Here is a 57,671-nt window from a genome sequence, read left to right on the forward strand (position 1 = left end):
CGGTCTGCAACGGAGCCATGAGATCGGCCGGGCTTCACATTTGGCAAACAGGTTTAGGCGGCGAGTTCCATCTTGATGATCTTGGTCGGGTCGGTCACACGGCCGCTCTGGCCCTGGCCCTTTTTGATCTGGTCGACGAATTCCATGCCTTCCGTCACCTGACCGAACAGGGTGTATTTGTCATCGAGGAAGGTGGCCGGCGCGAAGCAGATGAAGAATTGGCTGTTGCCGCTGTTGGGGTCGTTAGTGCGGGCCATCCCAAGCGCGCCGGTGAGGAAACTGGCTTTCGTAGTGAATTCAGCGGGCACGTTGGGCAGCGGACTGCCGCCGGTGCCGGTGTTCGACGGGTCGCCGGTCTGGGCCATGAAGCCGGCGATGACGCGAAAGAACTCGCAGCCGTTATAGAACCCCTGCCCTGTCAGAGTCTTGATCTGGGCGCAGGTTTTTGGCGCCAGATCGGGGCGGAGGACGATGGTGACGCGGCCGGACGGCAGCGTCAGATAGATCGTATTGGCCAGATCGGCGGCAGCAGCAGTCTCGGACATAAGAACTCCAGCAAAGGGTGAGACCGCCGCGGCGGCCATTGTGGTGCGTGTCAGGGTGCGTCGTGTGATCATGTGGTTCTACCAACCCGGCGAAGGGTTCTCTCCAAGGTCAATTTCGGTACGAAGCTAGATATGTCGCCGCCCAGTTGGGCGATTTCCTTGACAAAGCGCGACGAGATGAACTGTTGGCGTTCGCTCGCCATCAGGAAGATCGTCTCGATATTCTGGTCAAGACGCGCATTCATACCGGCCATTTGGAACTCGTAGTCGAAATCGGAGACCGCGCGCAACCCGCGGACGATCACATGCGCGCCAAGCTCGTTTGCGAAGGCAATCAGCAGCGAATCGAACGCGCGTACCTCGATGATGGTGCCGGTGCGCGCGGCGATCGGCTCGCTTTCGGCGCGGACCAGTTCGACCCGTTCGTCGCTTGGAAACAGCGGCCCTTTGCCGGCATTGCGCGCGACGCCGATCACCAGACGCGCGCAGAGCGAGGCGGCACGGGTGATGATGTCGATATGGCCGTTGGTGATCGGGTCGAACGTCCCGGGGTATAGGCCGGTCAGCCCGGTGTGCTGGGAGCGGGCGCGATCAGACATGTTCGACCTCGCCCGCCTCGGGATCCACGCCGTCGTCGATCACCGGGAATACGCTGGTGACCTGTTCGTCCTTGTCGACGCGCACCAGGGTGACGCCCATCGCCTGCCGGCCGGTGATGCGGACCTGATCGACCGGGGCGCGGATCAGCTTGCCATGGTCGGTGACCAGCATGATGTCATCGCCGGCGCGGACCGGGAAGGTTGCGGCCACGGCGCGACCATTGCGGGGTGCCAGGGTGATGTTGGTAATCCCCTGCCCGCCCCGGCCGGTCACGCGATATTCATAAGCCGACGAGCGCTTGCCGAAACCGCCTGTCGTGACGGTAAGCAGCATATCTTCCTGCTCGGCCAGTTGGGCGGCGCGTTCGGCGGCCAACGTAATTTCGGCGGCGACTTCGTCCTGATCGGCGGGTTCCGGTTCGGCTTCCTCGCCATTGCGGCGCTGGGCGGCGGCGAGTTTTAGATAGGCGGCGCGTTCTTCGACCGTGGCATCGACATGGCGGAGTACGGAGAGCGAAATGACTTCATCGCCTGCCGCCAACCGGATGCCGCGCACGCCGTTGGAGTCGCGCCCGGCGAAGACTCGCAGCGTGTCGTCGGTGATCTGAAACCGGATGCAACGGGCCAGGCGGGTCGCGAGGAACACGTCGTCGCCCTCGCGGCAGGTGGCGACGCCAACCAGATGATCGCCCTCGTCCAGCTTCATGGCGATCAGGCCTGAAGAGCGCACGTTGCGGAAATCGGCCAGGCGGTTGCGCCGGACATTGCCCGAAGCGGTCGCGAATACCAGGTGCAGATCGTTCCACAGAGTTTCATCCTGCGGCAGCGGCAGCACGGTGGTGACCGCATCGCCGTTGAGTTCGGGCAGGATGTTCACGATCGCGCGGCCCTTGGCGGCCGGGGCCGACTCCGGCAGGCGCCATACTTTTTCGCGGAACACCTTGCCGCCCTTGCTGAAGAACAGCACGAATTGATGGGTATGGGCGTTGAAGCTGCGGGTAATCACATCGTCACCGCGCATCGAGGCGGCCGCCCTGCCCCGCCCGCCGCGGTTCTGGGCGCGGAACATATCGAGCGGCGTGCGCTTGATGAACCCATCGCGCGTCATGGTGACGACCATCTGACCCGGCTCGATCAGGCTTTCATCGTCCTGGTCGGCGACGCTGTCTTCGATGCTGGTCATCCGCGGCGAGCCGATCCGGGCGCGTACGGCATGGAGTTCTTCGCGCATCACTTCGAGCCGGCGGGGACGCGAGCCGATGATTTCGAGCAATTCGCCGATTTTTTCGCCGACTTCGCGCAGTTCGGCCTGGATCTTGTCGCGTTCGAGGCCGGTGAGGCGTTGCAGGCGCAATTCCAGAATGCCGCGTGCCTGCGCTTCGGTGAGGCGGACCGTGCCGGCGGCGGTGACCTGATTGCCGTGATCGTCGATCAAGGCGAGCAGCGGCAAGACATCGCCGGCCGGCCAGTCGCGCGCCATCAGCCCGGCGCGGGCGGCGGCGGCATCGGGGGCGGCGCGGATCAGGGCGATGACATCGTCGATATTGGCGACCGCGATGCCGAGACCAACCAATATATGCGCGCGGTCGCGGGCCTTGTTCAGGTCGAACCTGGCGCGGCGCAGAATGACGTCTTCGCGGAAGGTGATGAAACAATCCAGCGCATCACGCAGGCCGAGCTGGCGTGGCCGGCCGCCATCGAGCGCGAGCATGTTGATGGCAAAGCCGGTTTGCAGCTGGGTGAAGCGGTAAAGCTGGTTGAGCACCACTTCGGGCGTGGCATCGCGTTTGAGTTCGACCACCATGCGCATACCGTCACGATCGCTTTCGTCGCGCAGGTCGGAAATACCTTCGATTTCCTTGTTGCGGACCAGTTCGGCGATTCGTTCGAGCAGATTGGCCTTGTTGACCTGATAGGGCAGTTCGCTGACCACGATGGCGAGGCGGTCCTTTCTGATCTCCTCGATCGCGGCACGGGCGCGGATGACGATGCTGCCGCGGCCGGTTTCGAAGGCGTTGCGTATGCCCGATCGGCCGAGAATCATGGCGCCGGTCGGGAAATCGGGGCCAGGGACGATTTTCATCAGATCGTCGAGCGTCGCTTCGGGATGTTCGAGCAGATGCAGCGTGGCGTCGATGATTTCGGTGGGATTATGCGGCGGGATATTGGTCGCCATGCCGACCGCGATGCCGTTGCCGCCGTTGACCAACAGGTTGGGGTAGGAGGCCGGCAGCACGCGGGGTTCGGAGTCGGATTCGTCATAGGTCGGTTGGAAATCAACGGTATCGCGGTCGATATCGGTCAGCAGCGCCATTGCGGCATCGGCCAGGCGGGCTTCGGTATAGCGCATCGCGGCCGGCGGGTCGCCGTCGACCGAGCCGAAATTGCCCTGACCGTCGATCAGGCGGACGCGCATGGAAAAGCTCTGGGCCATGCGGACGGCAGCATCGTAAATCGCGGAATCGCCATGCGGGTGATATTTGCCCATCACCTCGCCGACCATGCGGGCCGATTTGCGATAGGGTTTGTCCGGCGTGTTGCCGGATTCGGCCATGGCGTACAGGATGCGGCGATGCACCGGCTTCAGCCCGTCGCGCGCATCCGGCAGCGCGCGCGAGACGATCACGGACATGGCGTAATCGAGGTAGGAACGGCGCATTTCCTGCTCGATGGTCACGGGCGAGAGGCCGCGCGGGCCTTCAGTGGTGTCGGATTGGTCGGTCATGTCTGTGTCATATCATTTTCGGGGTGTGGGGGCGAGTGCGCCGCCGTTTATCCCAAGGCCCGGATGAATGCGCCTGACAAGACGGCGAGACGGTCGCCGATGCCGCGGGCGTCTGACGGTCTACCACGGGACAGTCGGGAAAGATCCCGCCGGGCGAGGATTGCCAGGGTGGCGATCGGCATCGCCGCGCGCGGCAGGCGGGGCGAGACCAGCACGGTTGCGGTGCGGGCCAGCGCGGTCGGATCAGTGCCATCCTGCGGCAAAAGATCGCGACCGTACTGGCTCAGGGATTTTGCTGTGGCGAGGATGCGCGCGATCGCATAGCCGGTGCCGATGGATTCGAACGTCGTCGGTTCGATATCGTCGATGACACCCAGTACGCCGCCGGCCAGGACGGCGAGGCCGCCGGACGTGCCACGCACATAAGCCATGAAGGCCGGCAGATCGGCGATCGGCTCGGCTTCGGCCTCCCTGGCATTGATCAGTGCGATCAGGTCGGCTGGCGCGAACGCATTACGGTCCAGGGCATCGCGTAGAAGCCGGGCGATCGGATGCTCGCGCATGGCGCCTTCGACCACTTCGCGCCACCAGTGCAGCCGGATGAGGGTGAGCGGGGCGGTGCTGGCAACCTCGCGGGCGCGGGCCAGTTCGTGGTTGAATGCGTACAGAATAAGCAGATCGCGCCGTTGCGGCGCCGGCGCGAACATCGCACCGAGAAAACGGTCGGGGTCGGCACGGCGGACCAGGGCGGCCAGTTCGTCGTCGGTCATTGCCGAACGCGATCGAAGCTTGACGCGGCACGGCCTGAACCATAGCTACCGTGCACGCAACCGGTGCGGTTCGCGCGCCGGCACGGACACAGAATCCCAACCAGGATCGGAGGTGCCATCATGGCATTCGAACTTCCCGCACTACCTTATTCCCACGCGGCACTCGTCGCTCATGGCATGTGCCAGGAGACGCTGGAACTGCATCACGACAAGCACCATCAGGCCTATGTGACGGCGCTGAACGGCTTTGTTGAGAAGAACGCCGAATTGCAGGGCAAGACGCTCGAAGAGATCATTCATCACACGCATGGCAAGGCCGATATGGCGCCGGTGTTCAACAATGCCGGCCAGCATTGGAACCATAATCTGTTCTGGCCGGCGATGTCGCCGACCGATGGCGGCAAGATCCCTGCCAAGCTCGAGGCGAAATTGACCGAGGATTTCGGCTCGGTCGACAAGTTCAAGGACGCGTTCAAGACCGCGGCGACCACGCAGTTCGGCTCGGGCTGGGCCTGGCTGATCCTGACACCGGCCGGCAAGCTCGCGGTGACGAAAACGCCGAACGGCTCCAACCCGCTCGCCACCAAGGAGGGCACCGCACTCCTCGGCATCGATGTGTGGGAACATTCCTATTATCTGGATTTCCGGAACCGCCGGCCGGATTATGTGACCAACTGGCTCGATAAGATCGCCCATTATGCCTACGCCGAGCATCTGATGGGTTAATAAATCGGGGGCAGCGCTTCTTTTTTATGGAAAAAGAAGCGCTGCCTTACTTTGCCGGCTTTTTGACCTCGGCGATTTTTGCGTCCGGCTTGGTTTCGGTCAGCACCGTGCTGATCGTGCTGCGCAGCACCGTAACCCGCACGTTCGGCGCGATATCAACCTCGATTTCCTCCGCACCATCAACCGCCTTGGCGACCTGGCCGATGAAGCCTCCGCCGGTGACCACCTTGTCGCCGCGCCGGATGCCCGCCAGGCGTCCCTTCAGGGCCTTGGCCTGCTGCTGCTGCGGCCGGATCAGGATGAAGTAGAAGACGATGACGATGAGAACCAGCGGTGCGAAGCTGAAAATGGCGGACATGCCGCCAGCGGCAGGGGCGGCATCGGCGGCGTAGGCGGTAGCAATGAACATGCGTGGTATCCTGATGTGAAATCGGTGGTTGTCCTGCGTCGCGCGGGACCATAGTTTGCCGACCCGCCGCGTCAAGTCAGGAACCCAAATGAACCAAACGACGATCGATCTGCTTACCCGCATCACCGCAGCGCTGGAGCGTCTGGCGCCCGAGCCCCCTGCCCCGGCCTCGTTATACGGGCATGACGCATTCGTCTGGCATCCGGCGCGGCGTACGCTGGAGCCGGTGGCGCGGGTTTCACGCGTCGATATCGGGTTGTTGCGCGGGGTCGACCGGCAGAAGCATATCCTGCTGGAAAACACCATGCGGTTCGCGCGTGGGTTTTCGGCCAACAACGCCATGCTGTGGGGCGCGCGTGGCATGGGCAAATCATCGCTCGTGAAGGCGGCGCACGCGGCGGCGAACGCCGAATTACCCGAAAGTCTGGCACTGATCGAAATCCATCGCGAGGATATCGCGACCTTACCCGATCTACTGGACATCATCCGGCCGCAATCACGCAGAACCTTGGTTTTGTGCGATGATCTTTCATTCGAACGTGAGGATGCCGACTATAAGGCGTTGAAATCGGTGCTGGACGGCGGGATCAAGGGGCGGCCGGAAAACGTGCTGTTCTACGCAACTTCCAACCGGCGGCATCTGATGCCGCGCGACATGATCGAGAACGAGCGCAGTACCGCGATCAGCCCTTCGGAGGCGACCGAGGAAAAAGTGTCGCTGTCGGACCGGTTCGGCATCTGGATCGGATTTCACAACTGCGACCAGGCGACTTTTTTTTCGATGATCGAGGGGTATGCCGCGCGGTTCGCGCTGCCGATTGATGCGGCGACGCTGCAGGCCGAGGCGGTGGAATGGTCGGTCACGCGGGGCGCGCGGTCCGGGCGGGTCGCCTGGCAGTTCATTCAGGATCTGGCGGGGCGGTTGGGTCACCCGATCGCGCTCGATGAACGGGATTCTTGAAAAAATTTATTATTTGCGAATGTTGCGATATGGCGCATTCACACGCAAGTCTTGGTAATCTAACGGGTGGGGTCGCGTAATCCGCCCGCTGCAAGCACGTCTTTATTGCGCGCAGCGCTGGCCGCGCGGGAAATTCCGGCACGCGCATTGCTTGACATCGCGTATGGCAAACGGATTACAGACGCTGAATTATGATGAAGCATCACGCCTGATGCGGCATATTTGCAACCGACGACTTGGCTGGAGAGCCTGCTGATGCTGGATAGTGCAACAATGAACGGCGCGCTGCCGCCGTGGGAACCCGATGAACTTGGTCTGACACGGGCCACGATCGTCAGTATCACCGTGATGGCGGTGGTGCTTGGCGGTATTTTCTATGCGGGAACGCATTTGCCGCACGTAAAGAAGCCGGTGGTACCGACCACCTATGTTCATATGGTCACCCTGCCGCGGCCGAAGCCGCCACCGCCATTGCCAATTCCGCCGCCGCCGGTGCCCGTGCCGGTGCCCAAGCCGATCATTCACCCGGTTATCCAGCATGTTTCACCGCGGCCGACCAAGATTCCGGTGCCGGTCAAGCATGTGATCATTCATCACAAGCCACCGCCGCCGCTGAAAAAACCACCGCCGCCGCCAGCCCCACCGCCGGCGCCGAAGCAGCCGCCGTTCAACTTCAACGCCTATGCGGCCGGCCTGCGTGCGCCGCTGCAACAGGAAGTGCCAATCAGCCGGGCGATGAAAATGCTCAATCTCCACGGCACAGCCTATATCGAGTTTACGCTCACGCCGAGCGGGCATCTGGTCTCGGCATCGATCTATAAGAGCAGCGGTAATCCGTTGATCGACAAATCAGCGCTGGAGACGGTTCTGCACCACCATTTTCCGGGGTTTCCGGGAACGCAGAACAAAGTGTTTGCGCTACCGATTGAGATTGAGGCTGAGCAGTAGTCGGGCTCTCGACGGAACGGTGCCGTGCAGGCAAACCCCACCAACGGTGGGGTTTTTTTATGCATAGTGCCTGACTTCAAAACAGGCGCAGCCTGATATTTAGGCGCTCATCCAGAGCTTATCGTACATCAATCAGAATCACATCATTGTGATTAAATCGTCGTTACTCTATATATGACAAAATAGATCGCTTTTCGACAATAATATGTCAAATCATTGTGCAATTAGGACTTAAACTTGCAACTTTTAACGAAATCACCAAAATTATCGTCGCGGAATATGACATAAACTGTAACGTTCGTTGGAATGTGGCCAAAAAGTCATATGCAAAATGGCCCAAGCCAGAAATGATACGCGTGTCTGCCATGCTTAAGTCTAGTGGCTGGGCGCCTGTCCTCTGACCAAACTGGGAGCTTTGAATGACAATATCGAGATCGGGCCGTAGCCGATTATTTATTCTCACCGCGTGTTCAGTTGCGAGCGGCGTGGTATTTTCGGCACGGGTATGGGCGCAGAGCGCGCCTGCGCCAGTGATTGTGCCGGCGACCGGGGCTGCGCCGATCCTTCCGACCGGCGCTGCGACGCCGGATGCGCAAGCGATCCATATCGCGAAGATCAAAAAACTTTATCGTGAGCTTCTTCTGAAAGAGAAGAATATCTCCGCGGCGGTTTCGCATATCAGCCGCAAGCAGATCGAGGCGACAGGGACGGAACAGGGATCGATCCAGTCGCTGTTGAAGCAGACGCCTTCAGTGAACGAATACCAGCAGAACCTTGGCCAGGGCGTGCCGGTTCTGACCGTGCGCGGCGTGCGTAATTCGCAGTTGGCGCAAACGCTGAACGGCACGATTCCGCTGCAGGATCTGGCCAACGGCGGTAGCGGCGCGTTCCTGTCGAACAATCTTGGCTCGCCCATCACGCTCGGGCAGCTCGACAATACGACGATCTATCCTGGCGTGGCGCCGCCGGACAAGCAGGGTTTTGCAACGATCGGCGGCACGATCGCCTATGTTTCGAAGAAACCGACATCCAAACCCTACGCCAAACTGTTCGGCGGATTCGGTTCGTTCGACAGCAGCAATGCCGGGTTTGAGATCAACACCGGCAACATCGGCACGGCGATCGACGCGCCGAAGGCGCTGCTGCGATATAATCAGAGCTATACGGCCGGCTACCCGGACGGCAATTCGATCCGCTCTGGCGATATGCTGTTCGACGTGGTCAAGCCGTATGATGAGGGCTTGTCACATGTGTCGGCCACCGTCATCTTCAATCGGGCGGACGGCTACATCGCGACATCACCGGTGCCGGTGCCGCTGATCAATTCGAACAGCTACAGTTTCAACTTTCCGCATTCCCTGACATTCACGCGCCAGAACAACAAGTACCTGACCGCGATTATCAGCGACCAGACATTCATCAATCCACACTTGATCATCAGTGGTAAGTTGTTTTACTTGCGCCAGCCAAGCGAATTCACTAGTTACGTCAATCAGAAGGCTATCTATAACCCAGCCAACCCCGGCGTATATCCGAGCACTTATCCCTACGGTGGCTCGTTCCCATACCAAATCAATTTCCAGGTTCCGTTCTTTCCGAACGGTCCGTTTTTTGGTCCACAAATTCCGATTGTTCAGCAAAACAGTGGCGCCGCCTTGGGAGCTGGCGGTCCGTTCCCGTATCCGACTGGGTATTTCCCGCCCTACAACACCTATAATCCGCAGACTCAGGGTGTCACGCTGGTACCCAATCAGGTCGGTGGAACGGGTGTGATCGAGCAGGGTTTGAACGCCGAACAATCCACGGGCGGGTCACAAACTGTCGGTTTTACACCGCGTGTGAATATCTTCCTGCCGGACAATGACATCACGATCGGGGGTATTCTGTCGAAGGAAACCGGGATCGGCGGCAATCTTTACTACGGAAGCACCACGCCGATACCGCAAATTGCGGCAAACCAGGTGGGGACGCCAGCTGGCGGTGCCCAGCGCACGATTTATCAGGTTTATGCGCAGGACCGGATCAACATTCTTGATAACAAGCTTCACATCGAACCTGGTTTTGAGCTGACCGGCGTTTATAGCAGTTCAATCGCCGGCTATTCCGCCGGCCAATCTACCCTTACCCCGTTCAATCAGGCCGTTGGTGGCGGCATTAGCGCAACCGGCAACTATAAACTCCAGAACTACAGTTCTCAGATCGATCCGTACCTCGGCGTGTCTTATGACTTACCATATCACATGGTTGCATATGCTGCATATGGTAAAGGGGCTCGGTTCGCGCCAGTATCCGATTATGGTCTGGGTGCGGTCGGTGTCGGTAATTCAATCGCGAGCACGACAAAGGCGCCGAAGCCAGAGGTCGTTCATGCTTATGATGTGGGGCTCCGGTACGATACGCCGCGGCTCTACCTGAACGCTGACTTTTTCTATCAGAAGGTCACGAGCCAGTTCTCGTTCTTCACAAATTATGCGACTGGCGTGTCGAATTACGCCAATACAGGCGCGTCTCAATATCGTGGTTATGAATTCTCCGGAAAGTATCGGATAACGCACGATATTGAAGTGTTCGGTAACGCTTCGTACAATCAGGCCAATTATCTGAATGAGTTTTTCGCTAGCGACACGCCGTTCCAAGGGCAATTCGGTTATGTGTTTAAAGGAGAGCCGCTAGCCGATACCCCGAATTATCTTGGTAACTTCGGTGTCGAGTATGATCACGGTCCCTATACGGCTCGTTTGTCTGGTCAATACACAGGGCAGCAATACATCACATTCGATCTAGCGCCGACGCTCCCCAACCAGCCGCAGATCGCGCCGCCGGCGCCAAATTCGGCGCTCGGGTTGGCGACCACGCCGTTCTACCCAACCCCGCAAGGCAATCTTGCTCAAAAAATCGCGGGGTTAGGGCCAATCCCGCACTTCAAGCTCCCTGCGTATTTGTTGATGAACGTGTATCTGAGCTACACGATGCATCTGCATGGCTATGATCATCTGAAATCGCTGAAGTTCTCGCTGAACGTTCAGAACCTGCTTGGACTGCACTATTATCAACATTACTTCCTGGCACCGTCGGAATCGGTTTCGATCACCTCGCCGTTCAACGGGTTTATCAGCAATCCGACCTACGCATCGGCCTTCACCGGTCCGCCGCGGTCGATCTACCTCAATGTGACCGCAACGTTCTAAGACTCGAAACAGTTTGGATCGACTAGGCCGGCCCTTCGGGGCCGGTCTTTTTTTGATTAATCGACATGCGATCCGAGAATTTGCCGAACGCGATTGCATGCGCGGAAACTATCCTAGGTCTGTGATTTTTTCGCAACATGGTGCATGTCCGGCAATAAATTGTCGTATGGCGTTTTTATGACAGACCTATATCGTCGTGTCCTGACAGATTTCTGAAATAATTCAAATTCCAGGACCGTCATACAATCGTTATTCGTAATGATACGATTACGAAAATATTTGGCAAATATGAATTTCGCTCTTGGCAGTTGAAATCCTCCCATGCGAGGTACGCAGCTCTGGGGCGCGTGCATCACGCCACGTCCTTCGCGACGGGAATTGGGTTCATTGGTCCTTCGGGGCCCTGGGAGTTGTCTATGCAAGTGGGAACATCGCGCAAGCGAATTTTGCTGATCACCGCCTGCTCGGTTGCGAGCGGGATGGTGTTTTCGGCGAGGGTCTGGGCGCAGAGCGCGCCAGCCCCGATCATTGTACCGAGCACACCTGACACCGGCGCCGCGCCGATTCTGCCGACCGGTACCGGTACGCCGAGCGCACAGGCTGTTCATATTGCGAAGATTCGCAAGATTTATCACCGGCTTCTGCTCAAGGAAAAGAATATCGCCGCCGCGGTGTCCTTCATTGACAAGCATCAGATCGAGGCTGAGGGCACGACCGGCTCCATTCAGAGTCTTTTGAAGCAAACGCCTTCGGTGAACGAATATCAGCAGGGCTTAGGCCAGGCGGTTCCGGTTCTGACGATTCGTGGCGTTCGTAACAGTCAGCTGGCTCAGACACTCGACGGCATTCCGTTGCAGGATCTGCTTTCCGGCGCCCAGGGGTCCTTCCTGAACAACAACGTCGGCTCCCCGGTCACTTTGGGACAACTTTCGGGCACTGCCGTGTATCCGGGTGTTGCGCCGCCGAACCGGCAGGGTTTTGCGACCATTGGCGGTACGATTGCCTATACGCTGAAAAAGCCGAGCTCGACGCCGAGCGCTGAGATTTTTGGCGGGTATGGTTCGTTTGATACCAGCCATTTGGGCTTTGAGCTGAACACTGGCGCTTACAAGAACCAGATCGACGGCATTCGGGCGCTGTTTCGCTATAGCCAATCCTATACTGCGGGCTATATCGATAATACCAACGCGCGCTATGGCGATTTGTTGTTGGCGCTCGATAAGCCTTACAACGACGGGCTGTCACATCTTACCGCGGACGTTATCTACAATCGCGGCCAGGGATATGTGCTGACCTCACCGTTGCCGGTGCCGGAATTGCAGCAGAACGGCGCCAGCTTCAACTTTCCGAAGTCGGATACGTACAACCGTCAGAATGATAAATACCTGACCGTTATTCTGGGTGATCAGACGTATATCAATCAGAACGTCATCGCCAGCGCGAAAGTATTCTACATTCACAACGAGAGCGACCAGACCAATTATCTGTCGCCCGCGTTCAACCCGAGCGTTTACAACCCGGCCCAGCCTTACGGCATTGATGGTCAGGCTCTGTCGCAGTTCTACACTGCCAGCAACTTCGGACCCGGCAACACGTTCTACAAGCCGGGTTTGTTTACCTACAATCCCTCCGCCGTGTTCGGCCAAGCCTATGCGGGCATCAATGCGACGCAGACCGACAGCCATACGACGACGATCGGATTCACGCCGCGAGTCCACATTTTTGCGGGCGTTAACAACATCACGGTCGGTGGTTTGTTCGCCAAGGAAACGTCGGCTAATTCGCAATACATTTATGGCACCGACCCGATGCCGCAGATTGCCGGGTATAACTCCTTTGCATTGGGAGGCGGTGCACAGCGTACAATTTACACGGTTTTCGCTTCCGACAAGATCGAGTTGTTGAACAACAAGCTGCAGATTGAACCGGGGATCAGCCTGACCGGGGTCTACAGCTCGAACAAGGTGCCCTTGAGCTATTTCCATTCGCAGGGCTACAAGCTTGCGAATTACGGCAAAACGGCCGAGCCGTATTTGGGCGTGAGTTATCAGTTGCCTTATAATATGGTTGCATTCGCGAGTTACGGCAAAGGAGCACGCTTTGCACCGACCACGGATTACTCGCTGGGTTCAGCGGGGAGCTCGACGTCTGCACCGAAACCTGAAATTGTTCATGCCTATCAAGCGGGTCTGCGCTATGATACGCCGAACCTCTATTTGAAGGCAGACTATTTCTACCAGAAAATCACCAGCGCTTTCTCATTCTTTACGAACTACAACACGGGCTTATCGTCGTATATTAATGTGGGTGCGCAGCAGTTTAGTGGTGTCGAGGCCTCTGGCAAGTATCGCTTGACGCCGAGCGTTGTCTTGTTCGGGAACGCATCGTATAATCGGGCGCGTTATCTGAACAGCTATTCAGCCAGCGTGACGCCGTTCCAGGGTCAGTTCGGTTATGCTTTCAAGGGCGACCCGGTCACTTCGGCGCCGACATGGCTTGGCAATTTCGGCGTGACCTACAACCACGGTCCGTATTCCGCGCGGATTGCCGGCCAGTATACGGGCCAGCAGTATACCACGTTCGACTACAACCCGACCGATGCCGCCTATATTCCGGGAACCGCACAGCCTGCGTCGGGCTTTCCGGGCATTCAATACGGCCTGCAAACAGCTCCGAACAAGGCGTTTCTGTTGCCGGGCTTCCTGACGCTGAACGTGCTTTTGAAGTACAACGTGCCGGTTCACTTCCAATCGATCAAGGTCCTGACGCTTTCACTGAACGTCAAGAATCTGCTCGGTCTGAATTACTATAACCATTTCTATAACGTGTATCAGCAGATCTCGGGTAACAGCCCGACCGGGTTTCTTGGTACATCGCCCTACGCAGCGGCCTTCTATGGTCCGCCGCGCACCATCTTCGCCAGCGTTTCGGCGAAGTTCTGATCGTCTGTTTATCTTGTCGCAGGGGGCCGCGCGATGCGCGGCCCCGTTGTGTGATTCAGAATGAATTTTCAGCGAAAATGCATTGAATATTTCAATTCTAAGTACACATCCGACACAGTTTTTTTAGCAGCATTTTATTTGCGTTTTTGCTTTCCAATCGCGTGGAAACCTGCTTGACGAGCGTTCCATGGATCAGCGGGATCGAGGGGTGATCATGACGGCAGCACATGTACAGACAGGTTTGAACAACCGGTTCACCCGCCTGCGTCGGTGCCTACTTGCTGCCCTGCTCGCCCTGCCCTTCCCCGCCATTGCCGCAGCGCCGCAGACGTGCGGCACCGTGATTGTGCCGCCAGGTGTTGGGCTTGGCACGCCGCCGGCTTCGGTGACCTCGCTCAATCCGCTGCTGATCGGCTCGACCTATGATGGCGAAGCGGTGTCCCTGCTGTACGAGGGGCTGCTATTCGTCAATTCGAAGCATGAGATCGATTATTCTCGTAGTATCGCCTCCGGTATCGATGTTTCGGCCGATGACACCATTTTCACCGTGACGATGAAGCCGTGGGCATGGTCCGACGGCAAGCCGGTCACGGCGTCCGACGTGAAATACACGTATGACCTGATCAAGAAACTGGGACCAACCTATCCCGATTATGGCGCCGGCGGCATTCCGGGTACCGTGAAATCCTTCACTCTGCTGAGCCCGAACCAGTTTCAGATCGTCACCACCCATCCGGTCAACCCGATCTGGTTTGAGTTGGTCGGTCTTGCGCAGCTCACGCCCTACCCGCAGCATGTCTGGGGCAAATACTCGATCAATCAGATGTGGCGGCGCCAATCCGACCCGGCGTTTTTCAAGGTGGTGGACGGCCCGTTCCGGCTGGTCAGTTTCGAGCTTGGGCGCCATATCATTTTCGGGCCGAACCCGACCTACCAGGGGCATCAGCCACGGATCCGTCGCTTCATCATGACCTTTCTGCACAGCGCCGGCTCGGAGATCGAGGGGATGCGGACCGGCTCGATCGACATGAGCAATCTGCCGTTTTCACTCTGGAAGGCCGGGCATGAGCTCAAGAATGTCCGGATCGTGCGCACTGCGCCGAATTTCGGCTTTGACTACATGCAGTTGAACTACAAAAATCCGAAGGTATCATTTTTCAGGGATGTGAAGGTCCGCCAGGCGATCGCGGATTCGATCGATGAAAAGGCTAAGATCAAGCTCCTTTTTCACAACACCACCAGAGTTCAGCATGGTCCGGTGCCGGTCGACCCACCGACATTTCTGTCGCCCACCGCAAAGGCCGGGCAGTATCCGGTTGGTTTCGATCCGGCGAAGGCGCGTAAACTGCTCGATCAAGCCGGCTGGAAAATGGGGCCGGACGGGATTCGGGAAAAAGATGGTCGCAGGCTGAGTTTTACCTATCTGGCCTCATCGGGCGGGACCACGTCGCTGCTTCGAAGCGAAATGACGCAGCAGACGTTGCGCGCCATCGGCATCGAGATGAAAATCCGGCAGGTAACGTTCAACCAGTTGCTCGCGCTTTCGAATCGGCCGCTCGCCTGGGAGGCCATGGGGTTCGGCTGGAGCCTTGGTTCGTATCCGTCCGATGGCGCGCAGTTGCGCACTGGCGGCAGTTATAATCAGGCTGGCTACAGCGACAAGAAAATGGATCGCTTGCTCGATGCCGTGACGACCACGCCGGGCATGGGCGCTCTGTATAAATATCAGGATTATGCCGCTGAGCAGCAGCCGGAAATTTTCGAGGAAGAGCCCGGCGTTGTCGTGCTGGCGAACCCGCATCTGCGCGGTGTCCGGAAATTCCTGAGCGGGGGCGCATGGGCCGCGAATTATCTGTATTTCGATAAGCAATCGTGCACCGCGCAACTTGCAGACGCCACAACGCCTTGATGCCACGCACCATTAGGACGGGAGATCGCCCATGCTGCGCATGATCGCCAATCGCCTTGCCACCGCCATTCTCTCACTGGCGATTCTGATCACCATCGTTTTCTTCATGACGCACGCGACACCGGGTGGTCCGGCGTTTTCAATCCTGGGGCAGAAAGCGACGCCGCAGGCGGTGCAGCAGTTGAACGCCCGCCTGGGCCTCGCGGCCCCGCTGTGGCAGCAATATCTGCTCTGGTGGTGGCATCTGCTGCAAGGGCGGCTCGGCTATTCCTACCTGCTCAACCGGCCGGTGACGCAACTGGTCGGTGATTACATGATGAATACGCTGGCGCTCTATGTCGGTGCGATTCTGCTCTCACTGGTGCTGTCGATCGGCATCGGGCTGGTGCAGGGCGTCACGTATGGGCGGTGGCCGGCGCGACTGATCGGGGCGTTGCAACTCTCGCTCTATGCGCTGCCGACGTTTTTTGTCGGCACCATGTTCATTCTGTATTTCGGCGTGAAATGGGGCGTGCTGCCCACCGGCGGCATCACCAATCTGCGGCTCGAACAGCCGGGTTTGCTCGACTACGGGCGGCACCTCGCGCTGCCGGTGCTGACGATTGGGCTGCTCGGCGTATCTGGCCTGTCGCGCTACTTTGGCACCTCGGTGCATGAGGAACTCGGCAAGGATTATGTGCGCACCGCGCTCGCCAAGGGGCTGACGTTTCGGGCGGTGCTGTTCAAGCATGTCTTGCGCAATGCGCTGCGGCCGTTGGTGACCATTCTGGGCCTCGCATTTCCCGGTATTTTTGCGGGCTCGGTGCTGGTGGAAACCGTGTTCAATTATCCGGGTCTCGGCTACCTGCTGTGGCGCTCGGCGCTGTCGCAGGATTATCCGGTGATTTCGGCCATCGTCCTGTTGATCGGCGCGCTCACCGTCATCGGCAATCTGCTGGCGGATCTGGTCAACGGCTTACTCGATCCCAGGGAGCGCTATGAATGAGCAACGCACTCGGCCAAACCATCCATGCACCTGGCGGCGCCTTGCGGCGTTCGGCGGCGGAACGTGCCGCAAACTGGCTCGGCGATCGCGGCACGCTGGTCACCGGCGTTGCCTTGGCGGCGATCGTTGTGTTGTTCAGCCTGATCGGGCCGTATCTCTACACGGCCAGCCCCTATGCGATCCACGGTCATCATGCGCTTGAGGCGCCGAGTGCCGCGTTTCCGCTGGGGACCGATCAGATCGGGCGCGATGAATTGGCGCGGCTGATCGCGGGCGGCTACGCCACTTTGATCGTCAGCATTCCGGCCGCCGTGCTGACCTTTCTGCTCGGCATCACCTATGGTTTGGCGGCAGCGCTCAGCCCGTCCTGGTTCGACAAGGTCTTGATGCGCGTGCTCGATGCGATTCTGGCGCTGCCCGGCCTGGTGGTGCTGATCTTCTTTTCGGCGCTGTTCACCCCAGGGACGTTCGAGCTGATTTTGCTGCTCGGCCTGACATCCTGGCCCGGTCTTGCGCGCATCGTGCGGAACGAGGCGATCGCTCAGCGCAACCGCGATTTCATCCTCGCAACGCGGCAGTTCGGCGGCGGCACGTGGTATATCGCGCGGGCGCATATTCTGCGGGTGATGGCGCCGATCCTGGTGGTGAACGCGACATTTCTGGTCGGTGATTCGGTGCTCGCTCTGTCCGGGCTGAGCTTCCTCGGCCTTGGTCTGCAGCCGCCCTATACCAGTTGGGGTGGGCTGTTGCAGACCGGCCTCAACCTGATCGCGCTCGATCCGTGGTGGATGATCCTGCCGGCCGGGTTGATGATTTTTCTTTCGATCATGGCGGCCAATCTGATCGGTCAGGGGCTGCTCGCGCGGTTTGGTGCGGCACGATGAGCGCGGCTCTCACGCTCGATCAGCTTTCCGTCGCGCTCAAGCGCGGTCGTGGCAAACCGATCGCGGTGCTCGATGACATCAACCTGACCGTCAATGCCGGGGAGATGACCGCGCTGGTCGGTGAAAGCGGCTCGGGCAAGACGATTGCCTCGCTCGGCGTGATCCGCCTGTTGCCGCGCAGTGCGGAGGTTTCCGGCCGGGTGATGCTGGCGGGCACGGATTTGACCGCGCTGACTGAGTCTGAAATGCGCCGGGTGCGCGGCCGCGACATCGGCATGGTGTTTCAGAACCCGCTCTCGGCGCTCAATCCGACCACGCGGGTCGGTAATCAGATTGCCGAAGTCTATCGTCTGCATACCGGCGAGACCGATCGCGCCGCGCGCGCCCGGGCGCTCGATTTGCTCGGCGAGGTTGGCATTCCCGATCCGTCCGACCGGCTCGATGACTATCCGCACCAGTTTTCCGGCGGCATGCGCCAGCGCGTAATGATCGCGATGGCGCTGGCCTGCTCGCCGAAGTTGTTGATCGCCGACGAACCCACCACCGGCCTCGATCTGCTGGTGGCGCGCCAGATCCTGGCGCTGTTGAGCCGGCTGCGGCGTGAACATCGGATGGGCGTGCTGTTCATCACGCATGATCTGTCGATCGTCGAGGAACATGCCGATCAGGTGCATGTGCTTTACGCCGGTAAGTCGGTCGAATGGGGCACCGCACGGTCGTTTTTCGCGCAGCCGCGCCACCCCTACAGCCAGGCGCTGCTCGGCGCGGTGCCGCGGTTAGGCCAGACGCGCCTGGCCAGTATTCCCGGCAATCTGCCCGATCCGGAAACACGGCCACCGGGTTGCCGCTTCGCGCCGCGCTGCGCGTTCCGCGAACCGGCCTGCGAAACCGCCTACCCGGCACCGGAGACGACTGGCGGCACGATGTTTGCGTGCCGGCGCGGCCGCGAGATCAATCCTGCCGCTATGCTCGATGCCGTGCTCGATGATCCGGCGCCGATTGCCGCACCATCGCGCGGCACGGCGCTGGAAGTGACCAAGCTCGGCGTCGATTACGAGCGGACGGCTACGAGTTTTTTCCAAGGCATGATCGGGCGTAAGGACAAGATGCGCGCGCTGAGCGACATTTCGTTCAGCCTGAGGCAGGGCGAATGTCTTGGCATCGTCGGGCAGAGCGGGTCGGGCAAATCCACCCTGGGCCGCGCGGTGTTGCAGATGATCTCGTATCAGGGTCACGTAATCTTGAACGGCGAGGCATTCGATACGATGCCGCGCCAACAGCGCAAGCTGGCCCGGCGCCGCATTCAGGTGGTGTTTCAGGATCCCAAAGAATCGATGAATCCGCGCATGCGGATTGGTGATATCGTTGCCGAGCCCTTGAAACTCGCCGGAATGCGCGGCCAGCGTGCACGAATGGCGCAAGCGGCCGCCCTGCTCGACCGTGTGGGTCTTTCGGAGCGGATGCTGAACCTGTTTCCCGGGTCGGTGTCCGGCGGGCAGGCGCAGCGGATTGCGATTGCGCGGGCCCTGGCGACGAATCCGGGCATAATCGTGCTTGACGAACCAACTTCGAGTCTTGATGTTTCAACACAGGCGCTGTTGCTGAACCTTTTGAAAGATTTGGCGCGTCAAGATGGTTTGAGCTATATGCTGATCAGTCATGATATTGCCGCAGTCAGTTATATGGCCGACCGGATCGCCGTTTTGAACGGCGGTGCCATGGTCGAGTTCGGGACTGCGCAGGACGTGCTGACGCGACCAACGAATGCCTACACGCGTGAACTGATCGCCGCCTCGCCGCATTTCCGCACGAACCAACCGGGCGGACCGACTGAAACTATGGAATTTAACCCTTCAACCGTACAGCCGTCCGCCGTTTAGACTGCGACTGCAAAGACCTAGGAGTTTGACCCATGAATGAAATCGTCCGACTTGTCCTGCTCACGGGTGGCCTCCTGGCCGTGATGCCGCTGTTATTGCTGATCACCCTGGTTGTTGCGTTCGAGCGCCTCTACCTGCTCAAAAAGACCATCAACGCCGGCAGCCGTATCCATGCCAAGCTTCGGCAGGTCGGTTACGGCAATGTCGAGGGACTGCGCGAACTGGCGGAAGCGAACAGCAAGACCTTGCAGGGACACCTGATCGTCACCGCCCTCGCCTCGCGCGGCGAGACGATGGACGAACTTGATAATCATCTCGAGGAAGAGATCATGGACAGCATGCCGCGGATCAATCGCGGTCTGTGGATTCTTGATACCTCGGTCACCATCGCGCCGCTGCTGGGCCTGTTCGGCACCATCATCGGCATGATCCAGGCGTTCAACGTGCTGTCCGCCCATGGCGGTCCGGCCAAGGTGACCGGCGGCATCGCGGATGCGCTGGTCTCGACCGGTGCTGGTTTGCTGATCGCGATCATTGCGGTGTATTTCGTGAACTACTTCAACGCGCTCAGCCGCCGGATCATCCAGCAGCTCGAACTGATCAAGGTCGTGCTGATCAACCGCTTCCACACCCGCGGGCTGGCGGATGGGACGGTCGGCGCGCCGTCAACCATGGCAGAATCGCGCGCTGCCGCCGAACTCGCGAGGGTCTGAGCCATGCGCCGTAAATCCAACCTGATGGAGCGCGAGCGCCCGCGCCTCGAAATCGTGCCGATGATCGACATCATGATGTTCCTTCTGGTGTTCTTCGTGATGATCGTGCTGAAGATGATCCCGGATTCCGGCGTCAAGCTGCAATTGCCGGGGGCATCGACCGCCAATGAGCTGAAACCCACGCAGATTGTCATCATGATCGATCCGCAGGGCGGGCTGCACGTCAAGAACCAGGATATCACACGCGCCGGGCTCCAGACCTATCTGACCGGGCTGTATGATACCAACAAGAAGATCGACGTGATCATCGCCGGCGACAAATCGGTGAAGTATCAGCGGATCATGCAGGTCATGAACGCGGTACGGAAATCCGGTATCACCGATGTCGGGCTTGCCACCAAGCACTGAAACCGCGCTTGCGCTGCAGGCGGCGTTCCTGGCCTATCTGGCCGGTGAACGCCGCGCCGCCGTCAAGACGATCGAGACCTATGGCGGTGATCTAGCCGAGCTTATCGGCTTTCTGACTTTGCATATCGGCAGCGAGCCGACCGGGGCGGATCTGGCAGCGGTTTCGCTGGCTGATCTACGGGCGTATCTGGCACGCCTTGCCACCAAGGGTGCCGGCAACGCGACACGGGCGAAAAAACTATCCGCCATCCGTAGCTTTTATCGTTACCTGCGGCTACGCCACGGCATCACCAATGAAGCCTCGACCTTGATCTTGACGCCGCGGAGTCGCAGGCCGCTGCCGCGCGCGCTGACCGCGCCGGATGCACGCGCGGTCGTCGAGGCGCTGGGCGATACCGCGGCGAGCCAAGCGCTCGCCGCGCGCGACAATGCGGTGATGGCGCTGCTGTACGGCGCCGGCCTGCGCATTAACGAAGCGCTTTCACTCGACTGGCGCGACCTGCCGCCGCCGGATTCGCCCCTGCGTGTGCGTGGCAAAGGCGGCAAACAACGCATCGTGCCGCTGCTGGCGGCGGTGCGCGCGGCACTGGCCGATTGGGGGGCGCACCACCCTGCCCCCGCGCCGGATGCGCCGCTGTTTCTTGGGGCGCGGGGCGCGCGACTGAATGCCGGCGTGGTGCAGAAGCACCTGCGCGCATTCCGCCGCGCCAACGGGCTGCCCGAGCACGCTACACCCCATGCGCTGCGCCACTCCTTCGCCACGCATCTGCTGGCAGGCGGGGCGGATCTGCGCGCGATCCAGGAATTGCTGGGCCACGCCAGCCTGTCGACCACGCAGCGCTACACCGCGGTCGATACCGCGCAACTGCTGGCGGTGTGGCAGAACGCCCACCCGCGCGCCGGGTCCTGATCAGGCGAGACAGGCGGCGGTTCGGGTGCTAGAGACTGTCTCTCATCGATAAGGGACGGAAACATGAACCATCAAAATCGCTTCGATCAACAATGCGCCGTCGTGACCGGCGGTGCCGCCGGCATCGGACTCGCGGTGGCCAGCCGGATCATCGCCGAGGGTGGGCGCGTTGCCATCTGGGACCGGAACCCGACCGATATTGATGCGGCGGTGGCCCGGTTCGGGGACAAGGCGATCGGCGTGCCGGTCGATGTGACCGATTGGGCGGCGGTCGAACAGGCGGCGCGCACGACGGATGCGGCGTTCGGCCGGATCGATGTCCTGGTTGCCAGCGCCGGCATCACCGGGCCGAACGCAACCACGTGGGAGTATCCGGTCGCGGACTGGCAGCAGGTGTTCGCGGTCAATCTGCACGGGGTGTTCCACGCCAACAAGGCCGTCGTGCCGTATATGCTGGCGAAGGATACCGGCCGGATCGTCAATATCGCCTCGATCGCCGGCAAGGAGGGCAATCCCAACGCTTCGGCCTACAGCGCCTCGAAGGCCGCGGTGATCGGGCTGACCAAATCGCTCGGCAAGGAACTCGCCAAGACCGGCATCACCGTCAATTGCGTGACACCGGCCGCCGTGCGCACCGCGATTTTCGACCAGATGACCCAGCAGCATATCGATTTCATGCTCTCGAAAATCCCGATGGGGCGGTTCGGCACGGTTGATGAAATCGCAGCGCTGGTCTGCTGGCTCGCCTCCCCCGAGTGCTCGTTCACGACCGGTGGGGTGTTCGATATTTCGGGCGGCCGCGCGACCTATTGAGCCTCAGGTCTCGCGTTCGCGCCCATAGGCCAGCAGCAGGCCGAGGATGACGACGCCGTAGGCGATACTGCGGACATAGTCGGGCATGTTCAGGGCGAGCAGGACCGAGACCAGCACGGTCAGGCTGACCGCCCCGGCGGCAACACCGAGGTAATGGCCCCGGCCGCCGAGGATATTGACGCCGCCGATCACCACGGCGGCGATCGATGTGAACAGATAAGGATCGCCCATGCCGAGCGAGGCCTGGCCACCGAAGCCGACCAGCAGAATCCCCGCAAGCGCGGCGAAGAAACCACTGGCGGCATAGAGCATGATGGTCATGCCGCGCGCATCGATTCCGGCGAGCACGGCGGCGCGCGGATTGTTGCCGAGCGCGTAGGTGGCGCGGCCGAACCTGGTGATGTTCAGCGCCAGCGTGACCAGCACGATCACGACGAGCCAGAGCAGCAAGGCGTCAGGGACGCCGAGCAGGCTGTCATGCGCCAGCGCCTGCACAAAAGGGGGGGCGTAGGACGAGCAGGCCGAACAGGTGAAGCCGCCGGTCAAGCCGAGGACCAGGCCCTCGATGATGCCGTTCATCGCGAGCGTCATCACCACAGCCGGAATGCCGAAAATGGCGACACCGGCGCCATTGATGGCACCGACCACGATGCCCATGGCCAGCGCGGCGACGATGGCGATGGGCGCGCGCGATTCCAGCCCGAGCGACGTCGTGGTCAGCACGATCGCCCCGGCGTTGAGCACCCAGGGCACCGAGAGGTCGATGCCGCCGATCAGGATGACGAAGCACTGCCCCGCCGCGACCAACCCGACGAAGGACGCGATGACCAAAATACTCTCGACGCTGGCGAGCCCGAGAAATCCCGGATGAACCGCCTGGCCGAGCAGGAACAGCGCGACGGCGGCGGCGATGGCATAAAGAACCCGGCGGGATTCCGGGGCCATGGTTTTGAATTTGTTCATTTGGGCCTCCGCCGGATGGTGCCGCCGATCACGCCGCCGACCACCACAGCGATCAGCAGGAACACGCCCTCATAGAAGGATTGGAACAGCGGGTTGACGTGGCCGAAGAACAGGATGTTGACGATCAGTGTGGTGATCAGCGCCCCGGCGATCGCCCCGATCGCCGAACCGCGGCCGCCGAACAGCGACACACCGCCGAGCACCACCGCGACGATCGAGGACAGGGTATAGGAATTGCCTGTGGTGGCATCGCCCGCCGTGGCCGATGCGGCGAGGAACAGGCCGGCGGCGGCGGCGAGCGTGCCATCGAGCATATAGGCGATGATCTTGGTGCGCAGGATGTTCACGCCCAGCGCGCGGGCGGCGGCTTCGTCATTGCCGATCGCATATAAATCGACCCCCGCGCGCGAACGGCGAAACGCCGACCACGCGAGCGCTAGCAGAACAATGAAAATCAGCGCGTAGGGGGCATTCGGGTTGACCAGAAAATTCGTGAAGGACGGCGGGATCGCACCGCCTGGTTCGGGCAGCACGCGGATGGCGAGGCCCTGATAGATCGACAGTGTACCGAGCGTGACAACAATCGGTTGCAGCCGACCCAGCGCGACCAGGAGGCCGTTGACCAGACCGCATGCGGCACCGACCATCAGGATGACCACCGACCACACCAGGCCGCTGGTGAGCGATTTGCCCATGGTGACCGCGGCCATGGCGTTGGCAAGATCGACTACGCCGCCGACCGACAGATCGATGCCCTTGGTCAGCACCACGAAACACTGGCCGACCGCGGCAAAAGCCAGTGGCACGGCGCTGTTGACCGTGGAGGTCAGTTCGAAATTGCCCGGCAGGCGTTGCTGTTCGATACCATAAATCAGGATGAACGCGACGATCGCGATCAGCAGGATCGCGCCGGCTAGGATCAGGCCGATGTTCTGGGCGATCAGATGGCCAAGCCGGTTGCCGCGCGGCAGGGCGTCGGCCGTAGTATCAGGCTGCATGGGCAGACTCGCGCATGGCTGCGGAAACGATCGCCTCGGCGGTCAGATCGGCCCCCGGCAGATCGGCGACGAAGGCGCCACGACGCATCACCAGCACGCGGTGGCAGAGATGGGCGAGTTCCTCGGCATCGGAGGAATAGAACAATATGGCGTAACCTTCGCGCGCGAGCTTGGCGACCAGATCGTAGATTTCATGCTTGGTCGCGACATCGACCCCGCGCGTGACATCGTACAGCAGCAGGATGCGCGCCTTGGTCAGCAGCCAGCGGCCGAGCAGGACTTTCTGTTGATTGCCGCCCGACAGCACGCCGACCGGCTGCGATGGGCTCGGCGTGCGGATCGCGAGCTGGGCGATCGTGTCATCAACCAGAGACCGCTCCGCGCCGCGCCGGATCGCGCCGAACCGCGACAGCCGGGCCAGGATCGGCAGGGTCAGATTATCGCGGATTTTGAGCGGCAGGAACAACCCTTCGCTCTTGCGGTCCTCGGGGACCAGGGCGATGCCGGCTCGGATCGCGTCACGCGGGGATCTGATGCGGATGGCGCGGCCGTCCTGTTTGATCTCGCCCTGGGTGAAGCCGGGCGCGCCGAACAGGCCGAAGAACAGGCTGCGGTGACCATGTCCGGCGAGGCCGCCGATACCGAGGATCTCGCCGGACGATAGCGCCAGATCGAGCGGTGCGATCCCTTCGGCGCGCACGCCGCGCAGGGTTAGGACCGGCGGCTTAGCCGGTGCCGGCGTACGGACGGGAAATAGGGCTTCGAGTTGCCGGCCGGTCATCAGCGTGATCGCTTCATCCTCATCGATCGAGTCGAAACAACCAACATCGCTACCGTTGCGGAAAATCGTGATGCGGTCGGCAATGGCGGCGATCTCACCCCACCGATGCGAGGTGAACACGATTCCCGTACCGCCGTCGCGCAAGGCCCGGATCTGACCGAACAGCCACGCGACTTCGCGCTCGACCAAAGCGGAGGTCGGCTCATCGAGCAGCAGGATGCGCGGCTTCGCCAGGATGACGCGGGCAATTTCGATGATCTGGCGTTCGGCGAGCGCGATATCGGCGGTCAGGGCGCGCGGATCGATATGGGTGATCCCGAGTGCGGCGAGTTCACGCTCGGCGACATCTGGCATCGCCGCGCGATCGATCAGGCCGAAGCGCCCGCGCGGCTCGCGCCCCAGCAGCAGGTTTTCGGCGACCGTCATGAACGGCAGCAGGGTCAGTTCCTGAAACACCGTGCCAATGCCATGCCGACGCGAGGCGGCGATGCCGCTGTGCGCCGGTTCGCCATCAATCGTGACGCTGCCCGCATCGGGCGTGATCCGCCCGCCAAGGATTTTGATCAGGGTGGATTTGCCGGCGCCATTCTCACCGACCAGCGCGTGGACGCTGCCCGGTGAGATCGCGATCGAGGCGCTGATGAGTGCCTTGACCCCGCCGAAGGATTTGCTGACCGACCGTGCCGCGATGGCGGCGACCGCCGGCGTTGCAAGCATCGTCAAACCTTTGGCAGGTGGACAGTCAAAGTTCCAGGTCCGGGCGTTCCGTGCAATGCCGCGTTCACGCCGACTTTGACGACGGCATTCGGGCCGCTGTCGGTGAAGTCTGTGAAGAAACTGTCGGTCATTTGCGGAAACACGGTCTGGCCGGCTTTTACCGTCGCATCGGTGACGAAGGGGAACGGGATCGTGATATCGCGACGCGGATAGGTCTTGTTCAGAATTCGCCGTGCGAGTTCGAGTGCCACCAGCACGAGATATGGCGGTTGTCCGATCGACAGGCCATCGACCTTCTGGCCCATGTATCCCAGCATGAATTTGCGAAAGCCGTTTTCGGCCTCACCGGCGGTGGGCGGCAGCGGCGTGCGCTTGGCGGCGATGAAGGCTTTCAGCACGCCATCGGTACCGCCCTGGCACCAGATGCCATCGATTTTCGGCAGGCTGGGCAGAATAGCGGCGGTATTTTTCTCGGCGGTCGCGGAATCCCAGTCGCCCGCGTAGCGGTTAACGATCTTGATGCCGGGATGTTTCTGCCAGACCGATTCGGCACCCTTGTTGCGTTGCTCGTTGACAGTTGTGCCAGCGACGCCGGTCACCATGATCACGTTGCCCTGACCGCCGATCTTTTTCGCAACCCAGGTCGCCAGCGTCTCGCCGAACTTGAACTGGTCGGTATTCACTTTGATGGCGGCCGGCGTCGTCACGACGTTATCGAACGAAATCACCAGAATGCCGCGCGCGTGTGCCTGCTGGATGATGCCATTGAGGCCGGTTGGTGAAGCGGCATCGACCAGAATGGCGTCGACACGCTCGGCGATCATGCCGGAAATCTGTTGGCTCTCCTGGCTGACATTGTTGCCGGAGTTGAAATAACTGCCCTCGACCTGACTTTTGTAGGGCTCCATCTCCAGCGCGGCCTTGAACAGATTGACCATTTCGATTCGCCATTCATTGCCGATGTAGGAGTTCGACAGGGCGATCTTAAATTTTTTAGGGGCAGCGAAGGCCGATCGCGGCATCGCAGAAAGTCCCGCGCCGGCTGCCATGGCTGCAATAACGGCGCGGCGAGTTGCGTCTTGATTCATTGTTTCCTCCTTGGTGTCTTTGTCGTTTATTATTGATTGAATACAGGTTTGTCGATGGTTTGACAATTGAAAACAATGTGGCGTTTCGCGGTCGAATTAACCGTCGGCCAGCAGGTCGGCGATCGCCTGATCCTCATTCGAGGTAAGGCCGCTGATCCCGATCGCGCCGATCGGGCGGCCATTGCTGCGGATCACGGCACCCCCCGGCAACGCGGTCAGGCGAGGGTCGCAGAAATAGCCCGGTGCGATGTTTTCACGATGGATGCGGGCCAAAAACTCGGTCGTGCTGACACCCATGCGCGCCGCAGAATACGCCTTGCCCTGCGCGATTTCAATGCCGCGCACCGGCGCCCCGTCCGCGCGGGCAAAAGCGATCAGGAAGCCGTCGGCATCACAGACCGAAATACAGATCGGGCGGCCACCGTAATCAGCCAAGGCAATCCCGATCGCCCGCACAATCAGGCTTTGTGCATGTTCCTGACTGATCCTGTCCATCTCAGACGTCGGCGACGCGGTCGATCTGCGCTGTAGTGATCGGGTTTTTCACGATCAGCAGATAAGCACCGGCCGAGAACACGCTGACGACCGATCCGACCACGAGAGCGAGAACGAACGAGCCGGTGCTAGCCACAATCAAACCTGTCACGGTCGGCGCCAGGGCACCACCGAGATAACCGCCGAAGTTCTGCATGGCGCCAACCGAGGCTGTCAAGTTGGGCGGCACGGCAACCGAGCTGAGCGCCCAGGCGCAGGTACTCGTGATGTAAAGCAGGAAAATAGCTGCGGAGATGAAGGCGATCGCCAGATTATTGCTGGTGACATAGGCTGCGACAAGCGTGAAACCCGCCGTCCCGATCAACGCGATGCCCGCCGGATAGCGGCGACTATTGATCGGCGTGATACCGCGCCTGACCAAGACATCGGCCAGGTAGCCGCCACACAAGGAGCCGACCACGCCCCAAGCAAACGGAATCGCGGCGGCGATGCCGGTATATTTCACGCTCATGTGGCGCTGAATCTCAAAATAGCCTGGCAGCCAGGCGAAGTAGATCCACGTCATGTAGATGCAGCCAAAATAGCCGAGAATCATGCCCCAGGTCGTCCGGAAGCCGAACAGCATCCGCCACTCGCGAAACGTCATGTGGTGGCGTTGGCCAACATCGTCGCCCTGGGTGCGGTATTGGTTTTCCTCGGCTGCGAGCGCCACATCACGCGGATTTCGGTAAACCGTGAACCAGAGTGCTGCCACCAGCAGACCAGCGATTCCCATGATGATGAACATCCAGCGCCAGCCGAAATTCAGCATCAGCACGGTCAGCAACGGCACGCCGAGCGCAGTGCCGAGAGGGCCGGCGGTGTTCCAGATGCCTGACGACAATCCACGATCACGGGGGTTGAACCAGTCGCGCGTGACGCGGCTTGCAGAGGGAAACTGTGGCGCCTCGCCGATGCCGAGCGCGATGCGGGCCACATAAAACTGACCGAAACTTCCAACCAGGCCGCTGACGACCTGGGCGAGCGACCATAGCGACAAGCCGATTGTGAGCATCCAACGCGGGCGGAATTTGTCCACCAATGCGCCCATAGGTAGTTGCGCAAAGGCATAGGACCAGAGAAAGGCCGACAGCAGAAAGCCCATGTCGGCAACTGAAAGTCCAAGATCGTGCCGGATGAGCGGATTGCCGACCGCTAGAGTTGCCCGGTCAATGTAATTCACACTGCCGGAGATCACCAACATTGCTAGGGCCGTTCGTTGTATTTTTTTTACGCGCGGCGTTACAGTCATTGTTGCAGACATTGTCTGATTTCCTCGGTTTTTTATTTTTTACCATTATCGTTGTGCCATACTGCCAGAGCGCATTCTGACATTACAGCTCAATTTTGCATGCAAAACTGCCCGAAGCCGCGCAGAAGTCAAGCGGGATTGCTGATTTTTATGCGCCGTCAGCCCCCAGCCGCGCCCTGCGCGTTGACGTAGAGTGCGTAAAGCGAGTGGCTGGCGGCCATGAACAGCCGATTTCGCATCCGCCCGCCAAAGCATATATTCGCACAACGCTCCGGCAACGCGATGCGCCCGATCGGGGCGCCGCTCGGGTTGAAGATCATCACGCCGTCAAGGTCCGGCGATCCCATGCCCCAGCCGGCCCAGACATTGCCATCGGTGTCGCAGCGGATCCCATCCGGCGTGCCGCCCGGGCCGGCATCGACGAACAGGCGGCCATTGGTGAGGCGGATGTCGTCCTCGACGTCGAACACTCGGATCTTGCGGTTCGGCACGCCGCGCGATTCGACCATGTAGAGGCGATGTTCATCGGGCGAGAACGCGAGCCCGTTCGGCCCCAGAACGTCATCGGTGACGATGGTGATCGCGCCTGAGTGTCCGTCGATTCGGTAGACGTTCGCATTGAGTTCCTGAGGTGCGATGGTGCCTTCATAATGGCTCAGCAAGCCGAACGGTGGATCGGTGAACCAGATGCTGCCGTCCGATTTCACCACGACATCGTTCGGGGAATTGAGCCGCTTACCCTCGAACCGATCGGCGAGGATGGTTATGGTGCCGTCGTGTTCGGTACGGACCACCCGCCGGCCACCGTGTTCGCAGGTGATCAGACGGCCCTGGCGATCACGCGTGTTGCCATTGGCGTAGTTGCCCTGACGAAACACCGAAACCGAGCCATCGGTCTCATCCCAACGCATCATCCGATCGTTCGGAATATCGCTCCATAGCAAAAACCGCCCACCGCCGAACCAGACCGGGCCTTCCGCCCACCGAAAGCCGGTGGCCAGGCGTTCGACCGATGCGCTGAACACGCGATAGCGGGCGAAACTGGGGTCGAGCGTCTCGATCGCCGGGTCCGGATATCGGAGGCATGGTTGCCAGATGTCCATGATTGGGTTTCCTTCGTACCGCTCGATTGCACTTTAAGGCGGATGGTGATTTGAATGCAGGATCAACCGGATATAAATAATCTGCAATACCGACGTTGACCAAACCATCCGAAAGCCGAGGAAACGATCATGCAGCATGCCCAGATCAGCCAGAATTTGACCCTGCCCTCTCTGGTTTCGGAGTCAACTCGATGAGCCTCGATGCGGCAACGATCGCCACGCTCGCTGGGGTTTCGACCGCCACCATCACCACCGTGCTGCTAAAAAAGGGCCTGCGCAACATCTGGCTGCGCGGCACGGTGCCAATTCGCGCCGGCCAGCCGAGGCTGGTGGGGCGTGCGTTCACGCTGCGGTTCGTACCAGCGCGCGAAGACCTGGCGACACCGGAATCCTGGAGTTCGCCACGCTCCACCCGCGGGGCGATCGAGGATATGCCGGCCGGCTGCATCGCCGTGGTCGATGCGATGGGCATTACGGATGCCGGTATTTTCGGTGATATTCTGTGCGCACGTATGCGCCAGCGCGGCGTTGCCGCGTTGATCACCGATGGTGTGGTGCGCGATCTTGCAGGCGTCCTTGGCACGAGTTTGCCGGTCTGGTGCCGCGGGGCCGCCGCGCCGCCCTCGGTCGCCGGGTTGACCTTCGTTGCCTGGCAGGAGCCGATCGCCTGCGGCGGCGTAGCGGTGTTTCCCGATGACGTGATCGTGGCGGACGATGATGGCGCGGTGGTGATCCCGGCGGCATTGCTCGACCACGTGCTGGAGCATGGCCCGGAGCAGGAGCGGCTCGAAGCCTGGATCATGCGTGAGGTGGAGGCCGGCGTGGCGCTGCCCGGGCTGTATCCCGCCAATGCCGAGACCAAGGCGCGGTATGAGGCGTACAAGGCCCGTACATGAGCGGGCTCAAAAAAGGCCTAACCAGCTACGGCGATGCCGGGTTTTCGTTGTTTCTGCGCAAGGCCTTCATCAAGGCGATGGGCTACTCGGACGACGCGCTGGAGCGGCCGATCGTCGGGATCACCAATACCTACAGCGACTACAACCCGTGTCACGGCAACGTGCCCGACCTGATCGAGAGTGCCAAGCGCGGCGTGCTGCTGGCGGGCGGATTGCCGATGGTGTTTCCCACCATCAGCATCCACGAGAGCTTCGCACATCCGACCTCGATGTTCCTGCGCAATCTGATGGCGATGGATACCGAGGAAATGATCCGCGCCCAGCCGATGGATGCGGTCATGGTGATCGGCGGGTGCGACAAGACGCTGCCGGCCCAGATCATGGGCGCCGCGAGTGCCGGGCTGCCGATGATCGTGGTACCCACCGGGCCGATGGTGGTGGGGCACCACAAGGGCGAGGTGCTGGGCGCCTGCACCGATTGCCGGCGCCTGTGGGGCCAGCATCGCGCCGGGGCGATCGATGCCGCGGAAATCGAGATCATCAGCGGCCGGCTGGCCCCGTCGGTCGGCACCTGCATGGTGATGGGAACCGCGAGCACGATGGCCTGCATGATCGAGGCGCTGGGATTGTCGCTGCCGATGGCTGCAACCGCGCCGGCCGTCCATGCCGAGCGGCGGCGGATTGCCGAGGCCAGCGGCAGACAGGCGGTCGCGCTGGCAATACACGGTGGTCCGGGCCCGTGCGACATCATGACACCGGCAGCGGTGCGCAACGCGCTGGTGGTGCTGCAGGCGATCGGCGGTTCCACCAACGGCATCATTCATTTGACCGCGATGGCCGGGCGCGTCGGCGTTCCGGTCGATTTGGCGGCGCTCGATGCGCTGGGCCGCACCGTGCCGGTACTGGTCGATCTGAAGCCCTCCGGTGCCCACTACATGGAGCATCTGCACCATGCTGGCGGTGTGCCGGCGCTGCTGCGCGAACTGGCACCGCTGCTGGACATGACATGCCGGACCGTCGGCGGCGCAACGCTTGCCGAGGTCGCCGCTGGCGCCGAGACCGTGCCGGATCAGACCGTGATCAGGCCGCGCGCCGACCCGCTGAAAACCAGCGGGGCCATCGCGGTACTGTTCGGCAATCTGGCGCCGCGCGGGGCGGTGATCAAGCAATCCGCCGCCTCATCAGCGTTGCTGCAGCACGAGGGCCGGGCTGTGGTGTTCGATTCCACCGCCGATATGGCGGCGCGGATCGATCGTGACGATCTGGACGTGATGCCGGATGATGTGCTGGTGCTGCGCAATGCTGGGCCGATCGGCGCCCCCGGCATGCCCGAGGCCGGCTATCTGCCGATCCCCCTGAAACTCGCGCGCGCCGGCATCAAGGACATGGTGCGGCTGTCCGATGCGCGGATGAGCGGCACGGCATTCGGCACCATCGTGCTGCATGTCACGCCGGAAGCGGCGATCGGCGGGCCGCTTGCGCTGGTGCGCAGCGGTGACCGGATCCGGCTCGATGTCGCGGCGCGGCGGATCGATCTGCTGGTCGAGCAGACCGAACTCGCCGTGCGCAGCGCCGCGTGGAAGCCAGCGCCGCGCGAGCGCCCGTCGGCGTCGCGCGGCTATGCAAAACTCTTCGAAACCAGCGTGCTGCAGGCCGATCAGGGCTGCGACTTCGATTTTCTGTTGAACGAAACACCGGGAGACGACCAATGACCAAATCCGCAAAAATCCTGAGCCTCGGCGCGATCATGCCGATCGTGGACGAGTCGCTGGATGCGAATTTCACGGTGTTTCGCGATACTGACATGACGCTCGATGAGATCATCGCCGCCCACGGCCCCGAGATCCGGGCAATCGTCACGCGTGGCCGCAGTCCGGCTGACGACGCGCTGATGGCGCGCCTGCCCAAACTCGAACTGATCGCGAATTTCGGGGTCGGATATGACAGTATCGACGCCGCCGCCGCTGCCAAGCGCGGCATCGTGGTGACCAACACGCCGGATGTGCTGAACGACGAGATGGGCGACTTCACAATGGGGCTGCTGCTGGCGACCGTGCGCGCCCTGCCGCAGGCCGAGCGGCATCTTCGCGCCGGTCACTGGCTCGATCGGCCGTTTCCACTCGGCAATACGCTGCGCGGCCGCAGCATTGGTATCGCCGGGATGGGGCGGATCGGCCGGGTGATCGCCAAGCGACTGTCCGGATTTGATCTGCCAATTTGCTATCATTCGCGAAACCGGGTTCCAGATTTGGCATATCCACACTATCCCGATCTGAAGGCGCTCGCCGCCGCGGTCGACGTTCTGATCGTGGTACTGCCCGGTGGCCCGGCGACCCGTAACATCGTGGACGCCGAAATCCTCAAAGCTCTTGGACCTGATGGCATCCTGATCAATGTCGCACGGGGCTCGGTGGTTGATGAGACGGCGCTGATCCAGGCCTTGCGCGACAAAACAATTCTTGCTGCCGGAATCGACGTATTTGCCGCCGAACCGCATGTGCCTGCCGAATTGATTGCTATGGACGAAGTCGTACTCGTCCCGCATGTCGGGACGGCGACGCATCATACGCGTGGACTGATGGCGAAATTGGTGATTGATAACGTGATGTCATGGTTCGCCGGCAAGGGCGCGGTAACGCCAGTGGCGGAAACACCACAACGCCGATAAACGCGGCAGACCATCGCTTGATCTCACGACAACGATCAACTTATCGTGATCGCTGTGAAAACGATCCCGCGGGATAATTTTTGGTCGCGGCTCCACCAGACTTCCATAACCCATTTCGTGATAGCGATGGTTGCTGGCCTCAGCGTGGCGAGATCGGGCATTTGCCAACCAAAGCTTGACGATTTCTAGGCCGTTAAAAGGGTGCGGCAGACTGATCGATTGAGGAGGCGGTTCACCTTTCAATTCAGATCCGCGTTGCATTCCCTTCTGTCACTTCAATAATTGCCCGGTCTGACGATCGGGACATTTTTGCGGGGCACATACAAACGCAATCCATGATCGTCTATTTTATTGTCATTTTGATCTTATATTTAGAGAACTTTTTAATTATTTTAAGTTTAAATGATTTATAGCGTCGAGCTCAGTTTCACAAACTTGCATACCGATTGCAGAATATTCCTGATCTATGGCTCACGTTTCCTGATGCGAGATGACTGTCCGAAACGAAGTCGCAACATTCAAATTTATTGAAAAAATTGAGCTAGTTTAAACAACATTATGTTTAATATAAAGGATTACACAACTTGTCCGCGTATTCCGCCGCGATGTCGTCCTGCGATGTCCTGGCAGCCTGATCCCACCTGTTTCTCCGAAGGATATGATCTCCATGCATGTAACAAGTGAACAAATCCGGCCCGCACCTATCGAACTCGGGGTTCCGATGCGTAGCGATCCCCGGATTGACATGGCTCTCGGCCTACCCGCGTTTGTTCAACCTTTTTTGACCTGGCTGACGGCTAAACCGGCGCCCGGCGAGTTCGCGCCACCGCGACGGTCCATTACATATGTGGGCGAGGCAATCGGCCTGACGGTCGCTGGCACGGGTGTCTCTACACTGGCACTGGCGTTTCAAACTCCGGCATCGCCCTTGCTATGGGTCGCATTATTCGTCGGTCTGCTGGCGACCTCGTCCGGACTGGGCTTGTTCCAAGTCGTGATATTCCATCATTGCTCGCACGGAACTGTATTCAGCACGCGCGCCCGCAACCGGCTGGTCGGGCGGCTGGTGTCGGCAATTCTCTTGTTCAAGCATTTCGACCTTTATCAAAAGGAGCATATGCTTCATCACAACGCTAATAAGCTGTTTACCGATGATGACGAATTCACCGATTTCGTCGTCGGCATCTGCGATCTGCGGACCGCGCTAAATCGCCGCGAACTCTGGCGACACCTCCTACTTCTTCTGATATCGCCTTGGTTTCATGCGCGGTTCTTATCCAAGCGTATCAAGGGCAGCCTGAATTCGTTCGAGCGTTCGCATAATCTGATTGGGATTGCGTTTTGGGCGACGCTGTTTATCGGAGCGGCACTGACCCATACGTTGACTATCGTCATGATCGCCTGGGTCCTGCCGGTGACCGTGCTGTTGCAAATCGCAACGGTGTTTCGGATCCTGTGCGAGCATCGGTTGCCTTCGATCGAAATCATCGATCAGCGTGGCAAGCAACTGATCTGCGAGGCAACTGCCGGCGTATTTCCCGGCGGGTTTCCGCCGCGCCGCAACGCGCGCAGCCTGGGCGGCGTGCTGGCGTGGGGCGGATGGTGGGCGAACATGCTGACGGTACAATTGTTCGTCCGCCTGTTCGTGCTGGTCGGCGATGCGCCGTGCCACGATTTTCATCATCGCCGGCCGGGTAAGCGCTGGACCAATTATGTGCATGCGCGGCAGTCCGACCTTGATGCCGGCTGCCCTGGCTTTCCGGCGAATTACATCGAAACCTGGGGCTTGTTCCGTGCGGTCGATGAAAACTTCGCCGCCATGGCCCGTGCACCGGCCGATTTGTTTGGCTAGGATTCCGCGGTCGGCAGCCGGGCCGTTCCGGTCGGCAACGACACCGTCACCGTGGTGCCGTTGCCGACAATGCTGGCAATCCGTAAGGTGCCGCCGTGCGCTTCGGTAAGCTGCTTGGCAATCGGCAGACCAAGACCCGCCCCGGAAACCCGGCGTCCGTTCAGATTGGCAAGTTGAATAAATGGCTCCAATACCCGATCGATGTCCTGCGGGGCGATGCCAACGCCATTGTCCGCGACGCTGATTTCGACGGCGGCGTCATCAATGATGCGCGCGGCCACTACGATGGTGCCGGAAGGTGGGGTGAACTTCAGCGCATTGCCGATCAGATTGGCCAAAATCTGGCGAAAACGCTCGTAATCGATCGAGACCTGCCACCGCGCGGCGGGCTGGATAATCTCGAGGCTGACCCGGCGTGCGGCGGCTTCTGCCGCGAGGCCACGCACCGCGTTTTGCAACAATTGGGCGACCGGAACCCAATCGATACGCAGCAAAGGCACCAGCGTCTCGAACCGCGAGAAATCCAGAATATCCTTCACGAGTGCCAACAGGCGACGCCCCGAGTCAAGAATTTGATGAACGTATTCGCTACGTTGGGCAGCTGACGGGGCTTGGCCGCCATCGTGCGCCAGCAGTTCTGAAAAACCGATCACCGCCTCCAGGGGTGAGCGGAACTCGTGGCTCAGCGTGGCCAGAAACTGGGCGCGAACGGTGTTGGCGTGCTCGGCCGCGAGCTTGGCTTGGCGCAAGGCCGCTTCGGCAACCTTGCGCATCAGAACGTCGATATAGACGCCAAGCGCGACCTCGACCAATTCACGATCCCCCGCCTCGAACGCACGATGGATATTGCTTTCGATCCGATTGCCGAGCAGCAGCGCGCGGCCGTGGGACTGATCGTACGCCCACAGGACATAAGGTGCCGCCAGCAACTCCGTCATTCCGGCCGATTGTGGGGCCACGGACTGACGTGCCGAGGTGAACAGAAAGTCGGGTGGTGCCGCCAAGAGCATCGATGACGACCTTACAGTGCCAAACGTATGCTCCACCACGAAACAATTGGGCCGCGACGGCTCGATGCGCAAAAATACTGCACAATCGCAGACTGCAGTATCGGCAATCGTCGCGAGAATCAGCCGGCCGATCGCGTGCGGTTCGACGTCGTGGCCGATCAGTCGGTATGCTTCGCGCACCAGCTTGGCGACAATTTTGCTCCGCCGTGCCTCGCGCGCAATACGACTCTGCTCTTCCTGTAGCCGCAGCAGGCGTGCACCAATCTCGTCATACTCGCGACGATAATACTCCAACTCACGCTCGAGCCGAGCGCGCTCGCCATCCGCAAGCTGACTATGCATGACTACGGAGCGCGCTGGAACACGCTAAGCACCCCGGTCCAGTCGAGTGGTCGGCTGTAGTCACCGGCAAACGGCGCGATCTCGACGCCTGAATAAAAGCCCATGAATGGGAACGTCGGGGCGAGCGTCTGCAACACGAGTTCGGCTTCTTCGGTCGAAGCGCCGCTCATCACGCTCGCGCGCCCGGCACAATCGATATAGAGCGCGAAGATACAATCGACGCCTGCGGTACGACGGCTCAGTTCGGCCACACCACGCTCGACCGATTCCAGCATCAACACATTGTCACGGCTCATGATCTGCACACGGGTGCCGACAGCGAAATCCGGCTCGAACAGCGTGATCGAACCACGCGCCGGATTTGCCTGCAGAATGAGTCGGTTGACGTAATTATTTTCGTCATACGGCGCGAACGGGTCGCCCTGTTTCTGTCCCAGGGTCGCGACCAGCGAGAGTTCCTGCCCGCTGGTCGTGCCTAGTTCCAACCCGAGCATGCGCTCGATCACAGTCAGCGCGGGCTCTCCGTTCAATTCGAGCACTTCCGCCCCTTCGATCCGGGTGATGTTCATGAAACTGCTGACCGGCCGGCAACCATGCAAAATCGCCGTCGAGGCCCTGATGCAAGCTGGAAACACCAGCGCAGCCATGGCGTGTTTACAGACTTGGTGATCGACAAAGATCCATCCACCCGAGATGTTTATGTCAGTGAGCAACCCGCCACCCACCACATGCACGACACGGTCGTTCAGCCCTGATTGAAACCCCGACATCAACTGACTGGCCGGATGCAGACGGAGCGGTGCTGCAGACGCGACGCTGTCGAACAGAAGCAGCACTGCAGCGCCATCGGCGGTACGGCTACGGACAGCGGTGCCGAGTACCCGCCCTGCTGCCTCTTCACCATCGAGCAGGGCGCTAGTCGTGATGACTTGAGGCGTCACGTCCGGCCCCTGGAACGCGACCAGCCCAAGTTCGAATCCTGTGTAACCGAACCCCCCCGTCGTGATCGCGCCCGCCGCCGACCCTCCGGTAATCGCCACATCGGGAAACGCGCTGCGTAGCGCGTCAAGCGCTGACACAGGATCGTGCTTGCCGCCAACGAAAGCCAGCAAAAGGTCTTGATCCGTGCTGCCGATTTGCGCGCGGCATTCGAAAACGGCTGCCGTGATGCTCTGGTTGCTGGCAAATGCGGTTCGGACGCCGCCGATCACGAACGTACTCCGTTCTGCAAGGAAACAACACGCCCGGGCACTTGCCCAAACGCTACGACGCAGTTCCGGCCGGCTCGCTTCGCCTCGTAAAGGGCTAAATCCGCGCGCCCTAGCAAATTGTCTGCCGCGTCGCTCAAGTGCAGTGCCGCCGCATCCGCAATTGTCAAACCGATGCTCGCCGTCACGCGGATTGTACGATCAACGACCATTTCCGCGATCGTGAGCCGGATTTTCTCCGCAATCACCAACGCCGCTGCCTCGTCGGACAGTCCGCCGATCACAACGACGAACTCTTCGCCGCCATAGCGCACGATCAGGTCGCTCGGCCGCAGATTTTGCCGCAGGATATCGGCAACACCCTGCAGCGCCTTGTCGCCAACCGCATGGCCGTTGTGATCGTTGATCGCTTTGAAATGATCGAGGTCGATCATGAATAAACCAAAGCCCCCGACCGCAGTGTCCTCGCACAGGCGCTCCAGATGGGAGTTCAAATACCGCCGGTTGTAAAGCTGGGTCAGGGGATCGATCACTGCAAGCCGCAGCGCGCTCCCAACATCGTCGCGCAGGGTATCTTCGTAAAATTTGCGCTGGATCTGATTATTGACACGCAGCAGCAATTCGTCAGGGTCGAGCGGCAGGACCAGACAATCGTTCGCGCCGAGATCGAGTGCAGCGATCATCAGGTCACGTTCATCGGGTTCCGCGATCAGCAGCAGCGGCGTCTCCCGCGTTTCGGCTCTGGCACGGCAACGTGCGACCAGGCGCAGAGGATCGCCGTCGAGCAGCGACAGGCTGATCAGAATAAGATCGAACTGCCCAGTTGTCGTCTGCGCAAGCAAGGCAGCTTCGTCGGAGGCGACCGAAACCCCAAGCCCGGCGCCATGCAGACAGGCTTCGATGGTTGCGGTCCGCGCTGCAAGATCATCGGCGATCAAAACGCGTGCCTGACCGTTTTGGACATCGCTTGGTTGGGCGACCCGCAGACCGAGGGCGGTCGCCGCCGCCCCGCGCACGCGCCATTCATCCATCAAACGCTTCAAACGCAGAATGCCGCGCAATCTTGCCAGCAGCAAATCGTAATCGACCGGCTTTGTCAGAAATTCATCGGCTCCGGATCGCAGTCCTTTCGCACGTTCGGCAGGTTTCTCCAGTCCGGTGATCATGACGATCGGAATATGAGCCGTGGCCGCACCCTCTCTCAGCGCGTTGCACACTTCGTAACCGCTCATTGTCGGCATCAGCACGTCGAGCAAAATAACGTCGGGTTGCCAAACGTGCGCCACTTCGACCGTTTCCCGACTATCGGTAACAGTTTTGACATCGTAGTATTCCTGCAGAAGTCGCGCTTCTAGCAGACGAGCGTTTGGAGCGATGTCATCGACGACTAGGACCCTGGCGGTCAAAACGCACTCCTTCTAAACAGACCGCAGTCTGTTATTTATAAAATTTTCACTACAATAGCGTCGTGTCTTCAGCACGTAAAAACTTATGTTAATATGCAGCGGATTATCTCACGCAATCTAAGCTGTTTTCGGCCGAACGCAACAACTCCATGTTGTAAAAATCGACCAAAGAGACCGGCAGAACGGATGGTACCAGACCCGCCGCATCACCCCTGGTTGCGTGCGGGCCACCCTGTTCGGGGCCTCACCCTGTCCACAGATTAAGTTGCGCAGCGCGCCGTCCGCTAACTTACTTGATATCCGGCAATTAGCGCAAGAAGAATGCCCTGCTGTGGCCAGATCGCGGTGATGTCATCTTCGGCGGGGTGAAGCTTTAAAATACGATATTCGTCCGGATTCCGATGATCAATTCATTGCCCAGCTTTCGCACCGGGTCGGCGGGATCTGGAATACCCGCGCCCGGGTTGAGGACATACTGAATATCCGATTGGATTTGCCACCATGGCGTGATCTGGGCCTGATAAGTAGCTTCGATCAGCGTCTCAACCGATCGGACGGGATAGCCTCCTCCCCTCAAGGCTCTGAGCGCCCTATCGGACGCTGCCACCCCCGACCCAACCCGACCAATTCCGAGGTCGACCCCCATTATGTCACCGTCGCGTCCTTCCAGCGGGGCCGTTAGGGTGGCGCCGCCGTTGAACGAAAAGGCGATCAGATTGCGATCGCCGGGGGCGCCCATGACTCGTGAGAACAGGTTGAGAGTTCGGGCCGCATAAGCCGGGGAGACCCAGACGGTCTGGTCGGCCACGGCGTAGAGACTGTCGTTATGCCTTCGGAGGGCAGGGACTCCTGATGAGTCCGGACTCGCCAACGAGACACCGTTGGTCGACTCGGCCTGGTCGGGGACATTCGCTGTGTCATACCAGAAGCCGATCTTGTAAGTGCCCGGCAGCCCTTTGTCGGGTGTGCCGCCTGGGGTGACCATGTCGCCGATCGCTGGCTGATTGATCGCGTATTGCAACTCACCGATGATCAGAGCGCCGGTATTGGTGTTGAACCGTGTCCCCCCGGCATCACGCGATTGCGGGTCGTTGGCGAACGGACCGCCGGGCGGATTGTCGTCGAAGGCCCCGAGCAGGAGGGTCTGATTATCCGCCGGTTTGAACTGCAACCGCCCGCCGAGCGAAGAGAGCGGATAGGCCGGACCGCCCGCATAGAGATCGGCCGAGGGCACCAGCGGCCATCCCGCCATGGTGTTGACGAACAGAGCGGAATATTTGCTGACGATGAAGTCCTGGTCGATGCTCTGCTGGCCGATCTTGAAATCCGCCCTGCCATAATCGAAACCCTGATCGTACCAGACTTCCCAAAGACGGGTCGAATCCTCTGCTTCGGTGCCGTTGGCCGTCTGCAGATCGTCAAGGTAGTAGGGGCTCAGGCTGCGGCCGTGGATCTGCAGGGCACTGACGTCGACAGAGCCGTTGGGCATGTTGAAGGCCTTGCCGGTGTCGATCTGGAGGGTGATGGTCGTCAGTCCCTGCATCGTCGCGCCCTGCTTGATCCCGCCGGCGACATTGCCGAGCAGGGTTTCGGTGTCGGTGCCGGCCAGCGTGATGCCATCGTCAGCGAGCGTGGTGCGCAGGCCGCCGAGCGAGCCCAGCAAGGTGCCGCGCGTCCATATTCCATGATCGGTTTGGGCGATCGCGCTGGCAGTGCCGCCGACCCAAGCCATCAAGGCGGCGGTGCCGAGCAGCCATCGGCCCACGTGACTGCGTTGCTGCCGCGAGGCTGGAGGTAGCATGGTCATTCTCCCGGATTGATAGGCCGAAAACTGATGCACCGGTGTGATGCCAACTCGTGGATAACAACGGACGGAAGCGTTGTACGCTCTTATCCGCTCGCCATCGATGTTTCAGCCCGCTCACACCCCGACGCTCTTATCATGACGATCAGGATCGGACCGCCAGAGTTCAGGTCATCTCAAGTAATGCCTGGCCGATATAGCCGCCCTTCGCCATGCCTGCGGGACAGGCGAAGATCGCGCTGCCGACATGGGTGGTGAACTGGTTCAGCGCATCGATCCGCGACATTTTTTCAAACATCGGGATGAAGCTGCGGCGCGGGTCGCGCTGGTATGCGATGAACATCAGCCCAGCGTCGTATTCCATCGCCTGCTTCCAAGGTGGCCAACGCTCGGCAACGAAGGATGCGCCGTCGCTATAGTTGTAGGCACGCCGCAGCATCTGCGCCCCCGCGTTTTCTGCCGGTGCCGCGAGCCGGGCGTGGGCGGTGGCCGGAATCAGGGGGTTGCCGTCCTTGTCGGCGGCGGCCAGGTCGAGCGGCTGGAATTCATGCACCCCGCCCAGCGGGGCACCGCTGGGCTTGTGCCGGCCGATCGTTTGTTCCTGAAACCCCAGCTTCATCTGATCCCAGTGTTCCAGCGCGATGCGAATGCGGCGGAACACGGCGTAGCTGCCGCCCTGCATCCAGCGCGGGCTTTCGCTGCCGGCCCAGATGTGATCGTTCATGGTCGCCGCGTCGCGGAATTTCGGGTTCATCGTACCGTCTTTGAAGCCCATCAGATTGCGCGGCGTGCCCTGCGCGCGATTGGCGGTGCAAAAGCCCGCCTGGGTCCAGCGTACGCTGATGGCATCGCCACCGAGGCGCACGAGTTCGCGCACCGCATGGAAGGCGACTTGCGGGTGGTCTGCGCTCGCCTGCACCGAGAGCGCACCGCCGGTATGCCCTGCCTCCAACTGGTCACCAGGGAACACTGGCAGATCGACCAGCGCGGCGGGGCGATGTCTCGCAAGGCCGTAGCGGTCCTTGCCCGCCAGCGCGAACAAATCCGGGCCGAAGCCAAATGTTATCGTGAGGCGCTGCGGGCCGAGGTCGAGCGCATCGAGACTGTCGAAAGGGTGATCGGGATCGGTCGGGGGCGCCGCGAGCTTGCCCGCGGTCAGGCGGGCGCTGGCTGCGGTCCATGTCCTGAACAGGGCGATCAGCGCCGGGCGGTCGGCGGCGTTCAGGTCGAGCGACGCGAAATACGTGTTGCTCTGCATCGGGTTCGGGGTTGCGATGCCGTTCTGATGAGCACCGAAAAACGGTTCGGTTACGGCATCGAGCGTCTGATAACTGGCAAGGGACGGTGTCGCGCCGGCGTTGGCGGCGCCGATGCCTGCCACGCCCGCGACACCGCCGGCAGCGGCGAGAAACCCCCGGCGGGATGCCTGTTGCCGGCTCATCGGCTGGCCGCCATCAGCGTATTGGTATCGTCCTGCACGTAGTAGAACCCGGTGCCATCCGGCATCAAGGCAATGCCGAACAGGTCGCCGCTGCCCGGCGGGGATTGCGCTTCGTCGGCATCGATCCACCGCGCGCCACGCTGGGTCCCCGTTTGAGGGTCGATTTCGACCACCTGGCCGTTCAGGGCATTGATCGCCAGCAGGTCGCCGTTCGGGGCCATTGCCATCGCCAAAGGCCGCTTGAGCAGGCCGCCGGTGGTGACGACGACACCGGTGCCGGCGCTGGTGGTGCGGGTGGCGGCGTCCTTGATCGCGACGATCCGGTTGGCCACGCCATCCGATACATAGAGCGTGCCATCCGCACCCAGCGCCAGACCGGTTGGCCCCACCGCGAAGGCGCTGGCATCAGCGATCGCGCTGAAGCCGCTGGCGATCACGGTCGATGACGCAATGGTGGGGGCCTGGCCGGCTTGCGTGTTCAGCACGAGCCGCAAAACCGTCGCCTTGTGCTGGTCGGGTGTGCCCGGCGCGCCCATGCCGAAGCCGATATTGCTGATGAACAGCGTCGCGGTATCGCCCTGGTCGATCACCGCAATATTGCCCCACGGCCCGTTGATCTGCGGATCGGTGATGGTGCTGATGATTTTGCCGTTGGAATCTAGTACGATCAGGCAACCCTGGCCGAGCGTGGCGGTGGTACCGTCCTTGCTCGGCATGCTGCCGACGACGATGTCGCCGGATTTCAGCATGGTCATTGCAGTGGTGAGCCCGACGCCGCCGGGACACGCCTTGAGGTCGGCCGGAACATTGGCGAACAGCCGCGTCGCCCTGGTGGTCGGATCATATTGCATGATGGTGGTTCCGGTGCCCTGAAAATTCTTTCGGTTGTTGAAATTGTCGAACAGCACGTCACCCGCCTTGACGCGGCCGGACGTGACCGGGGCGACGATCAGCGCATAGGGATTTTCATCGCCATCGGCCGGGATCGACGAGGTCAGCAGCGTATGTTTGTGCAGATCGGCGATGAACGGCGCGGTCGGCGGGGCTGCGTGACCGATGCCGAGACTGAAGAGGGCAGTACCGGCACCGAACAGCAGGTGGGGCAGCAGGCGGGTTCGCAATCGAGTCATCGGGATACTCCTTGAGTCAGATCGATAAATGCGAATAGGTCTCATTCGCAAACAAAAAAGCGGCGTCACCTCGGATAGGATTGGCGTCATCGAACCACGGTGACCTTTGGAAAACCGGTAACCGGACCGGCAACGACCAGGCCTCGCCTCGCGTCACGCGGCGGCAGGCGATGGCTGAATACCCGGGCATAAACCGGCGGTACAGCGGGATCGGCAAGGTGCAATTCGATCAGCGCGTCGTGTCCGAAATACTGCGCGGCGCCGACGCGTGCCGGCGTGCTGCCAGTCATGCCCTGCGGCACCAAGTCGATCTGCTCGGGCCTGATCATCAGATGCACCGGACCGCGCATCGGCGCCGCGAGGTCGAGCGTCCCCAGCACACAGGTGGCCTGCATGCCGTCGGCCATCCCGTCGATCAGCACCGCCTCGCCGACGAAACGGGCGAGACCGGCGTCGGCCGGCCGATGATAGAGCGCCGCTGGCGCGGCGTGCTGGACGATCACCCCGTTGCGCAGGACCGCGACTTGATCGCCCATCGACAGGGCTTCGGCCTGGTCATGCGTCACCAGAATTGCCGTCGCCCGCGCCTGTTTCAATGCCGCCGCCACGGTCTGGCGGACATCCTGGCGCCGCGCGGCATCGAGGGCGGAAAACGGCTCGTCGAGCAGCACGAGACGCGGCGATGTCGCGAGGGCACGTGCCAGCGCGACGCGCTGCTGCTCGCCGCCCGAGAGTTGATGCGGGCTGCGCTTCGCGAAGCCGGCCGGCAGGCCGACCATGTCAAGCAATTCGGCGACTCGCGCCGTGTGATTGCCGTGTCCGAGGCCGAAGGCGATGTTCGCGGCGACCGAGAGATGGGGGAATAATGCGCCCTCCTGGGCCAGATAACCGATGCGCCGGCGCTCGGGCGGTACATGCACGCAATGTCCGGTGACTTCGACACCATCGATCGTGATCGAGCCGGCATCGGCGCGTTCGAATCCGGCGATCAGGCGCAACAACGTCGTCTTGCCGCTGCCGGATGCGCCCAGAATAGCGAGCAGCATGCCGCTGGCCACCGACAGGCTCGCGCGATCGAGCACAAGAGTGCCACCGAATGTTTTGGAGATAGCGGCAATATCGACCGATGCCATGTCAGCCTCCCGCCTGGGCGTGCAAGGCGGCCATGCCGAACCGCCGCGCCAGAAGCCAGCTGGCGGCCATGGATAATGTGATCAGCACGGCGGCGTAGGGGGCGGCGGCGGCGAAAGCGAGCGTCGAGGTATCGCCCCAGATCCGCGTCGCCAGGGTTTCGGTGCCGATCGGGGCGAGCAGCAATGTCGCGGTCAATTCGGTCGTCACGGCCATGAATACCAACGCGGCGGCAGCGCCGAAGCCGGGGGCGGCAAGCGGCAGGGTGATCCGCCACAGCACACGGCGCCAGCCGGCACCAAGCGATTTCGCGGCCTCTTCCAGCCGGCGGTCCGATTGCAGCAATGCGGCGCGCATGGCGACCAGGGCAAACGGCATGAACAACATCGCATAGGCGAGCAGCAGTAGCAGCGTGCTCTGATAGAGCGCCGGGACCGCCGCGATCGTGGCGGTAATCAGGGCCAGCGCGATCACGATGCCGGGCACGCCCTGCGCCAGCCAAGCACCGCGTTCCAGCGGCATGGTGAGCGAGAACCGCTGCCACCGCGCGGAAAGAACCGCGAGCGGCAACGCGAGAATCAGGGTCAGTCCCGCGGCGCCGAGGCCTAGTTCGATGGTGCTGATCGCCGCGGTCAACAAGGCGAGCGGCGAGGCCTCGGCCGGTGTGATCGCGTCCGCGCCATGCCGGGTCAGCCAGTACAGCACGGTGAGGATTGGCACACCGAGCGAAAGGCCGGCGAGTGCGGCGAAGCCAAGAACGGCCGGCAACCGCCAGACCCCCAGAGCATAGGGTACGCCGCGGCGCTGGGTACCGCGGCCGATGCGGGCATAGTGCACCGGGCGCCGCAACAGGGCCTCGGCGGCGATACAGCCGAGGCAGAACAGCAAGAGAATGATCGCGAGGGCCGCAGCCTCCGCACCGTCGAAGCCGGAGCGATAGGCGGCGTAGATCTCGGTGGTGAAGGTCCGGAACCGCATCAGGGCGAAGGCACCGAATTCGACCATAATGTTCAAAGTGACCAGAAGCGCGCCGCCAAGCATTGCGGGTCGCAATTGCGGCAGAACCACGCGGCGCACGCAGCGCCACGGCGTGTCGCCCAGCGCGCGCGCCGCATCCTCCAGCGCCGGGTCGAGCCCGCGCAGCGCGGCGGCCACCGGCAGATAGACCAGCGGCGTATAGGCAAATACCGTCACGACCAGAGCGCCGCCGAAGCCTTCGAGCGCCGGGCTGATCGACACCCAGGCGTAGCTCGCGACAAACGCCGGCACCGCGAGCGGCGCCGTCGCCAGCACCGCCCAGACCGACCGCGCCGGCAGATCGGTTCGCTCGACCAGTAACGCCGAGGCGGTGCCGAGACCGACGCAGCAGATTGCCGCCGCCAGGGTCAGCGTGACCGTATTGATCAGCAGATCGCCGACCAGGGGCCGCCAGACCAGCGCCAGCATCCTGGCCGCTCCCGCCGTCACGGCATCCGCCACGGTGATGGCGATCGGCAGGATGACCAGCGCTGCCGGCACCGCGCCGAGCAGCACCAGGCCGACCGGCGGGCGTCGGGTGGCTTGGGGCGGAATTTTTGTCATTGCCCTGATCATCCCCGCGATCAGATCAATCCGGCTTGCTGCAACAATGCGGCCGCCGCCCGATCGTTCCCCAAATCCACCGGCGCAATGGCGGGCGGATGCAGGCTTGCCATCGGGTCCAGCAAGGGGTTCGGCGCAACGCCCGGCCGCAACGGATATTCGTAATCGACCGTGCTCGCGGCCAGGTCCCGCTGGGCCACCGTACTCACCAGAAAGGCGAGAAACTGTTGCGCCGCGTCCTTGTGCTTTGAGGACGCCAGTACGCCGGCGCCTGATACGTTGATCAGATTGCCGACATCCTGCGGCGCGAAATGCGCAATCCGGCTTGGCGTGCGGGCCGGCCCCATCTCGGTACGCAGGCGTGCCCAATAATAATTGTTGATAATCCCGGTCGCGACGCTGCCGCGGTTGACAGCAGCGACCACCGATTCGTCATCCTGATAGATTTTCGCGTTACGCTTCAGACCCCGGAGCCATGCCAACGTCTTGGCCTTGCCCTTGGCATGGATCATCGCGCCAACCAGCGGTAGAAAATCGGCATCGCTCGGCGCTATCGCGATCTTGCCCCGCCATGCCGGCAGAGCAAGGTCGCGCAGGTGCGGCGGCAACGCCGCCTGACGGATCAGCTTCGGATTCCACGCCAGCACATTCTGGCGCTCTAGAACGCCGAGCCAGTCGCCGTTCGCCGCACTGTCGGTCGCGGGCACGACGGCCAGCGTGGCCTGCGCAACCGGTGCCAGCAGATGCAGCTGGTCAAGCAAAGTCAGTTCCGGCGAATTCTCGACGAACACCACATCGGCCGGTGAGCGCTTGCCCTCGCGCACGATTTGATTGGCGATCTCAGGTCCCTCACCGCTGTGCACGCGCACGGGAATGCCGGTTTTGGCCGTGAACGCCTTGGTCAACATGCCGACCACCTGCGGGTGTTGCGCGCTGTACAGCGTCAGTACCGTCTTGGCTCGGGCACTTGCGGTGCCGCCCGCCAACAATGCGCCAACCGCGAAGGCGCCGACCAGCGTTGGCGACACTAACGAACGGCCAAACCGACGTGACAGAGCGAAATAATTCATGCGGATATCCCTCAGTTGAGCAATCCAATTGAGAATGAGAATTATTCGCATTCTCTACCGAGCGTGATACCGGACCCTCGTAGTCCTGTCAACGAGCCAATGGTCCCGACCTGCGTGGTCACGCTGGGCTGCTCCTTGCGACAACGAGCGTAATCATCAGCACTTTTTTACGGTGTGACGATCGTATGCATCGCATCGCGATCCCCGCTGGGCAGGCCGAATTCACCCTGCCCTATCGGCAGCCTTATGATTGGGCAGCGATCGTCCAGTTTCTTGGCGCGCGGGCGATTCCGGGCGTGGAGCAAGTCCAGCCGGGCGCTACGAGCGCAGCATTGCATGGCAAGGCGGCGCCGGCACGATCAGCGTCACACCAGCCCCGTCTGATCGATCCGCACTGATCGCCACCATCCGGCTGTCCAGCGCATCAACCCTGCCCAGCATCGCTGCGCGGACCGGCGACGGCACGCCGCCTGCTAAACCGGCGACACCGGGGCTCGATCTGGCTCTCCCCTCGCCCGCAGCGCCGGCCAATGCCGATTGCGCTCACAGCCTGGGCATGCCGTGTGCGCGCGCCGCGGCGATGCCCACCGTCGCCCGCGCCGCGATCACCGATGCCCAGTTGTTCGAGCCTGGCGCCGGGCTGGACCATGCGATCGCGCGCCAGACCGCCCATTACATTGCGATGCGGGGCCTTACGCGAAGCCGATGCGCTGCCCGCCGGCGACATTGCTCTGCGCCGCGCACTCGCCACCAACGGTGTCCGCCCTACTGCCGCCGCATTGCATGATCGCGCGGCGGCTTGGCGGCCTTGGCGGCCCTATGCCACTATGCATTTGTGGACCGCCGATGCCGCCGCGATCGTCCAGAACCGGGAGAGCAACCGTGAAGCTCCGCCTTGAGCGTATCCCAAGTCCGCTCGGCGGCGTCATTCTGGTATCGGATGGCGATATGCTGCACGCCCTTGATTTCGACGATTACGAGGCGCGCATGCTTCAGCTCCTCACGCGGTATCACGGTGCCTGCCAGCTCGTACCCTCGCGCCTCATCTCGCCGATCGCGACGGCGCTCCAAGCCTATTTCGATGGCGATATGTCAGCACTCGCCTCAATCGCGCTCAGCCCGGCCGGCACACCCTTTCAGCGCGCGGTCTGGACGGCACTGCGCGATATTCCGAGCGGTACGACCACCAGCTATGGCGCGATCGCCCGGCGAATCGGCCGTCCCGGAGCCAGCCGCGCGGTGGGGTTGGCGAATGGCGCGAATCCCATCGCCATCGTGGTGCCGTGCCACCGGGTGATCGGAGCCAACGCAGCGCTGACCGGCTACGGCGGCGGACTCAGCCGCAAGGCCTGGCTGATCGAGCACGAGGCCCGCCACACCATATGTTGTGGCAAACCTCCAGACCGCCTCATCTAGACGAGCTGGGTCTGGCCCTGCTCCGCTGGTGCCGCGAGCGCTTCGGGTCGCCAGTCGCGGAAGAACGATCGCCCGATCGCGCCGGCCAGCTCGCTCAACTGGATCTGCACGGTGTCCAGATACCCGTGCAGATCGCCCTCGAGCACCTGATCCATCGGACGCTCCAGAATGAACTCGCGCAGAAACTCCGCCTGTTCCACCGCATCGCTGGTGTTGGGCAAATGATGCACCCGGCGCAATTCATCCAGGTGATATTCCGCGCGCCGCACCGATAAAAACACCGAGCGCGGGAACGAGGGATCGCGCAGCAGAAATCCCGCTACATCCTCCGCTGAAAACTCAGCCCGGGCAAGGCGCTTGAACGCGTGATAGCCCGCAGCGGCGCGCAGCACCGCGTTCCACATGGTCAACTCGGTCAGGCGCCGTGCCTCGCGGTCGCGCGGCACCAGCAGCCGGTATTTGATGTCGAGCAGGCGGGTGGTCTGATCGGCGCGTTCGATCAGCCTGCCGAGCTGATAAAACTGCCAGCCCTGGTCGCGGTACATCGTGCCTTCGGTAATGCCGGTATGGGTCTGGACCGATTCCTTGATTTTCGTGCACAGGCGCGACAGCCGATCTCCATCGAGGTCAGCGGGTTTGATCCCCATCACAAAGCGATGGAACACGTTGATCTGACGCCACATTTCGGTACTGATCAGCGGGCGGAGCGTGCGCGCGTTGGTCCGCGCGTTATCGAGGCAGAACGGAATGCTGCTGGGATTGGTGCGATCGAGCAGGTAGAGGTCCTTGACCGTATCGGGATTGCTGGCAGCCTCATAACTATCGAACTTGTCCTGGTCGGACATGATGGCGACCAGCGCGGTCCAGGATTCCGCCTCGCGCCCCGGGCTTTCGAAGCTCTGCACCACGTCGATCAGCCGCGCCAGATTCTCGACCCGTTCAAGGTAGCGGGCCATCCAGAACAGGCCCTCGGCGTCACGCGCAAGCAAAACCGGTTCGACGCGCATGCTCACTGCCCCCCCGCCAACACCCAGGTATCCTTCGATCCGCCGCCCTGCGAGGAATTGACGATCAGGGAGCCCCGCTTCATCGCCACCCGCGTCAAGCCGCCGGGCAGCACCCAACTATCGCGTCCGGTGATGACGAACGGCCGCAAATCGAGATGCCGCGGACCGATGCCCTCCTCGGCCAGCGTGGGTGCAACGGACAGCGCGATCATCGGCTGGCTGATCCATTGGTCCGGCTCCGCGATCAGGGCGGCGCGCGCGGCATCGAGTTCCGCCTTGCTCGCGCGCGGGCCGATCGTAATCCCATAACCGCCCGATTCGCCGACCGGCTTGATCACGAGTTCATCCAGATGCGCGAGCGTATAGGCCAAGCCCTCCGGCTCGCGACAGATGTTGGTCTGGACGTTCTGGATGATCGCCTCCTCGCCGAGATAATATTTTATAATCCGCGGCATATAGGCATAAACCGCCTTGTCGTCGGCAACACCGGTGCCGACCGCGTTGGCAAGCGCGACATTCCCCGCCCGCCAGGCGCGGATCAGCCCGGGCACGCCGAGCATGCTCTCCGCGCGGAACACCTCAGGGTCGAGGAAATCATCGTTCAGGCGGCGATAAATGGTGTGGACCCGTCGCAACCCGGTTGTGGTGCGCATATAGACCCGGTCGTGCTCGACGGTCAGATCCGAGCCCTGGACCAGCGGCACGCCCATTTCGCGGGCAAGAAACACGTGTTCGAAATAGGCCGAGTTATAAATGCCCGGCGATAGCAGCACGACCTGGGGATCACCGACATCGACCGGTGCAATCTCGGTCATCGCGGCGCGCAGGCGGCGACCATAGTCATCAACCGGGCGGAGCTTGACGCCCGACATCAGATCCGGAAAAGCGCGTAGCATCAAATGGCGGTTTTCGATCACATAGGACACGCCGGACGGGGTGCGGGCATTATCCTCGAGGATGCGGAATTCGCCACTTTCGTCGCGGATGATGTCAATGCCGCAGACATGCACATAGGTGCCGTGACTGACCGCAAAATCGCGCATCTCGGGGCGAAAATTGGCATTGCCGAACACCAGATCGGCCGGAATCACGCCATCGCGGATAATCTTCGCGTCATGGTAGATGTCGTCGAGAAAGGCGTTCAGCGCCGTTACGCGCTGGATCGCGCCGGTTTCGATCTGTTGCCATTCCGAGGGCGTTATGATCCGGGGAATGCAGTCAAACGGCAATATCCGGTCGATTGCGGTCGCGTCCGAATAGACCGTGAACGTGATGCCAAGGTCGATCAGATCGGTTTCGGCAAGCTCGGCCCGGGCGCGTAACGCATCAACCCCGATCCGTCCCAGCCGCTCGCGGACCAGCGCGGGCACACCGGCATCGTCAGCACGCAGGCGCGTCAACTCACAAAAATATTGTTCGGGAGCGTAACCTGCGAAGATCCCGGCGCGTTCATCGTCCATCATCCGCTCCTGTATGATTGTCCCATGTTTGTCATGCCACCGCCGCGATGCAACAACAAAATCGTCCCAACCGATTAGACACCAATCCGCTCTCGCACAGAACCGGACTGTCTGATATGCCGTAACGATGCTTGGAGGAGACGCCCTTGGCGGCCTGATCGATGCAAAAGGCCAGATCCGGGCGCCGTGGCGGCCGGTGATCAACGCCATGCGGGCGATCGGCCCTGACGAGTTTGCCGCCCGTGCCGCCGCACTCGACCGCCGCGCCCAGTACGAATCCCCGAGCGGCAGCGTCCAGTCCCAACGGCTTGACCCGATTCCGATCCCGCTGATGGACTACGAATTCGCGACCCTGGCCGATGCGATCGCCGAGCGCGCTGAATTTCTGGCGGATATTCTCGATGATGTTTACGGTGCCCAATCCTGGATCGCCGATGGCAGCCTGCCCGGCGACCCGCTGTTCGAAACACCACAGTTCATTCGGCAGTTAGCTCATCAGCCTGGATTCACCGCGCCGCGCCTCGCGTCATATGCTGTCGATCTGATCCGTTGCCCCGATGGTAGTTTCCGCGTTCTGCGCGATCATACCGATCACGCGCCGGGGCTCGGTCTAGCCCTCGCAATCCGCCGGTTCGTCGCGGACGTGATGCCGGAACTATTCGGCACCGTAACCTTGGCGAGCCAGCGGCCAGTAACCGAAACGCTGCAGGACATGCTGCACCTTCTGGCGACCGGCGGGCCGATCGGCCTGATCGCGGGGGCGGATGCCGATATGACCGATACCCGCCTGCTCGCGCGCCAACTTGGCGGCACGGTGCTCCGGCCGGATGATCTGTCATGCTCAGGCGGCGTGTTGCGGTTACGCACCCTGGCCGGTTCCACCCCGGTGCATCTCCTGCTCCGCCAGGCATCGAGTCTGTCGATCGATCCATTGGAACAGGGTGGCGCGCCATCAAATGGCGTGCCCGGCCTGTTCCGCGCCTTGCGCAACAACGCGTTGACGATGCTCAATATTCCCGGAAGCGGTATTCTGCAACTACCTGATTTTAAATCATGTTTCTCAAATTTGTTTTACCGGCAGCATGGTCGCCCGCCTCAACTGAAGGACCATGACACGACCAGCCTAGGCGGCATCGACGCCGATCAGGCGCCGATCGCGATCCGCCTGGCGCAGGACGGCGCGGCGGCGCGATTCGAGTTCGCGGCGATTACGCTGCGACTCTACGCCTTGCGGATCGACGGCGTCTGGCGCGTGTTACCCGGCGGCCTCGGCCATGCGACCCGCGCCGATGGCAGCGCACTGATCAAAGACATCTGGGTGATCGATTCGGGAAATCGTGATGCCGGCGAACCCGATCGCGCTTCGCGTGGCCCCGCGCATCGCAGCCCACCGCGGATCGCGCGCAAGGTTGCAATGGATCTGCCGAGCCGCCTCGCCGATGACCTGCTCTGGCTTGGCCGCATGGTCGAACGCCTCGATGGCGCGGCAAGGCTGCTCGCTATCGCCCTGCCGCGCTTCGTCGATGCCAGCAATCTGCCGCATGAAGCAGCCCAGCGGGAAAGCCTGGCGGCCTGCCTGGTTAGCGCCAAGCTGGTGCCCGACGAGATTACCGGCCCGTTCCTCTCCGCGCGCCGGTTGCACGAAAGCCTCGCGCGCAGCAAGCCGCTCAGCCGCCTGCTAGCCGACATCCGCCGCCTGTTCGACCACTGCGGTGAGCGATTCAGCGTATCGATGCGCCGGATCATCGAAGGCGCGCTCGATCAGATTCCGCAGGATCTGAACGATGATTCCCGCACGTTCACCGCCTGCATGCAATTTGTCGCAACATTTAACGGCGTGATCGCCGAGGATGCGTCACGTAGCGGCGGCTTCGTATTTCTCGAGATCGGCCGCCGGCTGGAACGCGCAGAAGCCTTGGCCGAAACACTGACCGTTCTCCTGGCGGGGTCCCTCGCGCGGCTTGACCCGAGCCTGACACTCGCGATCGAGCTTGCCGATGCGCAGCTGACGTACGAGTTCGTCAATGCCGGCCCGCTCCTGGCGGAAACGGCGATCGGTCTGTTGATCGGTGCGGCCGATTATCCGCGCAGCCTGACGTTTCAGACCGAGTCGTTGGCTATCGGGCTAAGGCGGATCGGTGCGCTCGATCAAGCGGCCGTGGCCGATCGGATCACGGTCGATCTCCGCAGCCTATCGGGGGCTATTGCGGCCGGTGATTCAGTCGACCTCGGCGGGCCCCTCAAGCATTGCATCGTCACGCTGGAGACCCTGGCCGACGATCTCGCGACCCAATATTTTGCACCGATCCCGCCATCAAGGCAGGTTGAAGAGCCGCAACAAACCGCTGCGCCACCCGTTGAAGCTGCGCGCAGCACGGACTAGGGGCTGTATGTCAGCGCGTACGTTTCATCCGGATTGCCGCAAGCGCCGCAAGTGCCGCGACGAGCAGGGCGGCGCTTGCCGGTTCCGGCACGGGGACGGGTTTTTTGGGTACCGGTCCCGGTACCGGTCCGGTCGGCAACGGCGGCTGCTGCGGGCTGGGTGTGACAAACCCAGCCGGGACCAAATTCGAGGGCGGTACGTAGATACCACCGCCAGGTGCATCGGCGAGCGGGATTCCCGCGAGAGCAGCGGTACCGGCCGCGTTCATAACTTTCGCATAGGTTTCGGGGGTCATCGGCAAGGTCGGTGCGACCCACACTTGGTGGCAGCCACACGGCAGTTGTGGTTTTGGCGGCGGCGATGAAAACATCACACCAAGTGCCGCGGCAGCTCCAATGGTTGTGACAGCGGCCGGCACACCGACTGCCACGGGGTGCGCGGCGGCGACTGCACGACAAGCCTGGAGGCAACGAACGACCCACATGAAATTTATCTTACTGAAATGTTATACCTTCAATACTGTTAGTGAAAATCGTTCCGATTTACAATAGGCATGTGGTCTTGGAAGAACGATTTGAAATAAAACGATACGGACGCCACATCCTGAAATTGAAAAGTATGACGTTATCGTATAAAAAATCCAGATAGACTCAAAAAAATAGAAATAGCTATTTTTTACAACAAACAAACCCTCAAATCGCCGTGGCCATCGATCGCTTGGGCCACACTAACGTCAACGATGCCCGTTGCGCATCATCGTGTGGCCGAAGGTGAAACCGCCGCGGGCCATCTTGAAGCGAAAATATCCATAACCAACCAGCCCGATCACAATCAGGATCGGTACGGTGAACACGGCGAGCCAAAATGCCAGAGCCGCAAACCCAAGCGCGATCGTAAAAACGAGAACCCGCGCCAAAATGACCCCGAGCGTTGGTCCCGTGATCGGCTCCTGCGCAAAATGCCCCGAAGGCGTCATGTCGATGATCGGTCCGTTTGTCGTTTTCATGCAATGACTCTGGTCTCAAAAGATCGGTTCAGCAAGCGAAAATGCGCGCGCAACAATGAAGACTTGGCAATCGGCGGTTCATCGTGCCGCATCATTCCAGCCGCCGGCGGTCCTGCTTGCGTCGGCTCACCCCTTTGGATATACCCGCGCGGCGACGCCGGCCGATCGGCGCATCGCTCGCGACGCTGTCATAGCTCAGGGGTAGAGCACCTCATTGGTAATGAGGAGGTCGAGGGTTCAATTCCCTCTGACAGCACCAGCCCCCCCCTTTGCACATGACAAGGTTGCCCCTCCCTGCGAACGCGGTTATGGCCTTGCGGCTCGGTCCGACATCATCATTGAGGAATGGCAACTTTGGTCACTTTGCGTCGCGCGGCCCCCCTCGCCCTCAGTTTGCTGCTCACCGGCTGCGGCGTCACCCAAGGCGTTTTCGGCCGCGATCAGTCCAAGCTCGGCGAACCCGCGCCGATGAAACCGGTGGTCGGTTTCACCGTCGCTCCGGTGCCGCAGGCAGCACTCGCCGCGCGCCAGATTCTCAATGCCGGCGGTAACGCAGCGGATGCCGCGACCGCCGCCGGTTTTGCGCTTGCGGTCGCCCTGCCCTCGCGCGCCGGGCTCGGCGGCGGTGCGGCCTGCCTGATCGATCTGCCCGCGTCGGACGGCGGCAACGGCATCCCGACCGCTCTGCTCTTTCCGCCCGCCGCCGCCCCCGAATCGAGCGGTGGCGCCAGCCGCCCGGCCGCGGTTCCGCAGATGGCGCGCGGCTTGATCGCCATGCAGGCAAGGTTCGGGCGGTTGGCGCTTGCGACCGATCTGGCTCCGGCCGAGGCGATGGCGGGCGGCGGTGTCGCCGTCTCGCGTACGTTTGCCGCCGATCTGGCGGTGGTCGGCAACGCCCTGCTGGCCGACTCTGCGGCGCGCACGATTTTTGCATCCCCCACCGGCCAGGTGCTCCAGCCGGGCATGATCATGCGCCAGCCCGATCTGGCGGCCACGCTCACCCAGTTGCAGTCGAGCGGCGTGCTCGGCCTGACCCAGGGGGCGTCTGCCACAGCCTTCATCACCGCCGCCAACCAGGCGGGCGCGGGGCTGACCATGCAAGATCTGCGCGCCGTCAGACCCGCCTATGCCAGCCCGATCACCGTTAATCGGTTCGGCTATCATCTTGCGTTCACACCCAATGCCGGCGGCATCGGCGCGGCTGCCGGGATCGAAGCGCTGGCGCAAAACCCCCAGGCGCTCGACCTTGCCGGGCAGCGCGCGCTCGCCGCCGCCCAAGCCGCGCGGCACGGCGCGGCGCTGACCGCCCTGCCGGCCTCGGCCAGCTTCGCCACGCTCGATGATCGGGGTGGCGCGGTCGGCTGCGCCACCACCATGAACAATCTGTTCGGCACCGGCCGCGTCGCACCCGGCACGGGGATTCTGCTGGCGGCGACACCGGCCCATATCACGCCACCGCTGCTGACCGTGGGGCTCGCCACGCGCGGTGGTGACTTCCGCGCCATCGCAACCGGTTCAGGCCAGCAGGGCGCCGCGATGGCCGTCGCCACGGGGCTCGCCAATGCCGTGCGCAGCGCGGTACCGATGCCCCAGCAAGTTCCGGCGCCTGGCCGCGCCAATGTGATCGCCTGCGCGGGGTTGCTGCCGGGTGGACCGAAAACCTGCGCCGCCGCCGCCGATCCACGCGGCTTCGGCCTCGCCATCGGGTCGAAATAACCAGCCGATGGCGCTGAAAACCGGCTCCGGCGCGCTGGTGCCGCCGTTTCTGGTAATGGACGTGATCGCCGCGGCCAACGCGATCGCCGCCACGCCGGCCGCCGCGGATCGCCGCGTCATCCGCATGGAAGTCGGCCAGCCCGGTCAAGGCGCGCCTGCCGGCGTGCGTGCCGCGGTCACCGCCGCCATGCAGACCACCGAACCGATGGGCTATACCGAAGCGCTCGGCCGTGCCGATCTGCGCGCACGCATCGCGGCGCATTACGCCGATTGGTACGATCTGGCTTTGCCTGCCGGACGCATCGCCGTCACCTCCGGCGCCTCGGCGGGATTTCCGCTCGCTTTCCTTGCCGCGTTCGAAGCGGGCGACCGCATCGCCCTCGCGACGCCGTGCTACCCGCCCTATCTCAACATCATGACGGCGCTCGGCATCCAGCCCGTGCTGCTGCCCGCCACGGCCGAAACCGGGTTTCAACCCACAGTCGCGATGCTCGAAACGATGGACCCACCGCCCGACGGGCTGCTGATCGCCTCGCCCGCCAACCCGACCGGGTCGATGCTGTCACCCGATGATCTCGCATCCCTCGCACGCTACTGCCACGCCAACGGCATCCGGCTGATCAGTGATGAAATCTACCACGGCCTCACCTATGGCAAAGCCGCCGTCACCGCCGCATCGTTCAGCCCCTCCGCCATCATCATCAATTCCTTCTCCAAATATTTCTCGATGACCGGCTGGCGGGTCGGCTGGATGGTTGTGCCCGATGATCTGATCCGTCCGGTCGAATGCCTGGCACAGAACTTCTTTATCTGCGCGCCACATATTTCGCAGACCGCCGCCTTCGCCGCCTTCGACTGCCACGCCGAGCTGCAATCGCGCCACGCCGGCTACACGCGCTCGCGCGCTCTGTTGCTCGACGCCTTGCCGCGCGCCGGGTTCGATCGCCTCTCACCCGCCGATGGTGCGTTCTACCTCTACGCCGATATCAGCGGCACCCTGCAGGACAGTGCGGATTTTTGCCGATCCCTGCTGCATGATCAGCACATCGCCGCAACGCCGGGCCACGATTTCGATCCTGCGCGCGGGGGTGATTTCGTGCGATTCTCCTATTGTGCGGCTGAGGCTGATATTGTCGAGGCTATTCATCGTCTCGTCGATAATTAGCGTAAACAAGTTAAGGAAGGCCTTCTTTTTTGCGAAAAAGAAGCAAAAAACTCTTGGTTGTTTTAGGTCTTCCTCAGCTTCGGAACCTTACCATTCGACCGCTCGGGCTGCCGATCAGCTGATCGTCCTGCATCACCACCGCACCGCCGATCACCGTCATCATCGGCCAGCCAGTGACCCGCTCGCCGGCGAACGGCGACCAGCCGCACGGGCTTGCGAGCCAATCCG

The 57,671-nt window shown here is 61.6% G+C and carries 49 protein-coding genes and 1 tRNA gene (1 of these 50 only partly in view); 24 read left to right on the forward strand and 26 right to left on the reverse strand.

Annotation, left to right across the window (positions count from 1 at the left end; translation table 11 throughout):
• Positions 1–53: 53 nt before the first annotated feature.
• Genes BW994_RS08635 through BW994_RS08650 form a run of 4 tightly spaced genes read right to left on the reverse strand, consistent with a single transcriptional unit; the run spans position 54 to position 4,639 of the window.
• Positions 54–617 (reverse strand): peptidylprolyl isomerase, encoded by a 564-nt coding sequence (locus tag BW994_RS08635; RefSeq protein WP_029311067.1) that lies wholly within the window; start codon positions 615–617, stop codon positions 54–56.
• Entirely contained in the window at positions 614–1,144 is a 531-nt protein-coding gene (coaD, locus tag BW994_RS08640; protein ID WP_029311068.1) for a pantetheine-phosphate adenylyltransferase, read from the reverse strand. Before coaD ends, BW994_RS08635 begins: the two co-directional genes overlap by 4 nt.
• Positions 1,137–3,869: a DNA gyrase subunit A gene (gyrA, locus tag BW994_RS08645; RefSeq protein WP_029311069.1), complete on the reverse strand. Its 2,733-nt coding sequence runs from the start codon at positions 3,867–3,869 to the stop codon at positions 1,137–1,139. The genes coaD and gyrA overlap by 8 nt, the downstream gene beginning before the upstream one ends.
• A gap of 47 nt (positions 3,870–3,916) precedes the next feature.
• Positions 3,917–4,639, reverse strand: coding sequence for a squalene/phytoene synthase family protein (locus BW994_RS08650; RefSeq protein ID WP_029311070.1), 723 nt, complete (start codon positions 4,637–4,639; stop codon positions 3,917–3,919).
• A gap of 120 nt (positions 4,640–4,759) precedes the next feature.
• On the opposite strand from BW994_RS08650, the gene BW994_RS08655 reads away from it, so the two are divergent.
• Positions 4,760–5,365 (forward strand): superoxide dismutase, encoded by a 606-nt coding sequence (locus BW994_RS08655; protein ID WP_029311071.1) that lies wholly within the window; start codon positions 4,760–4,762, stop codon positions 5,363–5,365.
• A gap of 46 nt (positions 5,366–5,411) precedes the next feature.
• Here BW994_RS08655 and yajC read toward each other — a convergent pair whose 3' ends face one another.
• On the reverse strand, positions 5,412–5,774 hold the full coding sequence (gene yajC / locus BW994_RS08660; RefSeq protein WP_029311072.1) for a preprotein translocase subunit YajC: 363 nt from the start codon (positions 5,772–5,774) through the stop codon (positions 5,412–5,414).
• Positions 5,775–5,862: 88 nt separating this feature from the next.
• On the opposite strand from yajC, the gene BW994_RS08665 reads away from it, so the two are divergent.
• The 12 genes from BW994_RS08665 to BW994_RS08720 all read left to right on the forward strand — a co-directional run bounded on the left by BW994_RS08665 (position 5,863) and on the right by BW994_RS08720 (position 22,315).
• A complete protein-coding gene (locus BW994_RS08665) occupies positions 5,863–6,735 on the forward strand; it encodes an ATP-binding protein (protein ID WP_029311073.1) in 873 nt (290 codons plus the stop codon).
• A 255-nt stretch (positions 6,736–6,990) separates the two neighbouring features.
• Positions 6,991–7,683: an energy transducer TonB gene (locus BW994_RS08670; RefSeq protein WP_029311074.1), complete on the forward strand. Its 693-nt coding sequence runs from the start codon at positions 6,991–6,993 to the stop codon at positions 7,681–7,683.
• A gap of 419 nt (positions 7,684–8,102) precedes the next feature.
• Complete coding sequence (locus BW994_RS08675) at positions 8,103–10,871, forward strand: TonB-dependent receptor (RefSeq protein WP_081849017.1); 2,769 nt, start codon at positions 8,103–8,105, stop codon at positions 10,869–10,871.
• A gap of 416 nt (positions 10,872–11,287) precedes the next feature.
• Positions 11,288–13,813, forward strand: a complete 2,526-nt coding sequence (locus tag BW994_RS08680; RefSeq protein ID WP_051657209.1) for a TonB-dependent receptor — start codon at positions 11,288–11,290, stop codon at positions 13,811–13,813.
• A gap of 214 nt (positions 13,814–14,027) precedes the next feature.
• Complete coding sequence (locus BW994_RS08685) at positions 14,028–15,722, forward strand: peptide ABC transporter substrate-binding protein (protein ID WP_076454484.1); 1,695 nt, start codon at positions 14,028–14,030, stop codon at positions 15,720–15,722.
• A gap of 31 nt (positions 15,723–15,753) precedes the next feature.
• A complete protein-coding gene (locus BW994_RS08690; protein WP_029311078.1) occupies positions 15,754–16,707 on the forward strand; it encodes an ABC transporter permease in 954 nt (317 codons plus the stop codon).
• A complete protein-coding gene (locus tag BW994_RS08695) occupies positions 16,704–17,591 on the forward strand; it encodes an ABC transporter permease (RefSeq protein ID WP_245594064.1) in 888 nt (295 codons plus the stop codon). The genes BW994_RS08690 and BW994_RS08695 overlap by 4 nt, the downstream gene beginning before the upstream one ends.
• Positions 17,588–19,471 (forward strand): dipeptide ABC transporter ATP-binding protein, encoded by a 1,884-nt coding sequence (locus tag BW994_RS08700; RefSeq protein WP_076454478.1) that lies wholly within the window; start codon positions 17,588–17,590, stop codon positions 19,469–19,471. The genes BW994_RS08695 and BW994_RS08700 overlap by 4 nt, the downstream gene beginning before the upstream one ends.
• 32 nt (positions 19,472–19,503) lie before the next feature.
• Entirely contained in the window at positions 19,504–20,184 is a 681-nt protein-coding gene (locus BW994_RS08705; RefSeq protein ID WP_029311081.1) for a MotA/TolQ/ExbB proton channel family protein, read from the forward strand.
• Positions 20,185–20,187: 3 nt separating this feature from the next.
• A complete protein-coding gene (locus BW994_RS08710; protein ID WP_029311082.1) occupies positions 20,188–20,592 on the forward strand; it encodes an ExbD/TolR family protein in 405 nt (134 codons plus the stop codon).
• Entirely contained in the window at positions 20,567–21,502 is a 936-nt protein-coding gene (locus BW994_RS08715) for a tyrosine recombinase XerC (RefSeq protein WP_029311083.1), read from the forward strand. Before BW994_RS08710 ends, BW994_RS08715 begins: the two co-directional genes overlap by 26 nt.
• 63 nt (positions 21,503–21,565) lie before the next feature.
• Positions 21,566–22,315 carry an SDR family NAD(P)-dependent oxidoreductase gene (locus BW994_RS08720; protein WP_029311084.1) on the forward strand — a complete coding sequence of 250 codons (750 nt, stop codon included), beginning with the start codon at positions 21,566–21,568 and terminating at the stop codon, positions 22,313–22,315.
• A gap of 3 nt (positions 22,316–22,318) precedes the next feature.
• On the opposite strand, the gene BW994_RS08725 is transcribed toward BW994_RS08720, so the two are convergent.
• From BW994_RS08725 to BW994_RS08755, 7 genes are all read right to left on the reverse strand, one after another.
• A complete protein-coding gene (locus BW994_RS08725) occupies positions 22,319–23,278 on the reverse strand; it encodes an ABC transporter permease (RefSeq protein WP_029311085.1) in 960 nt (319 codons plus the stop codon).
• A complete protein-coding gene (locus tag BW994_RS08730; protein WP_029311086.1) occupies positions 23,275–24,276 on the reverse strand; it encodes an ABC transporter permease in 1,002 nt (333 codons plus the stop codon). The genes BW994_RS08725 and BW994_RS08730 overlap by 4 nt, the downstream gene beginning before the upstream one ends.
• Complete coding sequence (locus BW994_RS08735) at positions 24,266–25,774, reverse strand: sugar ABC transporter ATP-binding protein (RefSeq protein WP_051657210.1); 1,509 nt, start codon at positions 25,772–25,774, stop codon at positions 24,266–24,268. The genes BW994_RS08730 and BW994_RS08735 overlap by 11 nt, the downstream gene beginning before the upstream one ends.
• A 2-nt stretch (positions 25,775–25,776) precedes the next feature.
• Positions 25,777–26,862, reverse strand: a complete 1,086-nt coding sequence (locus tag BW994_RS08740) for a sugar ABC transporter substrate-binding protein (RefSeq protein WP_051657211.1) — start codon at positions 26,860–26,862, stop codon at positions 25,777–25,779.
• Between the two features lie 96 nt (positions 26,863–26,958).
• The gene (locus BW994_RS08745) at positions 26,959–27,357 is read right to left on the reverse strand and encodes a GlcG/HbpS family heme-binding protein (protein WP_029311089.1); all 399 of its coding nucleotides are present in this window, start codon (positions 27,355–27,357) and stop codon (positions 26,959–26,961) included.
• Between the two features lies 1 nt (position 27,358).
• A complete protein-coding gene (locus BW994_RS08750; protein WP_029311090.1) occupies positions 27,359–28,660 on the reverse strand; it encodes an MFS transporter in 1,302 nt (433 codons plus the stop codon).
• A 146-nt stretch (positions 28,661–28,806) separates the two neighbouring features.
• On the reverse strand, positions 28,807–29,751 hold the full coding sequence (locus BW994_RS08755) for an SMP-30/gluconolactonase/LRE family protein (RefSeq protein ID WP_029311091.1): 945 nt from the start codon (positions 29,749–29,751) through the stop codon (positions 28,807–28,809).
• A gap of 191 nt (positions 29,752–29,942) precedes the next feature.
• Between BW994_RS08755 and BW994_RS08760 the strand changes: the two genes are divergently transcribed.
• The 4 genes from BW994_RS08760 to BW994_RS08775 all read left to right on the forward strand — a co-directional run bounded on the left by BW994_RS08760 (position 29,943) and on the right by BW994_RS08775 (position 35,167).
• The gene (locus tag BW994_RS08760; protein WP_029311092.1) at positions 29,943–30,647 is read left to right on the forward strand and encodes a ribonuclease activity regulator RraA; all 705 of its coding nucleotides are present in this window, start codon (positions 29,943–29,945) and stop codon (positions 30,645–30,647) included.
• Complete coding sequence (locus BW994_RS08765) at positions 30,644–32,359, forward strand: IlvD/Edd family dehydratase (protein WP_029311093.1); 1,716 nt, start codon at positions 30,644–30,646, stop codon at positions 32,357–32,359. The genes BW994_RS08760 and BW994_RS08765 overlap by 4 nt, the downstream gene beginning before the upstream one ends.
• Positions 32,356–33,315 (forward strand): 2-hydroxyacid dehydrogenase, encoded by a 960-nt coding sequence (locus BW994_RS08770; protein ID WP_029311094.1) that lies wholly within the window; start codon positions 32,356–32,358, stop codon positions 33,313–33,315. The genes BW994_RS08765 and BW994_RS08770 overlap by 4 nt, the downstream gene beginning before the upstream one ends.
• 658 nt (positions 33,316–33,973) lie before the next feature.
• Positions 33,974–35,167, forward strand: coding sequence for a fatty acid desaturase (locus BW994_RS08775; protein WP_081849018.1), 1,194 nt, complete (start codon positions 33,974–33,976; stop codon positions 35,165–35,167).
• On the opposite strand, the gene BW994_RS08780 is transcribed toward BW994_RS08775, so the two are convergent.
• The 9 genes from BW994_RS08780 to BW994_RS08820 all read right to left on the reverse strand — a co-directional run bounded on the left by BW994_RS08780 (position 35,164) and on the right by BW994_RS08820 (position 47,290).
• A complete protein-coding gene (locus BW994_RS08780) occupies positions 35,164–36,519 on the reverse strand; it encodes a sensor histidine kinase (RefSeq protein WP_051657213.1) in 1,356 nt (451 codons plus the stop codon). The two genes, BW994_RS08775 and BW994_RS08780, sit on opposite strands and share 4 nt — an antisense overlap.
• A gap of 2 nt (positions 36,520–36,521) precedes the next feature.
• Positions 36,522–37,730 (reverse strand): FIST signal transduction protein, encoded by a 1,209-nt coding sequence (locus BW994_RS08785; protein ID WP_029311097.1) that lies wholly within the window; start codon positions 37,728–37,730, stop codon positions 36,522–36,524.
• Positions 37,727–39,133 carry a diguanylate cyclase gene (locus BW994_RS08790; RefSeq protein ID WP_029311098.1) on the reverse strand — a complete coding sequence of 469 codons (1,407 nt, stop codon included), beginning with the start codon at positions 39,131–39,133 and terminating at the stop codon, positions 37,727–37,729. Before BW994_RS08790 ends, BW994_RS08785 begins: the two co-directional genes overlap by 4 nt.
• Before the next feature lie 373 nt (positions 39,134–39,506).
• On the reverse strand, positions 39,507–40,898 hold the full coding sequence (locus BW994_RS08795) for a carbohydrate porin (protein ID WP_217696451.1): 1,392 nt from the start codon (positions 40,896–40,898) through the stop codon (positions 39,507–39,509).
• A 205-nt stretch (positions 40,899–41,103) separates the two neighbouring features.
• The gene (locus BW994_RS08800) at positions 41,104–42,378 is read right to left on the reverse strand and encodes a Dyp-type peroxidase (protein WP_029311100.1); all 1,275 of its coding nucleotides are present in this window, start codon (positions 42,376–42,378) and stop codon (positions 41,104–41,106) included.
• Positions 42,375–43,508 (reverse strand): NHL repeat-containing protein, encoded by a 1,134-nt coding sequence (locus BW994_RS08805; RefSeq protein WP_081849019.1) that lies wholly within the window; start codon positions 43,506–43,508, stop codon positions 42,375–42,377. The genes BW994_RS08800 and BW994_RS08805 overlap by 4 nt, the downstream gene beginning before the upstream one ends.
• A gap of 86 nt (positions 43,509–43,594) precedes the next feature.
• Entirely contained in the window at positions 43,595–44,641 is a 1,047-nt protein-coding gene (locus BW994_RS08810) for an ABC transporter ATP-binding protein (protein ID WP_029311102.1), read from the reverse strand.
• Between the two features lies 1 nt (position 44,642).
• Entirely contained in the window at positions 44,643–46,220 is a 1,578-nt protein-coding gene (locus tag BW994_RS08815; protein ID WP_211252763.1) for an ABC transporter permease, read from the reverse strand.
• Positions 46,221–46,240: 20 nt separating this feature from the next.
• Entirely contained in the window at positions 46,241–47,290 is a 1,050-nt protein-coding gene (locus BW994_RS08820; RefSeq protein ID WP_029311104.1) for an extracellular solute-binding protein, read from the reverse strand.
• A 185-nt stretch (positions 47,291–47,475) separates the two neighbouring features.
• Here BW994_RS08820 and BW994_RS20525 point away from each other — a divergent pair, with 185 nt between their 5' ends.
• The 3 genes from BW994_RS20525 to BW994_RS08835 all read left to right on the forward strand — a co-directional run bounded on the left by BW994_RS20525 (position 47,476) and on the right by BW994_RS08835 (position 48,706).
• Positions 47,476–47,688, forward strand: coding sequence for an AlkA N-terminal domain-containing protein (locus tag BW994_RS20525; RefSeq protein ID WP_029311105.1), 213 nt, complete (start codon positions 47,476–47,478; stop codon positions 47,686–47,688).
• 213 nt (positions 47,689–47,901) lie between these two features.
• The gene (locus BW994_RS20530; RefSeq protein WP_217696452.1) at positions 47,902–48,189 is read left to right on the forward strand and encodes a DNA glycosylase family protein; all 288 of its coding nucleotides are present in this window, start codon (positions 47,902–47,904) and stop codon (positions 48,187–48,189) included.
• Entirely contained in the window at positions 48,173–48,706 is a 534-nt protein-coding gene (locus tag BW994_RS08835) for a methylated-DNA--[protein]-cysteine S-methyltransferase (protein WP_029311107.1), read from the forward strand. Before BW994_RS20530 ends, BW994_RS08835 begins: the two co-directional genes overlap by 17 nt.
• On the opposite strand, the gene BW994_RS08840 is transcribed toward BW994_RS08835, so the two are convergent.
• The gene (locus BW994_RS08840; protein ID WP_029311108.1) at positions 48,703–49,713 is read right to left on the reverse strand and encodes an alpha-E domain-containing protein; all 1,011 of its coding nucleotides are present in this window, start codon (positions 49,711–49,713) and stop codon (positions 48,703–48,705) included. The two genes, BW994_RS08835 and BW994_RS08840, sit on opposite strands and share 4 nt — an antisense overlap.
• 2 nt (positions 49,714–49,715) lie before the next feature.
• Entirely contained in the window at positions 49,716–51,173 is a 1,458-nt protein-coding gene (locus tag BW994_RS08845) for a circularly permuted type 2 ATP-grasp protein (protein WP_029311109.1), read from the reverse strand.
• Between the two features lie 127 nt (positions 51,174–51,300).
• Between BW994_RS08845 and BW994_RS08850 the strand changes: the two genes are divergently transcribed.
• Positions 51,301–53,556, forward strand: coding sequence for a circularly permuted type 2 ATP-grasp protein (locus tag BW994_RS08850; protein WP_029311110.1), 2,256 nt, complete (start codon positions 51,301–51,303; stop codon positions 53,554–53,556).
• A 10-nt stretch (positions 53,557–53,566) separates the two neighbouring features.
• On the opposite strand, the gene BW994_RS19605 is transcribed toward BW994_RS08850, so the two are convergent.
• Both BW994_RS19605 and BW994_RS08860 read right to left on the reverse strand, forming a co-directional pair.
• Complete coding sequence (locus BW994_RS19605; RefSeq protein ID WP_162176786.1) at positions 53,567–53,824, reverse strand: PEP-CTERM sorting domain-containing protein; 258 nt, start codon at positions 53,822–53,824, stop codon at positions 53,567–53,569.
• 465 nt (positions 53,825–54,289) lie between these two features.
• Positions 54,290–54,562 (reverse strand): hypothetical protein, encoded by a 273-nt coding sequence (locus tag BW994_RS08860; RefSeq protein WP_029311112.1) that lies wholly within the window; start codon positions 54,560–54,562, stop codon positions 54,290–54,292.
• Positions 54,563–54,746: 184 nt separating this feature from the next.
• On the opposite strand from BW994_RS08860, the gene BW994_RS08865 reads away from it, so the two are divergent.
• From BW994_RS08865 to BW994_RS08875, 3 genes are all read left to right on the forward strand, one after another.
• Positions 54,747–54,821 (forward strand) — tRNA-Thr (locus BW994_RS08865).
• Between the two features lie 86 nt (positions 54,822–54,907).
• Positions 54,908–56,278, forward strand: coding sequence for a gamma-glutamyltransferase (locus BW994_RS08870; protein WP_029311113.1), 1,371 nt, complete (start codon positions 54,908–54,910; stop codon positions 56,276–56,278).
• 7 nt (positions 56,279–56,285) lie between these two features.
• Entirely contained in the window at positions 56,286–57,443 is a 1,158-nt protein-coding gene (locus tag BW994_RS08875; RefSeq protein ID WP_029311114.1) for a pyridoxal phosphate-dependent aminotransferase, read from the forward strand.
• A gap of 73 nt (positions 57,444–57,516) precedes the next feature.
• Here the strand turns inward: BW994_RS08875 and BW994_RS08880 are convergent, their stop codons facing one another.
• Positions 57,517–57,671: the end of a dihydroorotase gene (locus tag BW994_RS08880; RefSeq protein WP_029311115.1), read on the reverse strand. The gene runs 1,174 nt beyond the window's last position; 155 of the gene's 1,329 nt are visible here — the last part of the coding sequence; the start codon falls outside the window, past its right edge — the gene reads right to left on this strand; the stop codon is at positions 57,517–57,519.

Source organism: Acidiphilium rubrum (assembly GCF_900156265.1).
In the GTDB taxonomy this organism is placed as follows: domain Bacteria; phylum Pseudomonadota; class Alphaproteobacteria; order Acetobacterales; family Acetobacteraceae; genus Acidiphilium; species Acidiphilium rubrum.

Bases quoted from the DNA above. Each gene is read 5' to 3' on its own strand.
- BW994_RS08700 (WP_076454478.1), top strand. From the start codon at position 17,588: ATGAGCGCGGCTCTCACGCTCGATCAGCTTTCCGTCGCGCTCAAGCGC.
- BW994_RS08685 (WP_076454484.1), top strand. From the start codon at position 14,028: ATGACGGCAGCACATGTACAGACAGGTTTGAACAACCGGTTCACCCGC.
- BW994_RS08670 (WP_029311074.1), top strand. From the start codon at position 6,991: ATGCTGGATAGTGCAACAATGAACGGCGCGCTGCCGCCGTGGGAACCC.
- BW994_RS08860 (WP_029311112.1), bottom strand. From the start codon at position 54,562: ATGAAAACGACAAACGGACCGATCATCGACATGACGCCTTCGGGGCAT.
- BW994_RS08730 (WP_029311086.1), bottom strand. From the start codon at position 24,276: ATGCAGCCTGATACTACGGCCGACGCCCTGCCGCGCGGCAACCGGCTT.
- BW994_RS08770 (WP_029311094.1), top strand. From the start codon at position 32,356: ATGACCAAATCCGCAAAAATCCTGAGCCTCGGCGCGATCATGCCGATC.
- BW994_RS08780 (WP_051657213.1), bottom strand. From the start codon at position 36,519: ATGCATAGTCAGCTTGCGGATGGCGAGCGCGCTCGGCTCGAGCGTGAG.
- BW994_RS08680 (WP_051657209.1), top strand. From the start codon at position 11,288: ATGCAAGTGGGAACATCGCGCAAGCGAATTTTGCTGATCACCGCCTGC.
- BW994_RS08740 (WP_051657211.1), bottom strand. From the start codon at position 26,862: ATGAATCAAGACGCAACTCGCCGCGCCGTTATTGCAGCCATGGCAGCC.
- BW994_RS08650 (WP_029311070.1), bottom strand. From the start codon at position 4,639: ATGACCGACGACGAACTGGCCGCCCTGGTCCGCCGTGCCGACCCCGAC.
- BW994_RS08870 (WP_029311113.1), top strand. From the start codon at position 54,908: ATGGCAACTTTGGTCACTTTGCGTCGCGCGGCCCCCCTCGCCCTCAGT.
- BW994_RS08845 (WP_029311109.1), bottom strand. From the start codon at position 51,173: ATGGACGATGAACGCGCCGGGATCTTCGCAGGTTACGCTCCCGAACAA.
- BW994_RS20530 (WP_217696452.1), top strand. From the start codon at position 47,902: ATGCCCAGTTGTTCGAGCCTGGCGCCGGGCTGGACCATGCGATCGCGC.
- BW994_RS08775 (WP_081849018.1), top strand. From the start codon at position 33,974: ATGATCTCCATGCATGTAACAAGTGAACAAATCCGGCCCGCACCTATC.
- BW994_RS08665 (WP_029311073.1), top strand. From the start codon at position 5,863: ATGAACCAAACGACGATCGATCTGCTTACCCGCATCACCGCAGCGCTG.
- gyrA (WP_029311069.1), bottom strand. From the start codon at position 3,869: ATGACCGACCAATCCGACACCACTGAAGGCCCGCGCGGCCTCTCGCCC.
- BW994_RS08840 (WP_029311108.1), bottom strand. From the start codon at position 49,713: ATGCGCGTCGAACCGGTTTTGCTTGCGCGTGACGCCGAGGGCCTGTTC.
- BW994_RS08765 (WP_029311093.1), top strand. From the start codon at position 30,644: ATGAGCGGGCTCAAAAAAGGCCTAACCAGCTACGGCGATGCCGGGTTT.
- BW994_RS08655 (WP_029311071.1), top strand. From the start codon at position 4,760: ATGGCATTCGAACTTCCCGCACTACCTTATTCCCACGCGGCACTCGTC.
- BW994_RS08820 (WP_029311104.1), bottom strand. From the start codon at position 47,290: ATGAATTATTTCGCTCTGTCACGTCGGTTTGGCCGTTCGTTAGTGTCG.
- BW994_RS20525 (WP_029311105.1), top strand. From the start codon at position 47,476: ATGCATCGCATCGCGATCCCCGCTGGGCAGGCCGAATTCACCCTGCCC.
- BW994_RS08750 (WP_029311090.1), bottom strand. From the start codon at position 28,660: ATGTCTGCAACAATGACTGTAACGCCGCGCGTAAAAAAAATACAACGA.
- BW994_RS08810 (WP_029311102.1), bottom strand. From the start codon at position 44,641: ATGGCATCGGTCGATATTGCCGCTATCTCCAAAACATTCGGTGGCACT.
- BW994_RS08755 (WP_029311091.1), bottom strand. From the start codon at position 29,751: ATGGACATCTGGCAACCATGCCTCCGATATCCGGACCCGGCGATCGAG.
- BW994_RS08715 (WP_029311083.1), top strand. From the start codon at position 20,567: ATGTCGGGCTTGCCACCAAGCACTGAAACCGCGCTTGCGCTGCAGGCG.
- coaD (WP_029311068.1), bottom strand. From the start codon at position 1,144: ATGTCTGATCGCGCCCGCTCCCAGCACACCGGGCTGACCGGCCTATAC.
- BW994_RS08875 (WP_029311114.1), top strand. From the start codon at position 56,286: ATGGCGCTGAAAACCGGCTCCGGCGCGCTGGTGCCGCCGTTTCTGGTA.
- BW994_RS08725 (WP_029311085.1), bottom strand. From the start codon at position 23,278: ATGAACAAATTCAAAACCATGGCCCCGGAATCCCGCCGGGTTCTTTAT.
- BW994_RS08745 (WP_029311089.1), bottom strand. From the start codon at position 27,357: ATGGACAGGATCAGTCAGGAACATGCACAAAGCCTGATTGTGCGGGCG.
- BW994_RS08695 (WP_245594064.1), top strand. From the start codon at position 16,704: ATGAGCAACGCACTCGGCCAAACCATCCATGCACCTGGCGGCGCCTTG.
- BW994_RS08710 (WP_029311082.1), top strand. From the start codon at position 20,188: ATGCGCCGTAAATCCAACCTGATGGAGCGCGAGCGCCCGCGCCTCGAA.
- BW994_RS08815 (WP_211252763.1), bottom strand. From the start codon at position 46,220: ATGACAAAAATTCCGCCCCAAGCCACCCGACGCCCGCCGGTCGGCCTG.
- BW994_RS08850 (WP_029311110.1), top strand. From the start codon at position 51,301: ATGCTTGGAGGAGACGCCCTTGGCGGCCTGATCGATGCAAAAGGCCAG.
- BW994_RS08805 (WP_081849019.1), bottom strand. From the start codon at position 43,508: ATGACTCGATTGCGAACCCGCCTGCTGCCCCACCTGCTGTTCGGTGCC.
- BW994_RS08690 (WP_029311078.1), top strand. From the start codon at position 15,754: ATGCTGCGCATGATCGCCAATCGCCTTGCCACCGCCATTCTCTCACTG.
- BW994_RS08720 (WP_029311084.1), top strand. From the start codon at position 21,566: ATGAACCATCAAAATCGCTTCGATCAACAATGCGCCGTCGTGACCGGC.
- yajC (WP_029311072.1), bottom strand. From the start codon at position 5,774: ATGTTCATTGCTACCGCCTACGCCGCCGATGCCGCCCCTGCCGCTGGC.
- BW994_RS08800 (WP_029311100.1), bottom strand. From the start codon at position 42,378: ATGAGCCGGCAACAGGCATCCCGCCGGGGGTTTCTCGCCGCTGCCGGC.
- BW994_RS08635 (WP_029311067.1), bottom strand. From the start codon at position 617: ATGATCACACGACGCACCCTGACACGCACCACAATGGCCGCCGCGGCG.
- BW994_RS08675 (WP_081849017.1), top strand. From the start codon at position 8,103: ATGACAATATCGAGATCGGGCCGTAGCCGATTATTTATTCTCACCGCG.
- BW994_RS08760 (WP_029311092.1), top strand. From the start codon at position 29,943: ATGAGCCTCGATGCGGCAACGATCGCCACGCTCGCTGGGGTTTCGACC.
- BW994_RS19605 (WP_162176786.1), bottom strand. From the start codon at position 53,824: ATGAACGCGGCCGGTACCGCTGCTCTCGCGGGAATCCCGCTCGCCGAT.
- BW994_RS08735 (WP_051657210.1), bottom strand. From the start codon at position 25,774: ATGCTTGCAACGCCGGCGGTCGCCGCCATCGCGGCACGGTCGGTCAGC.
- BW994_RS08705 (WP_029311081.1), top strand. From the start codon at position 19,504: ATGAATGAAATCGTCCGACTTGTCCTGCTCACGGGTGGCCTCCTGGCC.